Here is a 57,671-nt window from a genome sequence, read left to right on the forward strand (position 1 = left end):
ACCTAAAAACCGTGTCAGCATACCGAATAGAGAAAGCGAGGTTAATTCAGACCATGGCAAACGCTAAAGACAAAATATTTACTTTGCCCAATGCCGACCAGCTCCAAGCAGCCTTAGAGCAAGAGTTTCAGTTACTGCTAAGTAAGTTGACGGAATACGATCAATTGCGAAGCCAGGTTATCGACTCAGCGAAATCCAGCGTAAAAGAAAAATATGAGGAAGCACTTCTGCGTGTCCGACTCGAGCAGCTCGATTTAAACCTAAAAGAGCATAAGAAGCGTTGGCGGCAAATTGTTTCCAACCCACGCCTTGTGCTGAGCTAATAACAGCTCCTTTAATTAGGCTTCAATTTTATTGACAGTGAGCGAGCACGTCCCCGTGCTCGCCTTTTTATATAATCGTGGTTCAATTCTTCAGCCATGATTATTATGCAAAAAAACAGCCTTTGGCAGTTCTCTCAAGCCTCTATGGGTATTGTCCAGTGGATTGGTGTCGCGATCATCATCGCCCCAGTTATTTTGTCTCGTACCGGCAGTGCGATTTTAGTGGGTCAAGTGATGCTCATTCTTGGGCTCGTTGGACTAATTGCCCCCCTACTGGGTGCTATGGCTGATCGCTTTTCATGGCACAGGCAACTGCACTTCTTCGCCCTTACCTGCCACTGTATAGCGCTATTGCTACTGCTCTGGGCAAGTCAGACTGTATGGTATTATTGGCTGATTGCTATTTTGGTGGGATTAGGCAGCAACCTCATTCTTATTCTAAACCCGACATTTGCGCTCAAACTGAATACTCGACCGGCGATGCAAACTCGAGCGCTCAAACGCCTATTCCAGATCCAAATGTTGGGTGTCGCTATTGCTGGGGTATCCGTCGGAACACTCAACTATTTTGGTTTGTCGCAAACGGTGCAAATTGTGTCGCTCATTGTGTTTGATTTTGCTTTGCTCATACTCATCGCGATTGCTCCACCTGCTGACATCAATTTTGAACTAGCTCATGACGAAGAAGCAGTATCGCAAACCCGTAAGCCATCTGCTGCAATTTGGTTTGGCTTCGTTTTGTGCGTTGCACTGTCGATGTTTATCGGCTCCAATATGGTTGAACTTGGCCCCGTCATCATTGAACAAGCGTTTGGAGTCAGCGTTGCAAGTAGTGCATTTGGAATGGCAATAGCAGCCATGGTCACGCTGGTTTCTCTGGCGCCAGCGGGTAAGTGGATGGAAAAGCATGGCTCTCAAGCGCTTTGGCTGGTCACCATTCTTATCAACCTGTTTGTTGCAGCTGTCATGTGGGGAATGTATGGCAATCACGTCGTAACGATACTGCCTCTTTCTCTTATCTTACTCTCAATCATAAATGGCGCTTGGAATGACATTTCCATCGCAGCGCTCGCGGATCAAATTAGCCCTTATTCTCCTGCAACGTCACAAGGTTATATGGCCGCTGCAGTATCACTGGGATTTTCGGCAGGCACTTACTGTGTAGGAGTACTGATTGATGCGAAAAACATATTAGGCGTGATGAATTTCTTATTGATCAGTGGTGTCGTCATTACAGTATTGGCACTGATCATTATTGGACTTAGGCGCAAGCAGCAAGCTGTTGTCGCAACGAGCAGTCATTCTTAGCGGATTCCTCGCGCTCAGGCAGTAACGCACTAATAACTAGACTCTAATGATTAGTTTAAATCACTGACGTTTTATTTCTGCCAAGCTCTTTAGATTGATAAAGAGCTTTGTCGGCTCGCATTAGCCATTGAAGGTGATTGGCATCATCGGTACGACACTCAGTAATACCCAGACTAATGGTATAATTAAGCTCATTGCCAGAGAGCACCACGGGTGTCTGCTCAATATTTTTCCTAAGGCGCTCAGCAAAGTACATCGCCTGGTCGGCTGTGGTACCTGACAGCAATACTGCAAATTCTTCACCGCCGTAACGACCACACACGTCGGTACCGCGAGCAGCTTTCATCAATTGTTTGGCGGTTTCTTTGATCACCTTATCGCCTAACGCATGGCCATAGGTGTCGTTTACTTTCTTAAAGCGGTCGATATCGAACATCACCAGTGAAGAGACTTGTCCTGTGGTCTGCACCAAGTGGAACTCATCTACAAAGTTGGCTTCCCAAAAAGCGCGATTAAACAGTCCTGTTAGGCCATCGGTACGGCCAATCTCGGTGAGTTTTTCGTTTGAGCGCTTTAGGTGCATTTTACTCTTGGCTACGTCGCTTACGTCTTGAAGCATAATCGCAAAGTGCGTCACATCGCCGGTCGGTGATTTCAACGGAGTAATCACCATGTTCTGGTACATTTTCAGTAAACCTTGGGAGACGGGTGAAAAGTTTTTGAACTCGAATACAACCGGTCTATCTTCCCAGTTTGAAAACCCTCGAGTCTTCAGTTTACTTGCGGACTCTAACTTTGCACGTAGCCAACTTTCCGGTAAATCTGGACAACTGTGGAATAGACTCTTCCCCATAATAGCTTCAGCATGAATACCGCTGTAGTTCTGCATAAAGCTATTCCACGCACAGACACGATAATCACGATCAATCACCACAAGCCCTGCATCCAAAGTATCCAGTAGTTGCATTGTCCAATGAAAATCGGAGAGATCTAAGGTCATGGTTGTCATTGTAGAAGCTCCATTTGACGACGAATGATATCCACGGACTCTTCATCAAACATAAACAGTACCGAACAAAACAGATCTAACGCTTCAGCATCATAGGTGTACTCAACCGTGAACACGTGCTCGTTATCACTTAACATCGAATTATCTGGACTAAAATCGGTGATTCTCAGTGGCTCACGAAGCGAAAACTCCAGGCACAGCTGCTCAGATAGAGAAACCAAAAAAGACGACACGAGCACGTTCACTAAATTGACGACGACTTCATCATTTGAAACATCGCCATCCGAGAAACCAAGACGCTCCCCAATCTGACTAATCGAGTCCCCTTCAATACACACTAAGGCCTCACCATGAAGGCCACCGCCAACAAACCTTTGCGCGGCTGCACAGCTGTTGTCTCGTGTCAGCGTATCTTGGATCATCATTGTTAATTCACTAAACGACAGCTCACCAACCGTCGGTACGGGGAGGATAATAAACTCTTTGAGCAACGTGGATATTGTTGCCGCTCCGGCACCAAGAGCAATATTGGACGTCTCCTGAAATCGCTCAAACATCTGAGCTTTAGAAAACTGAGCGCCAACAGAGGCTGGGCGGTTGAAAGGTAAATGTAAATCATCAAACAGCGGTGTCGCTACTTCTGGCGTTAACGGCTTTTGTATAAAGGCATACGCCCCAAGCTCAAAACAACGCTCTTGCGCCATTTCTTGAATATCACCAGACACCATGACGACTTTTGAACGACACTCGCGCTGACGCAATATTTCGAGAACCTCAAAACCATCCATACCCGGCATAGTAATGTCGAGAAATACGACATCTATCGACTGATTGTCGATAATTTCAATGGCTTCATGCCCATTTGCGGCAAACACAATTTCGCCTGCGAAACTCGCATCAATACAGCTTGCTAAACTTTTTCGCGCAACCTTGGAGTCATCGCATATTAGTATTTGCATGAACCTATTCAAATTCTTGATAAATCACCCAAAACTATCTAAACAGAATTTCATCTTGGAAGCTAGGGGAATTCTGAACCGAAATCACACTTTTATCGTTAATTGCGAGAAGGACTAAGTTACTGTTCAATAAAGGGATGTATGAGCCAATCTAGCTCGCAAAAATATGACCTAACGCTCATATTGTAGGGAGTATAGAACATCAATCCTAATGGGAAACAATTATAAAATTCAGAGGGTTAAACAACCTATTTGATCATACTTTTAACTCAAGTTAGATAAAAAAGACTTGGTACTACTCAAATAGTACCAAGTCATAATAAGACAACAGCTCAAGTTAGATCGGTTTGACCCTATGGAATATCCGATACAACACCGGAACCACAATCAGAGTAAGTACCGTCGCAAAACCCAACCCAAACATGATCGTTACCGCCATTGGTTTAAAGAAAATATCCGGTAGCAGAGGAATCATACCCAGTATGGTTGTGATCGCCGCCATACAAACCGGACGCACACGACTTAATGCAGCATCGACCACAGCCAAATACGGCTCTTTGCCCGACTTCATCTCAATCTCAATTTGATCCAGCAGTACGATACCATTTTTCAATAGCATCCCTGACAAGCTCAAAAATCCAAGCAATGCCATAAAGCCAAACGGCGTATTGAGTGCCAACAACCCAGTCGTGACCCCAATTACTGCGAGTGGCACAGTAAACCAGACAATCAATGCCTCTTTCACGGCGTTGAACAAGAAAATGGTGATTAAGAACATGAATAGGTAGCCAAGCGGCATGGTCTGGAATAACGACTCCTGCGCATCACCTGAAGACTCATACTCACCACCCCACTCTAACGAGTAACCTGGCGGTAATTCTATCGCTTCAATCTGAGGTTGCAGACGTTTTTGTAACGTTGCTGCCGTCTCTTCTCCAAGCAGGTCAGGATCCGCCATAATGGTCAGCATACGCTTACGGTTTTTACGCACGATGATTGGATCTTCCCATCGAGTATCGTAACCCTGAGTCACTTGCTGGAACGGTATAAACTCGCTAAGTGCTGGACTCCAGATCATCATGCCTTCAATGTTGCGGATATCCACACGCTCTTCATCTGGCAAACGTGCCACAATCGGCATCAAGGTTGTGCCATCGCGATACAAACCAACGTTTTTACCTGAGAACGACATCATCAACACATCATCAATATCGGATTTTGTGATGCCGTAACGTCTCGCCTGGCTTTCATTGAAAATAGGCTCTAACACTTGAGTTCGTTCACGCCAGTCATGTCGAATATTATAAGCGCCAGGATCGGCGTACATGATATCCATCACTTGCGATGCAATGCCACGTAGCACGGTTGGATCAGAGCCGATAATGCGCGCCTCTATTTTCGCACCACCGCCAGGACCAAGCTCAATTTGCTTAAGCTTGTAGTTGATTTCAGGGAATGTCGCATCCAAATACTCTCTGAATCGCTCCATTAAAGAATTCAAGTCTTCATAGCTGTGCACACGCGTGGTGATTTCCCCATAAGCGGCATAGCTTTTCTCAGGCGCATAAGTCAGCATGAAACGTTGCAAGCCTTTGCCCGCAGTCGTCGTGATGTGGTCCGTTTCTGGCTGGTCAGCAATCCATGCCTCTATCGCTTTGAGCTTAGTGTTCGTTGCACGAATGTCTGTCCCTTCAGGTAACCATACATCCACTTGGAACATCGGCGTGGTTGAGGCTGGGAAGAAGGATTGTTTCACCTGAGTAAAGCCGTACAACGCTGCCACCAGTGCCACAACCAATACCACAACAGTCAGCCACGCTCTGTGCATACAAAATTCAAGGAACTTACGATACATGACGAAGACAAAGCCGTTATAAGGATCTTTCCCTTCTTCGCCCTCTTTCACCTTTTGACCTCTAAAGAAAATGTCAGCAAAGAATGGCGTAAGCGAAATCGCGGTGAACCAACTGAGCATTAGAGAAATCAATAGCACCGAGAACAAGGTGCCACAGTACTCACCAGTTGAGTCTTCGGAAAGACCAATAGGCGCAAAGGCTGTTACCGCAATCACGGTTGCACCAAGAAGCGGCCACTTGGTTTGAGTGACGATGTCTGTTGCCGCTTGTAGTCTCGTTCGCCCTTTTTGCGTCCCTATGAGTATCCCTTCGACCACCACAATGGCATTATCCACCAGCATCCCTAACGCAATAACAAGCGCTCCAAGTGAGATACGTTGCAAATCGATGGCCATGTACTGCATGAAAATAAAGGTGCCAAATACCGTGAGCAGCAATATCAAACCAATCAACAACCCAGAGCGCAGCCCCATAAAGAACAGCAGTACAATGATTACGATAGCAACCGCCTGCCCCAGACTCACCACAAAGCCACGAACCGATTTATCCACCTCTTTGGGCTGGCTATACACTTCGTTTATCTCAATACCAACAGGCTGCTGAAACTTAAGCTCAGCAAGCCTGCGATACAAGCGATCGCCCACTTCCACCACGTTAACGCCGGTCGCGAAAGAGATACCGACGTTTAGCGCAACGTCACCGTTGTAAGTAATGATATTGCTGGGTACTTCTATAAAGCCGCGTTTTATTTCCGCTACGTCTTTTAAGAAGATGAGACCTTGCGCGCCCCCTTCCGTCAAAATCAAATCGCCAAGCTCGGAGACATCAGTAAACTCGCCCGTTGGCTGGATACGAATATATTTATCACCAATCCGTGTAGCCCCGGCATTGGAGACGATGTTCTGAGTTTGTAGGAGATTGAAAATGGTGCTCGGCGCGATACCCAAGGCACTAATGCGCTTAATGGAGATCTCGATAAAGACCTGCTCTTGCTGATCGCCTGTGACCGAGACTTTGCTTACGCCATCCACTAACTCGAGCTCTCGGCGTAGATAGTCCACATAGTCGAGAAGTTCTTTGTAGTTATAACCTTCGCCCGTTAACGCAAACAAGACACCATATACATCACCAAAGTCATCAATCACTGAAGGTTCATTGACCCCGGGGGGTAACGAGCCCTTCACATCATTCACTTTTCGGCGGAGTTCATCCCAGATCTGCGGTAGGTCGTCCGGCCCATAGTTGTTTTTCATGGTGACGGTTATCTGCGACAACCCGCGACTAGAGATAGAATTAATCTCGTCGACATAGGTCAGTTGCTGAATTGCTTTCTCGATAGGATACGTTACCTCTTCTTCAACTTGCTGAGGCGTCGCACCCGGGTAGGAAGTCACTACCATGGCATCTTTGATGGTAAATGCCGGATCTTCGAGTCGACCCAATCCAAAGAACGCAGATACCCCACCAATCAAAAAGATCAGCGAAACCATCCAGCTGATCACGCGGTTGCGAATGAAATACGCCGCTACACCCGTGATTTCATCATCGGATTGCGGTAATGATTTTTGTTGTTCTTGGCTCATTACTTCGCCTCCTGCGGCAATACTTCAACCTTCATGCCTTCTCTAAGCCTCGCAATCCCTGCAATGACAATCTGCTGCGACTGCTCAAGCCCATTAAGGATCTGAATAGTCGATTGAGACACTTTGCCTGTGGTCACTTTTTGTTTTGTCACCGTACTATCACCATTCACAACCCAGACAAATTTCTCATTCGCCGCTAAGCTGTCACCATCTTGATTGAAGACCGCTTCGATAGGTACGCTCACGCCAACACCAAAGTTGATCCCTACATCTTTCGCTTTCGATGTTACATCCACTGCCATCCCATCAAGAATGAATTCATTCTCTGGCATCGGTAACACCAAGGTTGCGGTGAAGGTGCCAAGTGCAGGATCTGGCTCTGTGGTAAATTCTTTCAGCGATGCGGTGTATTCATTGCCAGAAGGCACTCTGACCAGCGCTTCTACATCGGAAATATCTTTATGCTTCGGCTGATTGAGTGAGAAGCTGTCTGGCATTTGCACGACCACTTCCACCTCTTCAACACTGTGAATATTCACCACTTGTTGCCCAATTTGAACATTTTCAAACTTCTCCGCAGAGACACGTGAAATGATGCCATCCACAGGAGCTTTTAGTTCAGTGAACGATAAGCGAAGTTTGGCAAGATCCAGCTCCGCCCGCGCATAGGCACGCTGCGCCGCTATCTCATCAAATTGCGACTGTGCCAACAGCCCTTTTTTTACCAACGGGCTAGAGCGGCGATATTGACTATTGATGACGCTATAACGTGCCTGAGCATTATCAACCGCGAGCTGATAATCAGTAGGCTCTAATGCCGCCAATACATCACCGCGATTAACAAAGTCTCCTTCTTTAAGATCGATTGAGTTTATCTCGCCTGCTACGCGAAAACTCAAATGAGAACGGTCTGCCGCACTCGCTAACGCAGGGAAATAGAGTCGACTTTTCAGCTCAGTACGACCGATTTCTGCCACGCGAACTTTTGGCGCCTCGTTGCGTTCACCGACTTCCGGTTTACTGCAACCGACAAGCGTCGCTCCAATCAAAAGAGCTGTAAGAGTGTGTAACTTCATACTAGAGCCCTCTCTCTTTGATCCATTCGCGAACCTTGATACCAGCATCGATGCCTTGCACCCCGGAAATAACGATTTGGTCGCCATTATTGAGTCCACTGATCACTTGGCGCTTGTCATTAAGCTCTACCGCTACTTTTTCAACAATACCTTGCTCATTCACACGCCATACACACTGCTTTTCGCCTTCCATAAATAATGCTGATGTTGGTATCACCGTCGCGGCGCTACTTTTTGCCACAACGAGAACTTGACCCGCCATACCGGGCAGAATCCCCACATCACTTGGGCGCTCCATGACCATGGTGACTTTATACGAGCCAGTTTTCGGATCCGCCTCTGTATCAATTTCTTGGAACGTCAGCTCATAGCCACTGGATGGGTGAGCATCAAATGTCATCGTCGCTTCCACCTCTGCACCGCCTTGGAAGCGATTAAGGAGCGTATCTGGCAGTTGGAAGTTCACTTTGAGAAGCTGATTGGACTGAATGTTCATCACGCCTTCTTTGGCCTGGATGTATTCATAATTGTCCGCGGGAATAATGGAGATAGTGCCATCGTAGGGCGCGAGCAATCGCGTATAGCTTAGATTTGCTTTCGCTTGCGACCAGTTGGCACGAGCAGAATTCATGTTTGCCTTAGCTTGGTCAAAGTCCTGTTCGGACACCACTTGCTCTTTGCGAAGCTTCAAAGCTCGTTGATATTGCACATCCGCCAAACGGAAGTTAGCTTGTGCTTGTTTTTCAAGCTGCTGATATTCATCCGGATTGAGTCCAGCTAAGAAATCCCCTTTGGTGACTCGCTGGCCTGAGCGAACGGCAATTTCTTCAAGTTGTCCTGGAACACGAAACGCTAGCACTGCTTTATCTCCCGCTTCCGATGTGGCAGGAAAAGTACGTTCAAATTGGCTGTTGCCGACAGCAACGGAGAAAAGCTTAGCGGGGCGAGATTCGGGCTCGGGAACGGGAGGCGGCTCCTTACCACACCCACTGAGAAGGCCAGTGATAACCACCAGCAAGGTAAACTTACTATTCATTCTCTAACTACCTTGTTTTAGTTGTACTTTTAAACATAGTCTAGAGAGTCAGCACTTACCACCAAGTTATTAATAATTAATGAATTTGTGGCAAAATAGCGTAGCTCAAGCGATCTATGGTCGCTTGAGCTAGTGTTTTATCAGTCGTTAGAAGCAATATCGTTAAAGCCAATGCATTGTATTTGATTCGTTTCGAGCCACTCTTTTAGTGTTCTGCTGGTTAGAATCTCCCACTCATCAACACGTTGCTGCCTATAACCAGATACCGCACAAAGCTCTTCCGTCACTTCCGTTGCCGGGTGGCACATCAACTCTACGACTCCGGTTGGCATTTTGTGCTTATAAGCTGTCAACATGGCTTTTAGATGTTCAAGGGTTGCACCTTCTGCATAAAAGCCCATACCGAACGCATCGGGAGTTGCGCTTCGTAGCATCTCTTGACCGAGCACCACATTGTCAATACGTCTTGCTGGAAGGCCTATCTCATTGATTCCCTCAGTAAAGCCAATTTTTAAAGCACGAAATGCGCCTGCAAAATGGTGACTATCAATATGGTTAATCTCGAAACCTGCATCCAATGCCGCTTGGTACTGTGCTTTAAGCTCGATAACCACTTCCTTTGGACAAATATCTGGTTTATTGAACAAAGTTGCTCTGTCATAAAAGCAGCCTGACGCATCCACTAAACTTGGTATCAGACTCGGCTCTGCAATCGGTTTGCCACTTGTTAGAGTGAAATGCAATCCAACATCAGGAATCAGCCCTTGCGCATTCAGCGCAGCGGCATGGGCCGTGCCGGGTTGATTCATCATCACCGTGGTCGATTTCACGACACCCGCTTTAATGCAATCAACAATCGCCAAATTTACGCTTTCAGTGAGCCCAAAGTCATCGGCATTGAGGATGAGTTTCATAATAAGACCCCTTATTGATTCAATGCGTGAGCAAATTTTGGCATGAAGTCTAGGTTCTCACGAATGGTTTCTTGCAAAGCTTCATCAATATGCGCACCACTATCCACTATTGGATTAAGCATTAGCGCTCGTTTTGCGAGATTAATATCACCGCTGATTGCCGCTTCAACCGTCAGAGTCTCAAACTCTTTCATCAACTGGATGAGTCTTAGCGTGCCTGTTTCAAAAGGCTCAACATTGAGAGGAATAATTTCACTGCTAGTGATGAGCGAGCTCACCTCTACCGCGCAGTCATCCGGAAGGCCTTGAATCGCTCCGTTGTTACGAGTGTTAACGTGCATGATTGAGCGCTTGTTGTTGTAGATACTATTCATAAGCTCACAAGCCGCTTCTGAGTAATAAGCTCCACCTCGCTCCTCAAGGAGTTGTGGCTTAGTATCCAATGTTGGGTCTTTATAGATTTCAAGCAGTTCGGCTTCTACTTTTGCAACCAAATCCGCACGGTTACTCTTATTTGACGATGCGGCAAACTCTTTGTCTAAAAAGTCTCTTGATTGGTAGTAGTAGCGAAGATACGCGCAAGGCACCATGTCTAAGCTTTTCAGTAATCCTTCGTCCCAACGAAATGGTGGGATGTTCTTAGGTGTCATACGGTCATTACCGGCAACCAACTGCTCAAGCACTTCACGACTGCGCTCTTGCCCGTTATGCAGCACTTTTCTCGCCCACACCAAGTGATTCAAACCCGCAATTTGCATAGTAATTTCATCGCGAGGTACACCCAACATTTCCGCTGCGCCTCGCTCCATGTTGACGGGTACGTTACATAGACCCACTGTTTTGATGGTGGAGTATTTTGTCAGCGCTTCCGTTACCATACCCGATGGATTAGTAAAATTGAGCAGCCATGCATTTGGACACAGCGCTTCCATTTCTTTGGCAATCTCTAATGCGATTGGGATGGTACGACACGCATTGGAGAACCCACCTAGGCCATTGGTTTCTTGGCCAATTACGCGATATTTAAGTGCAATTCTTTCGTCACGTAACCGCGCTTCAATACGCCCTGCTCGAAACTGAGAGCAAACAAAGTCAGCGTCCATCAAAGCTTGTTTGCGATCAGTAGTAAGGAAGACCTCTATGTTACAGCCTGTTTTAGCGATCATACGCTTAGTGAGATCCGCAATCACTTTGGCTTTTTCCATTCCCGCATCAATATCCACCAGCCAAAGTTGGGAAACAGGCAGCTCGTGATGTCTTGCCAACAAGCCCTCTACCAATTCCGGTGTGTAACTAGAACCACCACCAATCACAACCACTTTCAGTTTTTTCATCTCAGTCATAATCATCATTCCTCTTCAAAAGATTACGTGATTTAATTTATAGGTGAGACTAGAATCAAACAAACCAATAAAACCCTCTTATGAATTAGCTGGAGTAATGCATAGTGGCTATTCACAATCGTCAGCAGTTATTGTCATTGCTGCACACATTTAGTGTCGCAGCCCGCCACCTCAGTTTTACTCTCGCGGCGGATGAACTGTTTGTTACCCAAGGCGGTGTCAGTCAGCGAATCAAGAAGCTCGAAGATTTATTGGGGTTCAGCTTGTTCGTGCGAAAAACGCGAAAGCTTGAGCTGACGCCCGAGGGGCAACGCGTACTGATGATGCTCAACCTATCGTTTGAGACCATTTTCTCCGAGATCTCTGATATTCAAACCGGTGAACTGTCAGGTGAACTGTATATCGCAACCTCACCTTATTTCGCTTCCGCTTGGTTAATGCCAAGATTACCCGATTTTAAAGCTCGCTATCCGAAACTTGCCATTAAACTGCAAGCCAAACAGAATCAATCCGACTTTCAGTTTGAACCCTACGATGCGGCTATTTTCTACAGTGAGGGTCACTACCCTAACCAATTCAGCGAGCGGTTATTTGCGGGAGTAAGAACGCCGCTGTGCAGTCCTGATTATGCTAGGCGTCTGGGTTTGGATCTGGACTTAGATACCAATATGGATGATGGGTTAGAGACTCTCGCTAAGGCCAATTTTATTCATAGCGGCGACAGCAGTGCTTGGCATCGGTGGCTGCAAGCCATGGGCGCATCGGTGGACTGTCAGCAGCATTGTGATTATTACAGCGACAACCGTCTTGCGATGGATGCGGCAGTGCTCTCAATGGGCGTGGTGCTCGGGCGATTGGAGTTCGCTCAGAATCAAGTGGAAGAAGGCACTTTGGTTGCGCCTTTTGCCAAGTTGGCATCGGGCAAAGGCTATGATTTAGTTTGTCCTAAAGGCATGGAAAATCGGGCGAAATTTACTGCATTCTCGCGCTGGGTGAAAGATCACATCACTGTTACGTGAAAAAGCCCTGCCAATCTGAAATTAGCATCAAAGCACTAGCTATAAATTACAGTACACAAAAAAGGCGCCTTAGCGCCTTTACCATTCCAAACAAGCTGTGCCTGTTTGATTACAACTTACTGAACTCGCGATTGACCTTAAACGCTTCGGATGTGACATACGCTTCCATGTCTCGCACTTTATGCTCCATTGAGTCAAAGTCACGTTCCAACGTATTAATGAGATCCTTAGCATTCTGTCCTTGCTGCCAAGGTTTACTCTTTAGCGAATGTTCCTGCTTGGACTTCATCGCCTGAACAAAATTGTCTGGCTGCTTTTCCAGCATCAAACTCATTGCCACATAGGCGAGTAGGACAAGGAAACTACCACCCAAGAGTGCCGCTGAAATCACCAAGATTCTGACCAGCCACACCTCGAGTCCAAAGTAATTAGCAAGTCCTGCACAAACACCAGTGAGCTTGCCGTTAACCGGATCTTTATACAGCTCTCTATGAGTCATAAGTTTGCCTCCAGTTTGGTGCCTCTGCATCTAGAATTCGTTCTAAGTTGTCAACACGAGCTTGCATCTTTTCAGCTCGCTGCGACAAAGACTGCAATTTCTGAAACTCTTGCTCAGATAATCCATTATCGGCTTTGCGTTTGCTGCGGTAGTGGAGAAAAAGCCACAGCGGTGCGACAAAAATCAGAAAGACAATTAATGGACCCGCAATTAAAAAAGTCGACATGTTTTTCTCCTACTCCGTTGTTATTTGTCTTTGTTCATCTGCTCTTTAAGTTTGGCGAGCTCTTGATCTATTTCATCTTGAGCCTGCAGCTCTGCGAACTCTTGATCGAGTGACTTAGCGTTCCCCGTCTTCGAATACAGATCAGCTTCCGCTTCAAGTTCATCGATTTTACGCGAGTACTGCTCAAACTTAGCCATCGCTTCGTGGGTGCGGCTCGTGTGTAGATGTTTTTGCACATCGCGACGGTTACTGGCTGCTTCCGAGCGAATCACGAGAGCTTGCTGCTTAGCACGAGTTTCTGTGATTTTAGATTCTAGCTTAGCAATCTCGTTCGTCAGTTTGTCAATGGTTTCTTCGACCAAGGTTTGCTCATCGTGCAAGCCTTTCACAACGTTTTCAAGCTTTTGCTTTTCAATGAGCGCTGCTCTTGCTAGGTCTTCACGTTGTTTTGTGAGTGCTAATGTCGCTTTCTGTGCCCATTCAGCAATTTGTTCTTCAATGGCCGTGACCTTGCGCGCTAACTCTTTTTTGTCGGCAATCGCTTTTGCGGAGTTAGTACGTACTTCCACTAGCGTATCTTCCATTTCCTGAATGATGAGACGAATCATCTTTTCTGGATCTTCCGCTTTATCAAGCAAGGCACTAACATTTGAATTTACGATATCGGCAAAACGAGAAAAAATACCCATAATACATCTCCTATCTGGATGAGTTCGCCAATGAACTCTTTGGTTGTTGATAACAGTAATCCAAGTACCGTGCCAACATTTTCATTTCTTACATATCAATAACTTAAATATAGTCACTCGCTTTCATCCAATGCCATGCTAAGATGCATAAGCCAACAATTGGTATTTTTTACCAACATTGAGAGGAAATCATGGCGCAAAACTTAATTGGTGAATCCCCCGCGTTTTTAGCGGTGCTCGATAAGGTCTCAAGGCTTGCTCCTATCGACAGGCCCGTACTGGTGATTGGTGAGCGTGGTACAGGTAAAGAGCTTATCGCACAGCGACTTCACTATCTGTCGAGGCGTTGGGATCAACCTTTAGTCTCATTGAACTGCTCTACTCTCAGTGAAGGACTCATTGACTCAGAGCTGTTTGGCCATGAATCCGGTGCCTTTACTGGCGCCAAAGGACGTCACCAAGGCCGCTTCGAACGCGCCGAAAACGGCACATTATTCTTAGATGAACTCGCTACTACGCCGCTTTCTGTTCAAGAAAAGCTGCTTCGCGTAATTGAATATGGTCAGTACGAAAGAGTTGGCGGAGCCAAGGCACTGGAGGCGAACGTTCGATTGGTCTGCGCAACTAATGAAGATTTACCAGCACTCGCCGAAAAAGGAAAGTTTCGCGCCGATCTCCTCGATCGTCTCGCCTTTGATGTTATTCATCTTCCGCCTTTAAGGCACAGACAAGAAGACATTCCCCTGTTGGCCGAATTTTACGCGATTAAAATGTGCCGCGAGCTAGGGTTACCCTTTTTCGTAGGCTTCACCGAACAAGCTTGGCAAAGCATCTATGACTATCATTGGCCTGGCAACGTGCGAGAGCTGAAAAACGTGGTTGAGCGTGCTGTGTATCAGCAAGGCACCACTGAAGCGCCTATTGAATCTCTGATATTCAACCCTTTTGAAAATCAGTTTAGTCAACCGAGTCCTATAGCAAGAAGAGATCTGGCGGATAACAATACAAACGGTGATAGCGCCTCGTCAGAGGATTCCGATGCAGCCGCACCATCATCGGACTACCACTTTCCATTAAACTTTAAGTCTTGGCAAGATGAGCAGAATATTAAGCTGATAAATGAAGCGCTTAAACAAGCTCAATACAATCAACGTGGTGCAGCCAAACTGCTAAGCTTGAGTTATGACCAGCTAAGAGGCTTAGTGCGAAAGTATAAACTGGTTTGATGTTGATGGGTTACTTGGCTTTCTATACGACAAACTCAGCGATAAGTGCTTGTCGTTATTGGTTTAGCAAGCGAATTAGTGGTAAATTACCCTGATCTCAATATAGATAATACGTTCGCCAACGAATGTAGCGTGTTTATGAAGGCATTAATCAAATTATCACTCGGGCTCTGTGGCTTAATTTTGCTCGCTGGATGTGAAGACAAAGTCGACCACTCCAAAATACGACAAGACGGTTTCGTCTATTGTGACCAAGGCCGACCGAGTACATTCAACCCGCAACTCGTAGACGGTGGCATTACTGTCGAGTCGATTGCACCGCAATTATTCGACACCTTGCTCACGCTAAACTCAGGAACGCATCAGCCTGTGCCTAACCTAGCGAAAGCCTGGAAGGTCAACAAGGCGGGGACTGAGTACACCTTTACACTCCGAGACAATGTTCAATTTCAGAGCACGGATTGGTTTACGCCGTCTCGCGCTTTGAATGCGGATGATGTGGTGTTCAGCTTTAGCCGTATTATCGACCCTAACCACCCATTCCATGATGTGGGTGGCAGTGTGTACCCTTGGTTTGCCGGTATCGACTTCTCCAACCTAGTCGAAAAAGTGGAAGCCATCGACGGACTGACGGTGAAATTTACCCTATCAAGACCAGACAATTCATTCTTATCAAATATCTCTACCGCACACGCGCCTATCTTCTCTGCCGAATATGCAGACCAGCTGGTTACAGGCGACAATAAACTGAATCTCGATACTCACCCTGTCGGTACGGGGGCCATTCTACTTGGATGAGTATCAAGTTGCGGACTTGGTTCGTCTTAAACGCCATGAAGACTATTGGCGTGGTTCCGCTCAAATGTCACAAGTGGTTTTTTGATATCTCACACCGGGGTGCTGGTGCTCTAGCCAAACTGCTACGTAATGAATGTGATGTTCTAAACTCACCAATTTCAAGCCAAATTCCGGTAATACTTGAAGAAGACTCGGTCGTACTGCAAGCCAAACCCGCCATGAACGTGGCGTTTGTTGCTATGAATACTCAGCACCGAGCACTTAGTGACCCTCGCGTTCGTAAAGCACTGAACCTTGCCATTAACCGCGACACTATTTTAGAGGCCGTCTATTTCGGCAGCGGGGAAACCGCCTACAGTTTGCTTCCACCAAGCTCTTGGGCCCATCAAAAAGACACGGTACAAGTTCGCTATGACCGTAACTATGCGATGGCACTGCTTCGTGAGGCCGGGTACGGACACGGGCTAGAGCTTACTATGGCAGTACCTCTTGAGCCACGTGTGTACAACCCAAGCCCGCGTAAAACAGCAGAGCTTATTCAGGCAAACTTTGCCAACATTGGCGTCACACTTAATTTGCTAACCGATGATCGCGTTGATCGCCTAGAATTGTCCAACATCGAATCTGTCGATATGCTTCTAACCGGCTGGGTAGGCAATACGGGCGATCCGGATAATTACTTAAGACCACTGCTCTCTTGCACCTCAAAGCGTGAAGGCCTAAACCTTTCTATGTGGTGTAACGATGACTTTGACTTTATTTTGGACTTAGCTCTTGAAGTCAACCAACCAAGATATCGTCTAAATCTATATCGCCAAGCACAAAATATTCTAAATGAGGAAGTGCCGGTGCTGCCTATCGCTCACGGACAAAAATACCAAGCGCACAATGACAACTTGACCGGTTTTAGAACCAGTCCGTTCAATGCTCAACCTTTTGATCAAGTGATGAGGTTGAAATAAATGTTCTGGTACTCAATACGTCGCCTTAACCTATTTGTCATCACGCTGTTGATTCTCACCTTTGTGGGATACAGTTTGGTGAGACTTGAACCGACTTCGCAATGGGCATCTGCACCTATGCTTGAGGGTTGGTTCGAATACCTTAGCAGATTGCTTCAACTCGATTTTGGTCTGACGAAAGCCGGTGTGCCAATCACCCAAGAACTCGCCTCCGTGCTACCTGCAACATTAGAGCTATGTTTTGCGGCGTTTACTATTTCGGTATTTATTGGCATTCCTGCGGGTACCATCGCCGGAATGCGCAAAGGCAAGTGGCTTGATAACGTGATCTCATTTTCCTCTATGGTCGGCTATGCCGCGCCACTATTTTGGATCGCGCTATTGATGATCATGTATTTCTCGCTCAATTATCAATGGTTCCCAGTGGCCGGGCGCTATGACCTACTTTATGAAATTGATCATGTGACTGGTTTTGCACTTATTGACGCGATCCTATCGGATGGCCCGTACCGCAAAGAAGCACTTCAAAGCGTTATAGAACATATGATCCTACCTTGTTTGGTCTTGGCATTGTCACCAACGATGCAGGTTATTCGTATGATGAGAACCTCCGTAACCGAAGTTATGGCACAAAACTACATTCGTGCGGCGCGTATTCGTGGTCTATCCAACTACGAAATCGTCATTGAACACGTGCTGCGCAATGCGATTCCGCCAATTATCCCTAAACTGGGCGTGCAGCTTTCAAGTATGATCACCTTGGCTATCATGACCGAGTCTATCTTTAACTGGCCGGGCGTTGGTCGTTGGCTGTTAGATGCACTATCAAACCAAGACTACGCGTCAATTCAAGCTGGCGTTCTAGTGGTGGCGACGATTGTATTGGCGGCGAGTATCGTCTCTGATCTTATCGGCGCGATGATCAACCCGTTAGTAAGGAAGGAATGGTATGCTGTCAGATAACGTTTATCAGGAAGAGCGCATTCCTACTCAGCTTGAGCGCTTTTGGCGCAGCTACCGCTCAAACAGCTTATCGATGTTTGGTCTGTGGTGTTTGGTTTTTATCATCCTTATCACCCTACTATCGCCATTCATTACTCCTTATGATCCAATGGCACAGAGCTCGAACCTACTAGTGCCACCATCATGGGATCCAAAAGGCACGGTAGATTTTTTCTTCGGCACCGATGATTTAGGCCGTGATATTTTGTCTCGCATCATCGACGGCTCACGCTTGTCATTTGGCGCAGCGGTGATCATAACAGTGATCGCAACGTTGGTCGGTTGCTTAATTGGTATCTTGGCTGGTATGACGCGCGGGCTACTATCGAGCACACTCAACCACCTGCTTGACACTGTCATGTCCATCCCATCGCTGCTGTTGGCAATCATCTTCGTTGCCTTCTTAGGCCCTGGTGAGTTCAATATTATGCTGGCGATTTGTCTCGCATTGATCCCACGGTTTATTCGTTCCATTTACATGGCTGTCCATACCGAAGTAGAAAAAGACTACATTATGGCCGCTAGACTTGATGGCGCTAACGAGTTTTACCTACTGTGGAACTCCATTCTTCCAAACCTATTAACTGTGATTGCAGCTGAGGTTACTTTCGCTTTGTCTATCGCTATTCTTGATATCACTGCCTTAGGCTTTTTAGGCCTTGGTGCCCAAGCGCCAAGCAGTGAATGGGGTGCTGTACTCGGTGATGCAGCCGAGCTACTTTACCTTGCACCATGGACCGTTATTCTGCCAGGTCTTGCGATTCTGTGTACGGTTGTTGTGGTGAACATTGTGGGTGAAGGCATCCGAAGTGCATTGAGTGCGGGGATCGAATAATGCCAGTATTAGACATTCGACATCTCACTATCGAAATCGAAACCCCGCAGGGGTTAGTGAAAGCCGTCGATCGCATGAGCTTCACCATTAACGAAGGTGAAATCCGCGGTCTTGTGGGTGAATCGGGTTCAGGTAAGAGCTTGGTAGCTAAAGCGATTGTTGGTGTAACCAAAGATAACTGGAAGGTCACAGCCGACCGCATGCGCCTTGGCAATATTGACCTGCTTCAGTTAACACCGCGAGAGCGGAGGCGAGTGATTGCTCGTGACGTTGCGATGATTTTCCAAGAGCCTACGACCTGTCTCGACCCTTCTGAGCAAGTCGGGAAACAGCTTATCGAGTCTATTCCGGCTCGCTCATTTGAAGGCAAATGGTGGGAGCGATTTAAGTGGCGTAAAAAGCAAGCTATTGCCCTACTGCATAAAGTGGGTATTAAAGAGCACACCCGCGTGATGCACAGCTACCCATACGAGCTCACCGATGGTGAATGCCAAAAGATCATGATTGCGATGGCCATTGCAGCTAAGCCAAAACTGCTGCTTGCCGATGAACCAACCAATGACTTGGATCCCATTACTCAGTCGCAGATCTTACGTTTATTGAGTCGTATGAATCAGCTCAACAACACTACCATAGTGTTGATTGGCCACGATTTAACGACCATCACCCAATGGGCGACGCGCATTACGGTGATGTATTGTGGTCAGTCGGTAGAGTCGGCTGACACCGCAAAAATTTTGGCAAAACCAAAGCATCCATATACCGTTGCGCTTCTAAAAGCGATGCCTGATTTTGGAGAATGGATACCGCATAAAGAGAAGCTTCAATCGCTTCCTGGCTCTATCCCCCCACTTCAGCACCTGCCTATTGGCTGTCGATTGGGTCCGCGTTGCCCATATGCGCAAAGGCAGTGCGTAGAAATACCTGAAGCTAAACGAATTAAGAACCATAAGTTCAGTTGTCACTTCCCGCTGAACACGGAGAAAAAAGCATGAGTTCGTTGTTAGAAGTCTCCGACCTTAAAAAAGACTTTGTCACTCGCTCAAAGCTGTTCCAAAGAAACGTGCAGCATGCCGTTAAACCTGTCAGCTTTAGCCTTGAGGCTGGCCAGACTATTGGTTTTATCGGCAAAAATGGTTCCGGAAAATCAACGCTGGCACGTATGCTCGCCGGCATGGTCGAACCGACTTCAGGTGAGATACGAGTCAATGGCGATCTACTTGAGCACAAAGACTACTCCACGCGCTGCAAGCTGATTCGCATGATTTTCCAAGACCCAAATACGTCTTTGAATCCGCGGATTCAAATCGGTCGCATTCTCGAAGGTCCCTTAAAACGAAACACTAACATGCCTCCAGAAGCGCGCATGCAACGTGTGAAAGACACGCTCATTCGCGTTGGGCTGTTACCGGAGCATGCCTATTTCTATCCGCAAATGCTGGCAACCGGACAAAAACAGCGCGTCTGTCTAGCACGTGCATTGATCCTTCAGCCATCTATTATAGTTGCAGACGAAGCGTTGAATGGTTTGGACATGGCGATGCGCTCACAGATCATTAACCTGTTTCTCGAGCTTCAAGAAGAAATGGGAGTCGCGTTTGTTTATGTGTCTCAGCACCTAGGCATCGTGAAACACATCACTGACAAGGTCATGGTGATGCATGAAGGTGATGTTGTAGAGTATGGGAACACCAATGATGTCATTACCAACCCTCAGCACATCGTCACCCAGCGAATGGTCGAGAGCCACTTTATGAAAAGCCCAAACCACCGCTAACTTCCCTTCGCGATAAAAAGGGACTAAACGCCAGACATAAAAAAACCAGCTTACGCTGGTTTTTTAGCATTCGAGAAATGTCGTGATTAACGGCGCGTCTTATTACGTGAGCCCTGCTCACCAGAAGACTTTTTGTTGCGGCGCTGTTGGTTGCTACGACCTTTTGGTGCATTTGCACGCTCTTCGTGGCGACGTACTGCACGACGGATTTTCTGGCTGCGAGAACGCTCACGTTGACGAGAAGTATTTTGACCTTGCTGATCGAGCATGGTCTCTTTCTCTGGACGAAGTTCAACTAGTTCACGTAGGTAGTTTACTTCTTTAAGAGTTAGCTCCATCCAACCGCCACGAGGCAGTTTCTTGTCTAGGTAGATGTCACCATAGCGAACACGTTTCAGGCGGCTTACTGTGGTCTCTTGAGATTCCCAAAGACGACGAACTTCGCGGTTACGGCCTTCGTTGATAACAACGTAGAAGGTGTGGTTCATACCTTCACCACCTGCGTACACCACGTCTTCGAAACGTGCCATTCCGTCTTCAAGCTCGACACCGTTTACCACGTTGCGAACTTTTTTCTCGTCCACGTCACCGAAAACGCGAACTAGGTATTCACGCTCAACTTGGCGGCTTGGGTGCATTAGGCGGTTAGCTAGCTCACCATCCGTCGTGAACAGAAGCAGACCTGATGTGTTAGCATCAAGACGGCCGACAGAAATCCAGCGGGAACCGCGGATTTTCGGCAAACGATCGAATACAGTACGACGACCTTCAGGGTCGTGACGTGTACATAGCTCACCTTCTGGCTTGTAATAGGCCAGAACTCGACAAACCACTTCTTCTTGTGCTTTGGCAGAAACAGTATGACCATCGATACGGATGACCGCATTTTCGTCTTCCAGACGTTCGCCCAGTCTTGCTACCTGACCATTCACACTCACGCGCCCTGTCTTAATCAGGGTTTCAAGTTCACGACGAGAACCGTGGCCTGCGCGAGCAAGCACTTTTTGTAATTTTTCGCTCATTTACCTACCTATAATGTCGTCTTCACAGACGTCGAAACCAGATAATGCGACCTAAAATCGCGGTCGCGTATTATCGCAAAGAAACCTGGTTCACGCACCAAGTTTCTTCATAAATTTAGTAAGAAAACATTCAAAACTCTACTCGAACGGTTCAGGGTCACCCGCACCAATACGCAGAACTTTGGCTTCGTCATCACTAAAGTCAATCACAGTCGTTGGCTGCTCACCCAAATAACCACCATTCAAGATACAATCGACCGCATGCTCTAGCTTGTCGCGAATATCTTCCGGATCCGATTCTGTTACTTCGTTACCTGGCAAAATCAGAGACGTTGACATCAACGGCTCACCCAACGCTTCAAGTAAATCTAGGGCAATTTGGTTGTTTGGAACACGAATACCGATAGTTTTACGCTTTGGATTCATCAAACGGCGAGGGACTTCTTTAGTGCCTTTGAAGATAAAAGTGTAAGGTCCAGGCGTATTGTTCTTTAGCAAGCGGAATGCAGTATTATCTACACGTGCATAAAGTGATAGCTCAGACAAATCACGGCACAACAAGGTGAAGTTGTGTTTGTCATCAAGACGACGGATCTGGCAAATGCGCTCCAGCGCTTGTTTATTTTCTAGCTGACACCCCAGTGCATAACCAGAATCGGTGGGATAAATAATGACACCGCCGCTACGAATAATAGCTACCGCTTGAGTGATCAAGCGTGCCTGCGGGTTGTCTGGGTGTACATAAAAAAATTGGCTCATTGTTATTCCTTCAAACTTAAGGACGCTCTCGGCACGACCTTCCCTGTCGTTCGACTTCAAGAGCTGTCGCTTTAATACAATATATAATCAAAAGAAAGTGCGGTGAAGATGCTTATTTCAAGGTCGACTTGTTTCAAGGTCAACGTGGTTCAAGGTCTAAAACTGTCGGCTTCGTTATTCTTTTTCACCATCTTCAGTACCACTCTCAATTGTAGTGGTCGTCAGCGAAGTTGCTGTTTTTAATGGTAGGCGATCCCATACAGGCTCAGCCCCCGAAGGTAGCCATAGGTTTCTACCTAACTCCATCCAAGGAGAAGGATAGTGGAAATCTGACCCTTGTGAAGCTAATAGATTGTATTGTATCGCATAATCCGCGAGGTTGCGCCTTTCTTGTTGACTTTGTTGTGGCTGAGCGACTTCCATTGCATCACCATTCGCTTCAACAAATGCCGTCAGTAGACGCTTCAGCCATTTAGCCGTTAGCTGGTAACGACCAGGATGTGCCAGCACGGCTACCCCACCCGCTTGATGAATCGCGTCCACCGCTTCGGACATCGTGCACCAGTTTGGCGGCACGTAGCCGGTGTTATTACGAGTCATGAACTTCTTGAACACTTGCTGCATGTTTTTTGCGTAGCCATTGTCTACCAGCCATTTGGCGAAATGAGCGCGTGTTATCGGCGCATCACCCGCGATCGCTTTTACTTCCTCAAGCAAACCTTCGCGAGTCGCTTTTTCTAATCGATGAGCGATGAGCTCCGAGCGTTCTACTCTTCTTGCTTGCTGAGCTCGAATCAACGTATTTAACTCTGGGGAGTCAATGCCTACGCCAAGCCCGACAATATGAATATCTTTATTCTGCCAAACCGTCGAAATCTCGATACCGTTCACCAACTCAATTGGCAAAGATTGCTCTTCAATTAACTGATGAGCAACAGGCAATGCATCTAAGGTATCGTGGTCGGTAATCGCCAATACTTTCACGTCAAAGCTTATGGCTCTTTCCAAAAGATCAGCAACCGATAATCGGCCATCAGAGGCGGTAGTGTGACTGTGTAAATCTATCTTCATTTTTTCACATTTTCGGTTGACTTTTACAGCTCGAACTAGTTAACTAGTACGCAGATACAGATTTTGAGATTAGGCACGTATGTTACTCGATATTCAACCATTCAAAAAACCTTTAAACCGTAGGGTTAACGCTCTAGTAGGTTGGTGGCGCACTTGGACACAATCCGAGTGGGCTTTTTTGCGTGCATAATCAAACCTAAACTTGATTAAAGCCCACTCAACTGAGTGGGCTTTTTTGTTTTTCGATTCATCTGACAAAGAATTCAATTTAAACGATTATTTTAGCAACAATTTGGGAACATTGAACGTTGGGCAAACGTTTTAATTGTGCGACTATAACTCGGTGTACCAAGATTGTTGCAACAGCAGATTCAAGATTAAAAGGAGCTTTTGTGAATAAAGCCATTAGCATCAATAAACAGGGTCGATTGGAAGTACTTTCTCTCCAAGTGCCGTACGCACAAGACCCAACCAGACTGTTTCACACCTTGTGTAAAAACAAAACCGATAGTCTGCTACTTGAGTCTGCTGAAATTGACTCAAAACAAGACTTACAGAGCCTCCTCATCGTTGACTCGGCGGTTCGTATTGTCTGTGAAGGACACAAAGTACGCTACGAAGCACTAACCAATAACGGTGTGAACCTGCTGCGCGTTATCGCCCAAAACCTTACTGACGATATCGAACGCACAGTGACCGATAGCGAACTTATCGTTCAGTTCGAAATGCCAGACGACACACTTGATGAAGACTCTCGCCTTCGTGAGGCGTCATCGTTTGATGCGCTGCGTCTGGTTCAGCACAGCTTTGACCTAACGGGTCTTGATAAAAACGCGATTTTCATGGGCGGTCTGTTTGCCTATGACATCGTGGCAAACTTTGAACCACTTGGTGATGCTGACAAAGCGAATCAATGCCCAGACTTTGTATTCTATGTCGCTGAAAGCCTGCTGATTGTAGACCATCAGAAAGAATCTTGTGATTTACAAACAACACTGTTTAACCACGATGATGCTGAACTAACGCGCATTCGCGGTCGAATCACAGAGATTAGCCAGCAATGCAAAAACCTTAAGATGGTACCCGCGGCAACCAAAGTCGCTGGCATTGAAGAAGACGTGAGTATTTCAGACGAAGACTTCTGCCAAATTGTTCGCGACCTTAAAGAATACGTGGTTCGCGGCGATATTTTCCAAGTGGTCCCTTCTCGCCGCTTTACCCTACCGTGCCCTTCTCCACTTGCTGCATACAAAGAACTCAAGCAAAGCAATCCAAGCCCTTATATGTTCTACATGCAAGATGAGCTGTTTACTCTGTTCGGTGCGTCTCCAGAAAGTGCACTGAAGTACGGAAAAGATTCTAACCAAATTGAGATCTACCCGATCGCCGGTACGCGCCGTCGCGGTAAAAATCCAGATGGCAGCATCAACAAAGATCTCGATAGCCGCATCGAACTTGAACTGCGTAGCGACATGAAAGAAAACGCGGAGCACATGATGCTGGTTGACCTAGCACGTAATGACGTGGCTCGCATTGCTGAGCCTGGCTCTCGCCATGTGGCAGATCTTTTGAAAACCGACCGTTATAGTCACGTGATGCACTTAGTATCTCGTGTAGTCGGCCAGCTTCGTGGTGACCTAGATGCGCTTCACGGCTACCAAGCGTGTATGAACATGGGGACGCTAACTGGCGCACCTAAGATTCGTGCTATGCAGTTGATTCGTCAATTTGAAGGTCAAACTCGCGGCAGCTATGGCGGAGCAGTTGGTTACATGAATGGCGCCGGTGATTTAGATACCTGTATCGTAATCCGCTCAGCGTATGTTGAAGACGGTATTGCTCAAGTTCAAGCAGGTGCTGGCGTCGTGTTCGACTCTGACCCTCAATCTGAAGCGGATGAAACTCGTGGTAAGGCGCAAGCCGTCATTTCAGCAATCAAAACGGCGCACAAGGGGTAATCACGATGTCTAACAATCCAAAGTCAGTAAGCAACGAACTCGCTAATATTGTTTTTGTCGATAACTTTGACTCGTTTACCTACAACCTGGTGGATCAATTCCGAAGCCTAGGCCACAGCGTAAAAATTTATCGTAACCACATCTCCGCGGATAAAATTGCCAAAGCGGTATTAGATCTAAAGAACCCTGTCGTCGTGCTCTCTCCTGGTCCTGGTGCACCTTCCGACGCGGGCTGTATGCCAGAGCTGATTAAAACATTGCGTGGCAAAGTACCAATGATCGGTATTTGTCTTGGTCATCAAGCGATCGTTGAAGCCTATGGCGGTGTCGTTGCTGGCGCGGGCGAAATTATTCACGGCAAAGTGTCGATGATGGCGCATGACAATCACACTATCTACCAAGGTTTACCTTCACCGCTAGCCATTGCGCGTTATCACTCACTAGTGGCAACGAAAGTGCCTGACTCATTGGAAGTAACTGCACAGGTTGATGGTCTAGTAATGTCAGTGGCGAATGAACAAGATCGTATCTGTGGCTTTCAGTTTCACCCAGAATCAATTATGACAACATATGGCGCGACACTGCTTAGCAATGCCATCGCATGGGCGACTGAACAGTCTGTCGAAACAAAATCTGCTTAAGAACTCAAACAACTAAGGAATCGTAATTATGGAAAATATCATCAACAAACTTTACGACCAACTGGATCTAACTCAAGAAGAGAGCCAGTCGTTGTTTGACACTATTATCCAAGGTGAGCTAGACCCAATCCTGATGTCAGCAGCTCTAACAGCACTCAAAATCAAAGGCGAAACGCCGGACGAGATCGCAGGTGCAGCCAAAGCACTGCTTGCCAATGCGAACCCATTCCCTCGTCCTGATTATGACTTTGCTGATATCGTGGGCACAGGTGGCGACGGTGCCAACACCATCAACATCTCAACCACAGCGGCATTTGTGGCAGCGGCGTGCGGTCTTAAAGTCGCAAAACACGGTAACCGTGGCGTATCAAGCAAATCTGGCTCTTCGGATCTTCTTGATTCATTTGGTATCGATCTGGCGATGTCTGCTGAAGACACTCGCAGCGCAGTCGATGAAATTGGTGTCGCTTTCCTGTTTGCACCTCAGTATCACGGCGGCGTTCGCCATGCGATGCCAGTACGCCAAACCATGAAAACTCGAACCATCTTCAACATCCTTGGTCCGCTCATTAACCCAGCGCGCCCTAACATAGAACTGATGGGCGTATATGATGCAAAACTGGTTCGTCCTATTGCGGAAACCATGTTACAAATGGGTATGAAGCGTGCAGCCGTTGTTCACGGCAGTGGCTTAGATGAAGTCGCTATTCACGGTGAAACTCTGGTCGCAGAGATTCAAGATGGCAAGATCACCGAATACACGCTAACGCCTGCAGATTTCGGTTTAGAGTCTTACCCACTCGAAACTATCAAAGGTGGTGAGCCAGAAGAAAACCGCGCCATCATCACTAATATGCTAACGGGTAAAGGAACGGACGCGCAGTTAGGCGCTGTTGCGATAAACGTCGCGCTTCTAATGAAACTATTTGGTCATGAAGACCTCAAAGCCAATGCAGCGCAAGCCATTGATGCAATGAACTCAGGTAAAGCTTACGAGCTGGTTCAAAAGCTTGCGGCACACGGCAAGTAACTCGGCGAATCAACAGGAAAAGATAATGGAAACAGTATTAGCAAAAATCGTCGATGATAAGAAGATTTGGGTTGAGAAGCGTAAGCAAACTCAGCCACTAGAGAGCTTTAAAGCGGATCTTGTTCCATCAGACCGCAGCTTCTATGGCGCGCTGTCGACAGGCAAAACGGCGTTTATTTTAGAGTGCAAAAAGGCGTCTCCATCGAAAGGTTTGATCCGTGATGACTTTGACCTCGACTACATCGCCTCGGTCTACAACAACCACGCTAGTGCAATTTCTGTACTGACTGATGAAAAGTACTTCCAAGGCAACTTCGACTTCCTTACACAGGTACGCCGCCAAGTTAAGCAGCCAGTACTGTGTAAAGATTTCATGATAGATACCTATCAAGTGTATTTAGCTCGTCATTACAACGCAGATGCTATCTTGCTCATGCTGTCAGTGCTGAATGATGACGAATACCGTGAGCTAGCAGAAATCGCGGAGTCTCTTGAACTAGGCATTTTGACCGAAGTGAGCAACGAAGAAGAGCTAGAGCGCGCAATTGCGCTTGGTGCAAAGGTAGTAGGTATCAACAACCGCAACCTTCGTGACCTTTCGGTTAACCTAGATCGCACCAAAGAATTGGCACCGAAACTGCCGGAAGGCACCATCATCATTTCGGAGTCTGGTATCTACAACCACCAACAGGTTCGTGACCTTTGCCACTATGCGAATGGCTTCCTCATTGGTAGCTCGCTAATGGCTGAAGACAACCTTGAACTTGCAGTACGTAAAGTGCTGTTAGGTGAAAACAAAGTATGTGGTCTCACTCATGCCGATGATGCTGCAAAAGCTTATCAAGCTGGTGCGGTAAAAGGCGGCCTGATCTTTGTTGAAAAATCCCCTCGTTACGTTGATGTTGAGTCAGCTCGCATGGTAATGAGTGGTGCGCCTCTTGAGTTTGTCGGCGTCTTCCAAAACCACAATGTCGAGTTTGTTGCCAACACGGCTAACCAACTAAAACTATCAGCGGTTCAACTTCACGGTGACGAAGACCAAGCTTATGTGGATACGTTAACCCCTCTTCTAAGCGATGACGTAAAAATCTGGAAAGCACACGGCGTGACCGATGCCATCCCTGATTTAACGGCCATGAAAGTAGACCGCCACCTGTTAGACGCCAAAGTCGGCGAGCAATCAGGCGGTACGGGTCAACGCTTTGACTGGCAACTGTTGAACGATACCAACGATGTGATGTTGGCCGGCGGTCTATCTCCAGACAATGTTAAGCAAGCCAGTACACTTGGCTGCATCGGACTAGACTTAAACTCAGGAGTTGAGTCAGCACCGGGCAAGAAAGACGCAAAAAAACTGAATCAAGCGTTTGCGCTAATTAGAGATTATTAACTTAGAGAATAGTAACTCTCTGCAAACAACTAAGAATTATTAAAACTTGCTCGAGAACAAAGACAACGCGAGTACTCGAGCAAGTTGACTATTGAGGAATTAACCATGTCTAAATTAGATGCCTACTTTGGCGAATACGGTGGACAATTCGTACCACAGATCTTGGTGCCAGCACTGGATCAACTAGAGCAAGCTTTTATCGACGCTCAAGAAGACCCAGAGTTTCAATCTGAGTTCATGGAGCTACTGCAAGAATACGCAGGCCGTCCAACGGCGCTAACACTGACTCGCAACCTAACAAAAGGTACTAAAACCAAACTGTACCTAAAGCGTGAAGATCTCCTTCACGGTGGCGCGCACAAAACTAACCAAGTACTTGGTCAAGCACTGCTTGCTAAGCGCATGGGCAAAAAAGAAATCATCGCAGAAACAGGCGCAGGTCAGCACGGCGTAGCAACCGCACTCGCGTGTGCTCTACTTGACCTCAAATGTCGAGTTTACATGGGTGCGAAAGACGTTGAGCGTCAGAGTCCGAACGTGTTCCGTATGCGTCTAATGGGTGCAGAAGTGATTCCTGTTCACTCAGGCTCTTCAACACTGAAAGATGCATGTAACGAAGCGCTACGTGACTGGTCAGCAAGCTATGAAGACGCGCACTATCTACTAGGTACTGCGGCAGGTCCCCACCCATTCCCAACCATCGTGCGTGAGTTCCAACGCATGATTGGTGAAGAGACCAAAAACCAAGTATTGGCCCGTGAAGGCAAACTGCCAGACGCCGTGATTGCTTGTGTTGGTGGAGGCTCTAACGCTATCGGCATGTTCGCAGACTTTATCGAAGAAGAATCAGTACGCCTGATTGGTGTTGAGCCAGCAGGTCTAGGCATCGATACTGACCAGCATGGTGCACCACTAAAGCATGGTACTACAGGTATCTTCTTCGGAATGAAAGCACCACTGATGCAAGATCCAAATGGCCAAATTGAAGAGTCGTACTCAGTATCTGCAGGTTTAGACTTCCCATCGGTGGGTCCTCAACACGCCCACCTAAATGCGACAGGTCGTGCTGAATATGGTGCGATTACCGATGATGAAGCATTGGATGCATTCCAGGAGCTAGCGAAGCATGAGGGTATTATACCTGCGCTAGAATCTTCTCACGCCCTAGCTTACGCACTTAAGATGGCTCGTGAGAACCCAGAAAAAGAACAACTACTTGTCGTCAACCTATCAGGTCGCGGTGACAAAGATATCTTTACTGTACACGATATTTTGAAAGACAAAGGAGTAATGTAATGAGCCTGAATCAAGATCGTTATAAAGAGATGTTCACTCGTCTAGGCGAGAAGAACCAAGGCGCATTCGTACCTTTCGTTACTATGGGCGATCCTAGCCCAGAATTGTCACTGCAAATTATGGAAACCTTGATTGAGTCTGGTGCCGACGCATTAGAGCTAGGTATGCCATTCTCAGATCCGCAGGCAGACGGCCCAACGATCCAAGGCGCAAACATCCGTGCATTGGACGCGAAAACAACGCCAACTATCTGCTTCGATATGCTAGCTAAGGTTCGTGAAAAGCACCCAGAGACGCCAATCGGCTTGCTAATGTATGCCAACCTAGTTTATTCCAAAGGTGTTGATACGTTTTACAAGCAGTGTGCAGATGTAGGCGTGGATTCAGTGCTTATCGCTGACGTTCCGACTAACGAGAGCAAAGAGTTTGTCGAAGCAGCACATAAGCACGGCGTACACCCAATCTTCATCGCTCCGCCAACGGCAAGCGAAGAAACGATCGAGCAAGTAGCGAAACTTGGTGGCGGTTATACTTATCTGCTTTCTCGCTCCGGTGTTACAGGCACTGAGACTAAAGCGAACATGCCGATGAACACTCAGCTAGACAAACTCAATAAATACGATGCTCCACCATCACTGCTTGGATTTGGCATTTCTGAGCCAGAGCAAGTGAAACAGGCATTGGATGCGGGTGCAGCAGGTGCAATTTCTGGCTCTGCTGTGGTAAAAATCATCGAGAAAAATCTTGATGCGCCAGAAACCATGCTTAGCGAACTGTCTCAGTTTGTTAAATCTATGAAGGCCGCTACTCAGCGTTAATCAGCTAAATCCTCCCCTGATAGGTTGCACTTCCAGTGCAACCTTTTTACATTTCGTTCTACCCACCTCCGTCAAAGTCATTGCCCAATATAGAATTCAACCGCTAATCATTCTCAAAACCAATAGCAAACGTTTGCTTTCGGGTATTCGTTCACCATTTATTCGGTTTTTTCACGCTTTTTCTCATGATTTCGGTTTCTGCTGTTGCGCAAAGTGCTAAATAAGTGTAAAAATTGCCATCGACGATTAGTCTAATATTTACCGTTCAAATAGAAGACTACACTAGGATTTGACAAATAATCAGCACAGGAGTTAAGGAAGTGTTAAAAGAAAAGTTGATGCTAAATAACATTGGCGTCCAAGTCGTGATTGCAATGATCCTCGGTACCTTTATCGGTGCCATGATGGGTGAATCTGCTTCTATGTTTGCTCCACTGGGTACTATCTTCATTAATCTAATCAAGATGTTAGTGATCCCACTGGTTGCAGTTGCTTTGATCTCAGGTGCAGCCGGTCTTGGCAACAGCAGCAATGCAGGTAAAGTTGGCGTAACAACGCTTGCTTACTTCGGTCTAACGTCAGCACTTGCAGTCGCACTTGCTCTGATCATGGGCGAAGTATTCCAACCAGGTGTGAACATCGATACAGCGGGTATCGAAGGCATGTTCTCAGCTGAGTACGCTTCAAAAGGTGAACTACCCACTTTCTGGGCTACCGTCACTGGTATGATCCCAACCAACGTTTTCCAGTCGCTAAATGAAGCAAACATCCTTCAGATCCTAGTGTTCTGCCTGTTCTTCGGCATCGGTCTATCTAAGCTAGAATCTACTCGCCGCGACCCACTACTTAACGGTGTAAACGCGATCGTTGACGTCATGGTTTGGATGATCAACAAGGTAATGGTCATCGCACCAATCGGTGTATTTGGTCTTATGGCAGAAGCGGTAGGTACGTTCGGCTTTGGCGCACTAATGGTCGTGTTCAAGCTGTTCGTGGTTTACATCGCCGCGATCCTAATCTTCGGTTTCGTTGCTTACCCACTGATGATACAACTGTTCACTAAGACATCTGCGAAGAAGTTCATCAGCGCAATGAAAAAGCCACAGGCAGTTGCCCTATCAACGGCTTCTTCTATGGCAACGCTTCCTGTTACAATGGACACCGTTGAAAAAGAGCTTGGCGTTAAGAACTCAACTGCATCGTTTGTTCTGCCGCTAGGTGCGACAATCAACATGTCTGGTAACGCTATCTACTACGGCCTAGTGGCAATCTTCTTTGCGCAGCTGTTCAACATTGACCTTTCAATGGGCGCTTACATTGCGATCATCGTGACATCAACATTGGGCGCAGTTGGCCAAGCTGGTGTCCCTGGTCCATCATTCCTTGTTGTAGCCGTTCTACTAGCTGCGGGTATTCCAATCGAAGGTCTACCACTTCTGTTTGCTCTTGACCGTATCTTCGACATGATTCGTACTGCGCTAAACATCACAGGTGATGCTGCGTGTGCGGTTATCGTTGATGCATTGGTTGAAGAAGAAGCTGAGCAAGAAGCACAGCTTGAGAAACAGCAAGCCTAGTATTAACACTCAATACCAAAACGGGTTGTCACCTTTAGGGACAACCCGTTTTTTATTATGTCCTGTGTAAAAACTTACCTAGTACCCGCTGCTAGTTGAGCGACAACGTCACGTTTGAGTAAGCACGGTAACCTCGCAGCATCACATGATAAGTGGTATTTGCTACCGCACTTACCGAGCAAGACTCTACGTTGCCGTCACGGTATGGTCGACAATCAAAATCGGAAGTCGTCGGTTTCGCGCCTTTCTTCACATACAGATCCGCATCACCAGTACCACCCGTGATCGCTACCGTCACCATTTTGTCCGTATCGACACTAAAAGTGTAATAGTCCGTGCTGTTGTAGCTGCCACTTAGCTCAGTAACCGGCTGACCCATTACCAGTTCATTACCAGGAGTCGGCGTCGTAGTGCCACAACTCGCATCCACCCCAACCTCCGCAAACGCATTCACGACATCACTGCGTTTAAATGACAGATCGTCCGCGGCCTTCGCTACACCACAGCCACCTTGGTCAAAAGTACTATTCGCTCCCCAGTACATTTGGTTTGCTAGTGTAAACACCTGAAAACCTGACTTAATGTCCCAATTGTACTTAGTGCTTAGCAAGTAGAACGCACGATTGAACACACCGCTTGAGTAATGCACATTCAACCCGTCGTAATACTGCGAGGCATTATCGATACTCTTGCCATCTTTAGATGGCTGATCAAAGTAGCGCAATCCACCATTTCCTTTAAAGATATCCGCGCCCACCAGCCAATCGACGCTGCCACGCATGTAGTATTCTGCAGCTTCACCGGCGATATCTGAATAAGCTTCGTTCATACCGCCAGACATGTTTTTGTATACCAATCCTGAGTTTTGCTCAGTAAAACTATGGCTCACCTCGTGAGCACTCACGTTAATATCAACCAAAGGGTAAAAGGTGTTTTGCCCGTCACCGAAAGTCATGGATGACCCGTTCCAAAAGGCATTTTCATAGTTGTTACCATAGTGGACACGCATGGTTAACTGAAACGTGAGTGGTGCGGTCTGCATCCAATCTTTGAACATATCAAACACTACATTACCGAAATATTGCGCATCATTAATCGGTGAATAAGCACCGTTCACGGTTTTGTAGTCGTTATAGTTGGTTGAATCGTTGCAGGTATAGCTAAACGCTGAAGACCCTGACGTACTGCCATTAAGGTTGACTGTCTTAACATTGCTGTTCGACATGGTGCAGGTATTCCCCGACTTACTCATCAAAATAGAAGGAAAGTCCTGACCAAAATAGTACGCACCCGTTTTCTCATTGCCGCCTGGCCCTGTCGCCATCGCATGGTTTATTCCATCCCAAGACTCAAGAATGTCACCAGATTCTGCATCCACAAACATAAACGGCCTTTCTGGTTCATCGCCAGCGACAAAAAAGTCCACTAGGTAAACCATGCGTGCCACTTGGTCTTCACCAACGCGAACCATCAACTTCGATTTTCGGTTCTCGGTTCTCGACCTCTGGTTTCGTATCAACAAATGACGGGTGAAGACTAAAGTGATGACGCTCTGCAAGTTGCAGCGCTTCATCGCTGGATATATTCGGTTTCACAACAGGTAGATCACTTGCTAAACCTTGCGCCATCACCCCATAAACCTCAGAAATCCCCTGCTCTCCTTTGGTTGAGGTGATCGTCGCATCATAGACAGGTAGCCCTTGATATAGCTGCTGATATTTTACCTTAGTCTTCCCATTAAGCAGCGTTACTCGCTTTACTTCGGTATAAGCATCTACTTGAGGAGCGATACTAAACTGCGCTTCGATAAGCGCTTGTGCCTTGGTTGCATCTGTCATCTCGACAAACTCTGCGGCGTTGACGGATAGCGCCATAACAGCGGTAGAGGTTCCAATGAGCCACCTAGCTTGACGTGTTACATGATTCATTCTGTATTCCTTGAATGTTATTGATATTGTTAGTACTTATAATTCAATCAGTTACTACAGGTTCGATTGAAAGTAAAAACATATGCAACAATTTCGCAACACTCAAGAATAGAGCAAAAACTCAGCTTTAACATTCTGTAAACATTTTCAGGCGCCAATTTATCAATAGCTGCTGCTTTATGGTGCAATTGACGTGCTAGTCAGTACGAGAACTGAAAACTGTGTTCTTGTTTCCAAGAGATAACAGCCGTTTGCTCTTAGGCGGCTTTTGGTTACACTAGCGACTCAATTTATAAAAAGGTCTTTCTGAGCCATGAAGCAGTTGCTCGATTTCATCCCTCTGATTATTTTCTTCGTTCTGTACAAAATGCAGGATATCTACGTCGCTACCGGAGCGCTTATCATCGCCACCGCAGTGCAAGTTGCAGTAACATATTGGCTATACAAAACTGTCGAGAAGATGCAGTTGATTACCTTTGCGATGGTCGCTGTTTTTGGTGGTATGACCTTGTTCTTCCATAATGACAACTTCATTAAGTGGAAAGTAACCATTGTTTACGCGCTGTTTGCGATAGCGCTTGCCGTGACACACGCAATGGGACGTGGCTTGATTAAAGGCATGCTGGGCAAAGAGATCACACTACCTGAGCGAGTTTGGGCTAAAGTTAACTTCGCATGGGTGGGTTTTTTCTCGTTCTGCGCGGGCCTTAATATTTACGTAGCCTACGCCCTGCCCCTTGATGTTTGGGTCAACTTCAAGGTGTTTGGATTGTTGGCTGCAACCCTGCTCTTTACTGTGTTTACTGGCATTTACATCTACAAACACATGCCTAAAGACGCATCGAACGAAGAGCAAGATAAAGCCTCTAAAAATGAGAACCAAGATCATACACCTTGATCACCGGTGGATCTTTTGTATACTCCGCGAACGATTAAGAATCAGCGACCTACGGGTCGCTGTGCTGTTTCTGGAAGACAATAAACATGACAAATACAACATCGAACACTCCTAAAGGCCAGTTAATCATTCGCACGCTGGCAATGCCTGAAAACACCAACGCCAATGGCGATATTTTCGGTGGTTGGATCATGTCTCAACTCGACTTGGCGGGCGGTATTCTTGCCAAAGAGATTTCTCACGGTCGAATTGTTACTGTGTCTGTATCGAGTATTACGTTTAAGCACCCAGTTAAGGTCGGTGACGTTGTTTGCTGCTACGGTGAGTGCACCAAAATTGGTAATACTTCTATGTCCATTAACTTGGATGTATGGGTGAAACCTGTCAGCGTCGAAGGTGTTGGTGAACGTTATCAAGTCTGTGACGCAACCTTTAACTACGTAGCAATTGATGCAAATGGGCGCCCACGTCCAATTAATCCAAATTAAGCAACGGCCAACGATGACTTTTCAGTGAAAAAATGACATCTTATAGAACAATTAAGTTACTGAACTATTTGAAGGATACAAATATGTGGTACGTTATTTTTTCTCAAGATGTCGAGAACTCGCTAGAAAAGCGTCTGAGTGTACGCCCACAGCACCTAGAAAGACTTCAAGCACTTAGAGACGAAGGTCGTCTATTGACCGCAGGTCCGATGCCTGCCATTGATAGTGATAATCCAGGTGAAGCTGGGTTTACAGGATCCACAGTCATTGCAGAGTTTGACTCACTAGACGCTGCACAAGCATGGGCAGATGCCGATCCATACATTGAAGCCGGCGTTTATGAGAACGTAATCGTCAAACCATTCAAGAAAGTATTCTAAAAGCGATAAATAGCACAATGAAAAAAACATTAAGTTGGCTAGCAATCGCTGCGCTTACCGCGCTGGCTGGTTGTTCAAGCAATGGCGACGATGAACGCCGTAAACTCGAGCTGTTAGCGCAAAGCCGAGCGAGCGTTATTTCCTCCGGATTACCGATTGAGCAAGGCCCGCTCTCAATTATGAAAGCATCGGCAAGCAAAGGCATTGTTGAAATCATGATGATTTATAACACCGATGCCAAAGGTGCACTGCCGTTAGATCAAGTTCTACGTAATAGCATGAACTACTACTGCACCGATCGCGAAGTCAAAGCCAATCTAGAACTTGGACTTGGCTATCGCATTATGATCCGTAACGCTCGCGGTCAGTTGATGATCGACCAAATTGTCAATCAGCAGTATTGTGAAAAGCCGCTACCGCAGTAGCCAAACGGCTATAATCCGTTATCAATCAAACAAAGAGGCTTGCATCTGCAAGCCTCTTTTCTTTTCTGCAATCTAAACCCAATTACAATAAACGCTCCCTCAGATTCTTCGCCGCTTGTACTAAATTCGTTAGCGAGGCTTCTGCCTCTTCCCAGTTACGCGTTTTTAGACCGCAATCTGGGTTAACCCATAATCTCTCTACAGGAATACGCTTCGCTGCTTTTTCAATTAACTGTTCAATCCACTCAACGCTGGGAATGTTTGGAGAGTGAATATCGTAAACGCCAGGGCCTATTTCATTCGGATAGTTAAACTCTTCAAACGCGTTCAATAGCTCCATGTTTGAGCGAGACGTCTCAATCGTAATCACATCAGCATCCAAATCCGCCACCGACTCAATGATCTCGTTGAACTCGCTGTAACACATGTGAGTATGAATCTGTGTTTCAGGCTTTGCACTGGCGGCTGAAACCTTGAACGCCTTAACCGCCCAGTTTAAGTATTCTTTATGGTCGCGTTTTTTCAGCGGCAGGCCTTCACGAATCGCAGGCTCATCAATTTGAATGATATTGATGCTTGCTTGCTGCAGCGCATCGACTTCATCTTGCAACGCAAACGCCAATTGGTTGGCAATCGTCTCACGAGAGACATCTTCACGCGGGAAGGTCCAGCACAAAATGGTCACAGGTCCAGTTAGCATGCCCTTCATTGGTTTATCAGTCAGTGATTGCGCATAGGTAGACCAATCCACAGTAATTGACTTATCACGCTCAATATCAGCGACGACAATTGCCGGTTTAACGCAGCGCGAACCATAGCTTTGTACCCAGCCAAATTCTGTGGTTTGGAAGCCCGATAAGTTCTCGGCAAAGTACTCCACCATATCATTACGCTCAGCTTCCCCGTGCACTAGCACGTCCAGACCCGTCGCCTCTTGGCGCTTCACGGTATCTTTGATGAATCCTTTCATGAGTGATTCATACTCCGCGATGGTGATATCACCACGCTTGAAAGCGGCGCGGCTTTTACGCACTTCGGCAGTCTGAGGAAACGAGCCAATCGTCGTCGTTGGGAGCTTAGGTAACTTAAGTACTTCTTGTTGATGATGGGCACGCTCAGCATACGGAGCGCTGCGGTCGCCATGGGTAGAAGCTAGCGTCGCGACACGGCTTTGAACTTGGGGTTTATTCACCCACGTTGAACGAGCACGATCTAAGATAGGTTGACCATACTGGGCGCAGTGCTCTATTGCTTGTTTATCACCATCAAGTGCTTTGGCAAGCCAAGAGACCTCGGATACTTTTTGCTTGGCAAACGAGAACCAGTTTTCGGTACCTTGCGGCAACTTAGTTTCCAACTCAACATTCACAGGGCTGTGGAGCAAAGAACATGAAGACCCCACCCAAAGGCGCTCACCCAAGGTTGCTTTTACTGGCTTTAATGTCTGCAAAGCGCTGTGCAGATTGGCACGCCAAACATTACGACCATTGATGATACCCGCTGACAGCACCCAATCACTTGGCAGACGATTAACCACTTCATCCAATTGGTTTGGCGCGGCAACGGCATCAACATGTAAACCGTCAACCTCAAGCTCAACAATCGCGTCAAGTGAGTCCACAACGGAGTCAAAGTAGGTCGCAAGCAGCACTTTCACATCACTGCGGATCACCTGATAGGCGAGCTTAAAGCTGTCCAACCACGGCTTTTCAAGCTCCAGCGCTAAGATAGGTTCATCCACTTGTACCCATTCAATGCCGAGTTTTTCAAATTTAGCGAAAATAGCCTGATAAGCAGTCAGTACTCGTGGTAGTAGTGACAGGCGATCAAAGCCCTGTTCTACTTCTTTACCCAGGTAAAGGTAACTCAACGGACCAAGCAGTACCGGCTTCACTTTATGACCTTGCTGCTGCGCTTCATTAATTTCATCGAACAGCTGAGTCCAACTCACTTTAAACTGATCTTCTGAGGAAAACTCTGGAACAATGTAGTGGTAATTGGTGTTAAACCACTTAGTCATATCCGAAGCGGCTTCCCCAGCACAGCCACAATCCGTTTGAGACTGACCTCGGCCAATACGAAATAGCGTGTCTAGATCGGGGAAACCGTTATTGTGTCGCTTTGGCACGTGACCTAAAAGAAGACTGGTACCAAGTACATGGTCGTACCATGCAAAGTCACCGACGGTTACGTAGTCGAGGCCGTCTTGTTTTTGGCGTTCCCAGTTTTGTTTACGGATTTTAGCAGCGACCAGCTTCAAGCCTTGCTGGTCAAGTTCGCCACGCCAATACTGTTCTAAAGCAAATTTCAGTTCACGCTTTTCACCGATACGCGGGTAACCAAGAATATGAGTCGCTGTCATGATGTTGTCCTTTTTATTCATTAGCAGTCTGGATGGCTAAAGCATCACCCAGCAAAGCAATATGAACAATCGCAATTCATTCACAAAGAATATGAATCTTTCTCATGCAATAAGAAAACATCATTTAGACGTCTAGACGTTTACTTATACCCTAAAGCACGGTAAGTTAATGGAAAGGGATTAAGGATGAGGGATTTTCATGATAGAGCTTAAACACTTAAAAACACTGGCATCACTGCGCGATACCGGCTCACTAACCGCTACCGCAACCTCGCTGCACCTAACGCAATCAGCACTCTCTCATCAACTGAAAGATCTCGAGGCTCGTATTGGCTCGCCACTATTCATTCGCAAAACTCGACCAGTGAAATTCACCTCTGAAGGCGAGATCCTGCTTAATCTCGCTAACGACGTTCTACCACGCATCGCCCAAGCCGAAGGTGACTTAGCCGGACTTAAAGAAGACGTTAACGGTCGCCTCCATATGGCTATCGACTGCCATTCTTGCTTCCAATGGTTAATGCCAGCCCTGAAAGAGTATCAACTTGCTTGGCCACATGTTGAGTTGGATTTCTCCTCAGGCTTTGGCTTTGAACCCATCCCCGCTCTCGTAGGCGGAGAGCTGGATTTGGTGATCACGTCAGACATCCAACCACGCTCAGAAATCCACTACGAACCCCTATTCGACTTCGAAATGCGCCTTGTTACCTCAATCTCTCATCCTTTGGCAGGAAAAGATCATATCGAGCCAAGCGATCTAGCGGACCAAACCCTTTTGACTTATCCGGTGCAAAAGCAGCGCCTAGATGTCGTTAAACACTTCCTCACGCCAGCAGGCGTAGAGCCAAACAAGTGGAAACAAGCGGACAACACTCTAATGTTGGTACAAATGGTCTCTGCTGGTCTTGGTGTAGCCGCTCTACCAAACTGGGCAGTCAGTGAGTTTTCCCGTCAAGGCTTGATCACCAGCAAGCCATTAGGTGAAGGACTATGGCGCAGACTGTTTGCAGCTGTTCGCAATGGGGAAAAGGATAAACATTATCTGCAAGCATTTTTTGGTACCGCAAGAGCGCAGTGCAAGCAGCATTTGGATGGGATCAAAGTGGCTTGATGGTGGGCGTTGGTTCTAGATCAGGCGACACGCAGTGAGCCAGTTTGCTCCTCCTCTTAATAAGGGGAGGCTGGGAGGGGTGCTCTTTGCTCTTCGTTTTTATCTCTGTAACACATTAAATTAATGAGAAAAAATCAAGAGCACCCCCCTCTAACTCCCCCTTATTAAGGGGGAGAACTACAGGCTCGCTCCTATCGTCGCATCGCCAAAACTAAATCACTCTTTCGGCGCTATCATCCCCAAGCAAATCTGCTGTACCGGCTCTTGAGAAGAATCTTGATAGGCAATCTGCTTAGTCACTGTCACTTCAAACTGCGGTCATTCTTCAGTAAAACGTCTAAACGTCTGACCTTCACAACCTTCACCTACATGACTCAGCAACAACACACCTTGTGATTCAATCTTTCCCGCTGTGACATGGCGGTTGTAAACATTCGGTAGCGTCTCGTTGCTCCAGCGGTTTGACATTTCTGGGTGCGGTGCGATGTAGAATGTCATCCATTCTGAGATTTCTGCGCCGCCCACCAGCTTGAGGGGCTTATCCGTGTTCTCATACCAGAATGTTTCTGCATCATGCGCTAACACTTTAACGCCTTCAAAATTCTGGCCTGCATTGCGTACGTTACAAACCATAACTGAGCTGTAACCAACGATCATCAGCAGCGCCATTGTCACCAGAACTTTGTATGCGCGTGACAGCTGACCAATCACATCTTTGGCTAAAAACGCGACCAATACCGCCGGTGCTGGCATAAAGAATGGATGCAACCACTCAACGAGTCGGCCGCCTTTATGGAACGTAAACCACGCCATAATCACCACCAGCGGTGCCAGCAAAACAAATGTAGTTAGCCAAACCTTTTCCGGTACATTTTTAGTAAAGCGCAGACCACGTTTACCTAGCAAACCTGCAAGTAAAATAAGCGGGTAAAAGACCGACAGAAGCGCCAGCCAACTGCCCGGGCTAAGTTGAGCCGAAACTTGGCCGCTCACCCATTTCACCGAAGAGAAATTATTAGCAAACATCCAAAAGAAGTTTGGAGTGACCAAAGCGAGAAAAGCCGCGATACCAATATAGAAATTACGATCGCTCCAGTTACGACGGACGCTCGGTACTGCCAAGCTTAAAATGAAGACCATCGCGACAGGTGCAAACGTGGTGTATTTCGCCATCGCCGAGCAGCCTGCCAAAATTCCATACGGGATCCACCATCTTGAGTCTTCGTAAACAGCCTTAACGAACATCAGCAGTAGCCAAGACCAAGAGCCAAACAGAAGATAGTTATCATTGTAAGGAATGGCATCGAAATTGATGACCCCTGACAAGTTCAATGTCAGCATACCAAGCCAAGCTAACGCGATTGAGTCCGTCAGCTTATACGCCAAACGGTAGCAACCTAGCATACCTACAGCAACCACACTAAAGTGGCCTACATACCAAAATGCCGATGCAAACTCCGTAGACGATGAAATCAGCAAAATACGCGCTACAAAACCCACAAACCATGGGTTATTTGGGCTGCCCCACTCTCCATTGCTGTCCCAGTTTAACGCCTCAACAGCATCATAAGGCACTGTTGGATCAAGGTGATAAGAAACCAATGACCAAGCCACAGCGTACACAAAACACCAGATCAACGCAGCGCGATGTGAGCGAGCAATATCAGTTGGAGTGTTTGTTGATTGGTCGAAATGAAGAATTGTAGACAGCATAGACGCCCTTGGATTCGGTTAATTTCAGGGGTTTGGCGGCAAACTTTACTCAGGTTGAGCGTATGAGAAAAGCATACTAAGTCAATTCTCTGTAAATTCCCCATGAATTCATAAATAAGGAGAATTGGAGCCCGCACTTCAACAATTAGTCTATATATTTATGCTGTCAAGGCCTGTAATGCTTTGTATAGAGTTAGGTATGAGAGAGTCAAGAAAGGAGTGTAGGAATCAATGCCAAGAAGAATTCCTCGGCATTGGTCTGGTTAGCGCTTTAGATAATGCTTGTACGAATACGTGTTCGGTTTGAAGTACAGCTTAGTGTATTCAAAGATGCTGCCATCGCTGAGCTTACCTGTCGAAAGAAGGCGAATAATAGGCACCTCTGGAGATAGCTCAAACACTTCGCATAAGTGCTCGTCTGGCATAACCGCTTCAAAATCCTGGAGTGCACCGTCTATATGCAAGCCCAACTCTTTTTCAAGATATTGGTACTTCGAGCCTTGCAAAGACATGATGTTCATTTGCGGGAACATAGCGACTGGCATGAATGAGTCTTCGTAAATGGAAGGGACGCCATTTATCAGCTTAAAGCGGCGGATAAAATACACTTTCTCATCGGAGCCAATTTTTAGCGCAGCAGCCACCTCTTCATCAGGATCCATCAGAGTAAACTCGACCACTTTGTACTCGAGCTTAGTCCCTGCATCACTCATGTATTCGCTAGTGCTACGCAAATTCGACATCGAGCCAGTCATGGTCTTACCGATAACCGTAGAGCCTGCGCCTTGGCGCTTCTCAACCAAGCCCAGCTTCACTAGTTCTTCTATCGCCTTGCGCACCGTAATACGACTCACTGAATAGGCGTCGATAAGATCTCGCTCGGTAGGGAGGGTATCGCCAATGGCGAACTCTTCTGAGTCAATGCGGGACTTTAAATCCTGCATTACCTTTTTGTATAACATGTTTTCACCTCTTAGGTACCACGCTATCACCACTAAAAGTACAAATCAATAACCAATCGTACTAACCTCGTCACAACTCAGCGCTATCGCCACAAAACATCCTTTATAGGTCTCTTTTTATGCTCCAAATCACATAATACATGCTTTATTTGTACTCAATCACAATTTACTTATTATTGATTTGTTATGTTTTATTTTCAGGAGTAACTTAAGACCTGTCGAGAGACACAAGAATTACAAAAACAAAAATCTATACCAATAACAAAAAGGACCCTTCCATGTTAAGTGCTATACAACGCTTAGGTGGAGCAATGTTTACCCCAGTTTTGCTGTTTCCTTTTGTCGGGATCTTAGTGGGACTGACCATTGTTCTCAAAAACCCCATCTTTGTTGGCGACCTCGCTGATAAAGACGGTTTGTACTATCAAGTTTTACAAGTCATTGAAGAAGGTGGCTGGACTATCTTCCGTAACATGGCGCTACTTTTTGCCGTAGGCCTGCCGATTGGCCTTGCTAAAACCGCTCATGCTCGTGCCGTTATGGTGGTCATGGTTTCCTACCTAACCTTCAACTACTTTGTTGGTGCGATGGGTGGATTCTGGGGTGAGTTCTTCGATGTCGATTTCTCTCAAGCGATTGGTGGTACATCGGGTCTGACTGAAATTGCAGGTATTAAAACGCTGGACACTGGTATCTTTGGTGCCATCATCATCTCTGGTTTTGTTACCTGGATCCACAACCGTACTTTTGAAAAACAGCTACCTGCTTATCTAGGTATCTTCCAAGGTGCGTCATTTGTTGCCATGATTTCATTCTTTGCCATGCTGCCAGCGGCTTGGTTAACGCTTTACATCTGGCCTTCAATCCAGCACGGCATTCTTAACCTGCAAGGTTTCTTAGTTAGCTCAGGTTCATTCGGTGTGTGGCTATACACCTTCCTAGAACGCATCTTGATCCCGACAGGTCTGCACCACTTCGTCTACGCACCATTTGTATTCGGTAACGTAGCGACGCCAAATGGCATCACGGTTGACTGGTTTACTAACTTAGAGGCGTTCACGCAATCAACCCAATCAATGAAAGATCTCTTCCCTGCTGGCGGCTTTGCACTGCACGGTAACTCTAAGATCTTCGGTTGTACTGGTATTGCGCTAGCAATGTACCACACCGCAAAACCTGAAAACCGTCAAAAAGTTGCGGCACTTCTTATCCCAGCAACGTTAACCGCAGTATTGGTAGGTATCACTGAACCACTTGAGTTTACCTTCCTATTCATCGCGCCTTGGCTATTCGCAATCCACGCGATTCTTGCAGGCACTATGGCGATGGTGATGTACACCTTTGGTGTGGTCGGCAACATGGGTGGTGGCTTGATTGAATTTGCAACAGGTAACTGGATCCCACTACTGGGCAACCACACTGGCATGGTCGTGACTCAAATTGCTATCGGTCTGTGCTTCACAGCCATCTACTACGTGACGTTCAAATACCTCATCGTCAAGTTTGATGTGCCAATTGCAGGTCGCGGCGAAGCAGAAATGAAGTTGCACACTAAAAAAGACTTCAATGAGAAACACGGCATTACTGGTAAAGGTGGTGCAGGTACAGCAACCCCACTACAAATCCAAGCAGTAGAAACCATCGAAGGTTTGGGCGGCGTTCATAACATCGAAGATCTAAGTAACTGTGCGACCAGACTTCGCGTCACGGTCAAAGACCCAAGCAAAGTTCAAACAGCAGAATACTTTATGGAAACTGGTGCGGTGAACCTCGTGAAAAACGGTAAAGCCATCCAAGTCATCATCGGACTGAATGTCCCTCAGCTTAGAGAAGAGTGCGAAAAAATCTACAGCGCTTCTAAAACTGTCGACATGACACTGGCTCCGGTCACTTAGTCCAAGAGAAACGAATAGCAATACCTAGATAATCCATCTAGTCCAATAACGTAAACAAAACAGATAATAACAACATACTACCAAAGGGCGGTAGCGTACCGCCCTAGTCCAAGTGAGGCATATCATGAAAAAAGAATTCTCAGTAGTTATCGCAGGCGGCGGCTCAACTTTCACTCCTGGCATCGTTATGATGCTGCTTGAAAACCAAGAGCGTTTTCCAATCCGCAAACTGAAATTCTACGACAACTTCGCTCAGCGCCAAGAGACTATCGCTGAAGCGTGCAAAATCTTGCTAAAAGAGCGTGCACCGCACATTGAGTTCTCATACACCACCGATCCTGAAGAAGCATTCACAGACATCGACTTCTGTATGGCTCATATTCGTGCTGGTCTTTACGCAATGCGTGAGCAAGACGAGAAAATTCCTCTACGCCACGGCTGTGTAGGCCAAGAAACCTGTGGTGCTGGCGGTGTGGCTTATGGCCTTCGCTCAATCCCTGCAGTTATCGAAATGATTGACTACATGGAAAAATACTCGCCAAACGCTTGGATGCTGAACTACTCAAACCCAGCAGCTATCGTCGCTGAAGCGTGCCGCGTAATGCGCCCTAACTCAAAAGTGCTTAACATCTGTGACATGCCAATTGGTATCGAAACTCGTATTGCAGAGATCCTTGGCTACGAAGACCGCAAACAGTTCGACATCATGTACTACGGCCTAAACCACTTCGGTTGGTGGAAAGAGTTCAAAGATGCGAAAACGGGTGAAGACTTGATGCCACGCATCAAAGAGTACATCAAAGAGAACGGCTACTTGCCACCAAGCGCAATGAACGGTGCACAGCACACTGACGAATCTTGGAAGCAAACCTTCATCAAAGTTCGTGACGTGTACGCACTTGACCCAGAAACGATTCCAAACACGTACCTCAAGTACTACATGTACCCAGACTACGTAGTAGAGCACTCTAACAAAGAGTTCACTCGTGCAAACGAAGTGATGGAAGGCCGTGAAAAAGAAGTGTTCACAGAATGTCACCGCATCATTGCCGCTGGCACAGCGGTAGACACAACCATCGAAGTCGAAGAGCACGCGTCTTACATTGTTGACCTAGCAACAGCGATTGCATTCAACACCAAAGAGCGCATGCTGCTCATCGTTCCAAACAACGGCGCCATCGCGAACTTTGACCCAACAGCCATGGTAGAAATCCCATGTATCGTCGACAACACAGGTGCGAAGCCGCTGCAAGTTGGCGCGATTCCTGAGTTCCAAAAAGGCATGATGAGCCAACAAGTTTCGGTTGAGAAGCTGGTAGTGGAAGCGCACGTTGAGGGCTCTTACCAAAAACTATGGCAAGCGCTAACGCTGTCAGCGACGATTCCAAGCGCAACGGTTGCGAAAGCGATTTTGGATGACCTGATTGAAGCGAACAAAGAATACTGGGTTGAGATGAAGTAATTGGTGTTTAGCCAGTTTCACTAACTCAAATTTATCGTCACCCCTGCGCAGGCAGGGGTCTTCTTTAAGCGCACACCAAGCCTCAAGTAGATTCCTGTCTTCACAGGAATGACGGTGTTGAGGGTTGTAAAGACCCAATTTAGTCGTCCCCCCCTGCGCAGCAGGGGTCTTCTTTAAGCGCACACCAAGCCTTAAGTAGATTCCTGTCTTCACAGGAATGACGGTGTTGAGAGGTATTGTAAAGACCCAATTTAGTCGTCACCCCTGCGCAGGCAGGGGTCTTCTTTAAGCGCACACCAAGCCTCAAGTAGATTCTTGTCTTCACAGGAATGACGGTGGCTAAGGGTTCTATTGCTTTAACAACACATCCATTCTGGAGCAATAATATGTTGAGTATCACCACACTCGGCTATATCGCAGCGTTTTGCACCACTTGTTCTTTCATTCCTCAAGTGCTGCACATATTCAAGACCCGAGATACCCAATCCATCTCACTAGCAATGTATTCAATCTTCGTCACCGGTGTCGCGCTTTGGCTTGCGTATGGTGTATTAGTGACTGACCCACCAATCATCATTGCCAACGCCATCACCTTATTGCTCGCCTCCATCATTCTGATTATGAAAATCAAAGATGTCACCGGCAAACGACCAACCTTCTCCAAAACCAGCGCTTGATAAAGCGTGACCTCCAAGCCAAGCTCCCCCTGCTTGGCTTTTTTCATTGTAAAACTCTTGAACTGCACAACAGTTTGTATAGGTGTTATGGCGCTATAGTTTCAGCAATTCAAACACTTATAAAAAAAAGGATACGTCATGTTGTCTTATTCTCTTCGCACCTCTATTTTAGCTCTGTCTATCGCAGCCTCGTGTGGTGCGATGGCGTCACAAGCATCGTCAGTGACACCAGAAGATACCTTTCCGAGCACACAAGCGTGGCTAACACACGCCAAGCAAGGTCTCGCTCCTTACTGGATGCATGAAGCAGCGCAAGGTGTCCCCGTCGGCAATTTCCCAACATTTCGCTGCGATAATGGAGAGTTATTAGACATATCCAACGTCTGCCCAGAGCTGCAACACGGCTGGATCATCCCTCACTTTGGGCGCGAATACACACGTATGAAGTCACGCCAGACTTACGCTTATGGCGTTCTTTTTCATCTTACCGGCGATGTTAAAGCGCTCGAACTTGCCAAAGACGGGGCTTACTACCTCATTGACCAACTTCAAGACGCCGAGAATGGTGGATTTATCTCGTTCACCGAAGACGATAAGCCGGGTCTAAAGTGGACACAACGCACCTCCCAAGACCAAGCTTACGCCCTTGTTGGCCTTGCCATGTATTACTACCTAACGCGCGACCCTAAGGTAGAGAAAGCACTCGTCGAACAGCAAGCGTTCATCTTCGATAAATACAAACTCAATGACGACGTCGGCCTAGCCTGGGTATTGGAAGATGGCGATGACCAAAGCGCCAAACAACACGAACTGGTCGCACAGCTTGATCAAATCAATGGCTACATGCTCCTAGTCGCCCCTCTACTTCCCGAGCCTCATAAAACCAAATGGCTAGCGGATCTCGAGTGGCTAACACAAATCTTAGTCAATGATTATCACGCCGATGATGAGCAGCGATTCTACGGAGCCATACACCACAAAGCCGTGATGCAGCCTAGCGCGAAACATAATGACTTCGGTCATACCATTAAAGCGTATTGGATGACCTATCTCACCGCCCAGCTCCTGGATAAGCCAGACTGGGAGACCTTCGCTAAGCAAGGCATGGAAGTAACACTAGAAAGAGCCCAGTACAACATGCCATTTGAATATGTCGCCGATTTCTTCCCCAAAGAGCAGCAAGAAGCGTTAAAAGGAACCACCATCCCGACATGGCAAAGTAGACCAAACAGTGGTGGCAGCTCTTCTTGGGAATGGGCAGAGCTTGACCAAGCCGCTATGACGCTTTCTATGGACGCTGGCAAAGTCAAAGCGCCACTCGGTTATACCACCTCTGGCTTTATGGATGTATGGGTTGACCATAAGTATGGCGGTGTGGGTCTGAACCCTAAGTCGACAAAAGCGTTCCATTGGGGCAATGGCTATCACCAATTTGAACATGCACTCATTGGCACCCTTACATCGGGTTCACTCAATCATAACCCAGTGACACTGTATTACGCCGTCAGCGACAAGCCACTCCCACGCTTCACGCCATATTATTACCAAGGCAAAGTGAACAAGACCACATCGCTCAAGAATGGGAAGGTACAGGCGGTGAGCTTCAGTGACATCACGCCTTAGCCTTTGTGCAAAAAGACTGAAGTCATGTAAAGAAGGTAAGAAAATCGATGAAACGGGCAGGAATCACTTGGTTTCAAAGGCATAACCTGCGACAATCCGCCCGTTATTCACCCTTGATTACAGATGGTCAATTATGCAAATCTTAGTACGCAACCTATCTCGCGAAACCACAGAGCACGATGTACGCCTTCAGTTCCGTGAGTACGGCCGAGTTACCGAGTGCACACTCGTACTAGACAAAGAGACAGGAAAGTCGAAAGGCTTCGCGTTTGTAACTATGCCTGAAGTTGAAGAAGCAAAGGTGGCAATTAAAGAGCTAAACCTAACCATGTTTGCTGGCAGCAAGATCCGCGTTAAGTTCGCTGGTCACTAATCTTCTAATTTAAGTCATCGAATTCAGGCTTGCTATTGCGCCTAGCCAATAAGCTAGAAAACACCAACCATTGCGGTTGGTGTTTTAGTTTATAAACCGGGCATTTTTACTTAGTTATATGCGATACCGTACAAAACTCACTTTTTTGTATTGCAACGAAGTATTTGCCGTTCTAGCCTATAAACAGTTCAATAGACTCAAAAGGAATTACAGTGTCCCTTTCTCGTATCACTCTTACACTGACGCTCCTCGCATCCGCTACCAGTTACGCAAGCCCGGTACAGTTTCTACTTGGCGTCGACAGCCATAAAGGTTTTGCTGGCGGCATAGAAACCATCGTCTACGATAACTTTATTATCGGCGGCCAGTTTAATTTTGGCTCTTCCGACGAAAGCAACAGTCAGACAGGCACTTACCCAGGCATTACCAACCCAACGTTTACCAGCAAAAAATCGGCACAGCATTACGGTCTATACACTGGTTACCGATTTAATGACGGAATGTTAGACGGCTTGGCGCTCAAACTCGGCATTGCTCAAATGAACGTCAACATCAGTGAAGATGTTTATGGCACGGACGGGAATTCAGATATCATTTACGATATCAACGAGCGTAAATACCAACCTTTCGTCGGTCTTGGCTACCATGTAAGCGATCGTTTTTCACTCAATGTACACGCACACTTAGCCGGTATCGATACCATCAATGTTGACGGCAAAACACTCGACTCAGGTTTTGATGCAACAACGCTAAGCTTTATGGCCGGGTTTACCTTCTAGCCTGTTTAGACTCAAAATAATTTCCAACTGTTGAATAGGATAGTGCCCGTTTCGGGCCTATCGACACCCTTCTGATAACATCATCACCAAAAGCCTCATATTTCTCGATACATATCAAACAAGTCACACACCTTAGGGTTTGCGACTGTGCATTGAATCGGATTAACCTGATATCAACCAAATAGAAACCTCTATCTTGCCGCACTTAGACTAGGGAAAGTGAGTTAACTATGCCGTATGAGCTAAAGGATTTTGAAAATAACGAAATCAGCTTCGCTGAGCTGAACAACAAGTCTTTTGCCTGTGCGCAAGGGGAGAATCAAGAGAGCTTGTTCGTAAAAACCTTTAAAAAGTTGCAAGACAACGGATTTATTCAGTCTGAAGAGCGTATCGCCATCCATCCCGCGAAGGAAGCCAACCCTTATCACCCCGACTTGATCGTAAACGAGAAGCTCGTCGCTGAACTGAAAACCAAGGCGTCACCACTGTTTATAGCGCAGAACTACGGTATCGACCCTCAATACGCACTCACCATGGATTTAAAAGACTCTCTACATTACAACAAACTGCTTGAGCAAGGTACAGACGTCACCATCTATGTTTGGGTGAAGTGGGCAGCCAAAACAATGCAACGCTATTCTGTGCAAAACGGGCAAAAGTGCTACAACGACGAAGTCTTTGAAGTTGGACAATTAGCGGGGATATGGAAGGTGAACTTCTCCCAATTGCGTCAGTTCGAACGTGACTATCAAGTGCCCATTCATTGGTACAAGGAAGAATTTCGAAAACCACCTGAATACTCACGCGATGAGCCAGAACACAAAGCGTGGTATGACTATCTTGAAAACTTTGAACCGAGACTAGTCAACCCTACGACAAACAAACTGAAGAACATCACCTCAAAAGGTTATGACAAAGACACTCTTTACACCAAAGGCGACTCTTCTGGCAGTTACGTCTTTGACCTAAGAAACCCAATGTTCCAGAGACTTTACTGGAATCATAAAAGCCCCAAGCGTCTTTGTTTGGACATACAACATTATCGCTAAATGCAAACAAGGAAGCCAAAAGGCTTCCTTGTTAACTATTGGGTACTACTCGTTATTACGCGTTGCCAGTGGTTGGCTGCTCAAGAGATTCTATATCGTTAAGTAGCCTTACCAGTGAATGCCCTAACGCTTTAGACATATTCACCGGTACCGCATTACCAATTTGCTTATACGCAGCGTTCTTCGAGCCTTTAAACTCCCAATTGTCCGGGAAAGTCTGAATACGTGCGTACTCTCTTACTTGAAGCGGGCGCGTTTCAATAGGATGGCAGCGTTCCGTTTGTTTTTGTGCTGGAGACGTGGTGAGAGTCAAACTCGGCTCATCCAAAGAGAGACGTCTTGCCATGCCCGTCTTACCACCACCTAGGAAGTAGCTTCCTCCCATGTATTCACGCTGCAGATCATCTGACAGATCGCGCCAGTAGCCACCTTGCGGTACATGCTCCATGATTTCGCGTTTGCGCTCTGGGTAATGCTGGCCTTCTGACTCAGGTACATCCGTGTCGTAAAGTTCACCCGCGTAAAATGCATCACGAAGCGTCATCACTTTGCGATAAGGTGAAGGCCAATGAAACTTAACTTTTTGCGCCAGATCTTTTCGGATAGCGACCAAGATCAAGCGTTCACGTTTTTGTGGAACTTTATAGAAAATCGCTTTGAGTACACGCGGCTCAACCAACTCATAACCGAGTTCATCAATGACGCTTTTAATGGTTTCTAGGGTGCGACCATCGTCGTGAGTAAGCAGTGCTCTTACGTTTTCTGCCAAGAATACTTTTGGCTGAGTTTCTTTAATGGCACGCGCCATTTCGAAAAACAAAGTACCGCGCGTATCTTCAAAACCTAGGCTCTTACCTGCATAAGAAAATGCCTGACATGGGAAGCCGCCAGTAAGAATATCCACCTCTTCTTCAATCTGGGTGAAATCCACTTTAGCAATGTCGCCTTCAATCACATTCCAATCTGGTCGGTTATGGCGCAACGTCGCACAGGCGTGCTTGTCCATTTCGTTAAGAAGAATACTCTCAAGACCTGCTTGTTCCATGCCAATCGCAAGGCCGCCACCACCAGCGAACAGCTCGACCAGTTTGTAAGGTCGCAATGGTTTCACAGCGCGTTCATCATCCCAAAGGGTTTGAACCATCGACTGGATCTCTGGGTGATGTTCAACTTGGTCAAGCCCAATGGTGCCAGACTCTTCGCAGCGTTTTAATTCGCCACGACGAATACGTGCTTCCATGGTCGATTTAGATTGGGACAGGATATCCGCTAATACTTCAACACTAAAATTCATTTTCTTCTCTTTGGACATCATAACAATGACGCTTCCAACAGTAGACAAGGACTGTACAAACATACAGCTCTCATTTGTTCGGGTTGACTATTCTACCTGTTTTTAAAAGTGCAGACTACCTGCCAAAAGCTCTGACTGTCATCAAAGTTCCGCGCTAAGTGGTTACGTTTAAGGTTGCCAGTCGCTCTACTTTTTCAAATAGCCTAGGGTTTGCGCCATACGCTCGGCGTTTTCTTTAACCCAGCCAGAGTCAAAAGGCCCCCAAGAGACAATTTGATAGTGGCCATTTTTCAGCGCCCCAGTGAACTCACACTCGATATCAAGCTCATGTAAGGCATTAATCGTGTCTTGAGCCGTGCGGCGTGGAATTTCGATGCTAGATTGGATCTTTGGGATGGTGTTGTAGCCAGAATCAATAAGATAAGCGAGATACAAGCGGCGATAAAATGAAGTTTTAGTTTTACTAGGGGTCATGCGTCCTTTTCCTTGGAAAGAGGAAGAGCATTGCGCTCCCCCTCTAATGATTCATCATCCGGGCAGGTTGATGTCATCCGAAATAGACTAGCAAAATTTGATACTTAGAGCCAGTTAAGCCGCCAACTGCATTAGGAAAGCATCTTTGCGAGCGTTGAATCGTTCGACTAAGTCATCAATCGCCTCATCCGAATAAGGTTTAAGACCGCTAGCCACCATTCGCTTGACGCCTTTACCAATGACAATGCCGTCTTCTTTAAAGTTAAAGTTCAGTGTCACGGTACCGCGCTTACCTTCAATATCAAACGTTGCACCGCTAAACTCAACCTCTGGGTGCGTCAGATCTAAACGAGAAAACTCCACTTCCATGCTCTCGTAAATCACCAGCGGGCGCTGGGAGTTGATCATCATCTGCTTTTCCTGCATCAGTGGCACCATAATGTGCGGGAAGTTCATGCCAGAGAATTGCACGTAGTTCGATACCACGTGTTCAATAAACTCAGCAGAACGGCTTTGCTCACCTGAGTGAGAGAAACGCAGATACTCTTTGCCATTATCATCGACAACCACAGATTCACTGTTGCTGTTACGCTGTACTTCGAGTTCAACACCGTCGTTGACCATTCCAGAGAATTCAAAACGCATCTTTTGGCTAATGCCTTCTTTATCTAGCAAGGCTGCAAAAAGCAGATCGCCCGGCACACAAAAGCGCTTGCTGTCTTCATCGTGGATAGGATTGAAATCCCCAGCGACTTTTTTAGCAAAATGGCTAGCTTGTTGACGAGTGAACTGGAACTTCGAATTTTCTCTTGAAATATAAGGTGTTAGAAACATACAACGACACTATTAATTTAAAAACTGGCGGAAGTATAACGTATGCCACCAAGGCCAATGGTCTATCCAGATAAATACCTAAATACTTAGTTGTTTAACGCAGCAACTTCTTGTAATATCGCCGCTCATTTTCGGTCTTATTATTCGTTCCTTGCTTCCTCTGGACGACCGACCAACTGTGGAAGCTAATAATCCGTAAGGAGCAACCAATGCGTCACTACGAAATCGTATTCATGGTGCACCCTGATCAAAGCGAGCAAGTTGCTGGCATGATCGAGCGTTACACTGGTTCAATCACTGAAGCTAACGGTACTATCCACCGTCTAGAAGACTGGGGCCGCCGTCAAATGGCTTACCCAATCAACAAGCTTCACAAAGCACACTACGTTCTAATGAACGTTGAAGCGCCACAAGAAGCGATTGATGAGCTAGAAACTGCTTTCCGTTTTAACGATGCAGTTCTACGTAACATGATCATGCGTACTAAAAAAGCTGTTACTGAGCCTTCTATCATGCTTAAGCAGAAAGAAGAGCGTTCTGAGCGTGCTCCACGTCGTGAAGAGCGTACAGAAGCTAAGCCAGAAGCATCTGCAGAGTAATTTTTTACTCATTTAGTACTTGGTGGTGGTTCTCCACTGCCGACTTTAAGACTTTAATTTAGATCAGGAGATAGCCCATGGCTCGTTTCTTCCGTCGTCGTAAATTCTGCCGTTTCACTGCAGAAGGCGTTACAGAGATTGATTACAAAGACGTAACAACTCTAAAAAACTACATTACTGAATCTGGTAAAATCGTACCTAGCCGTATCACTGGCACAAGTGCTAAATACCAGCGTCAGCTAGCTCGCGCTATCAAGCGTTCACGCTACCTAGCACTACTTCCGTACACTGATAAGCATCAGTAATCGGCACCGTTTAGAAAAGAGGATTAAACAATGCAAGTTATTCTACTTGATAAAATCGGTAACCTAGGTGGTCTTGGCGATACAGTTAACGTTAAATCTGGTTACGCTCGTAACTTCCTTATCCCACAAGGTAAGGCTGTAATGGCAACTAAGAACAACGTTGAAATGTTTGAAGCTCGTCGCGCTGAACTAGAAGCGAAAGTTGCTGAGCAACTAACTGCTGCTGAAGCTCGTGCTGAGAAAGTTAACGCTCTTGAAGCTGTTGTTATCGCTTCTAAAGCGGGTGACGAAGGCAAACTATTCGGTTCTATCGGTACTCGTGACATCGCTGACGCAATCACTGCGGCAGGCGTTGAAGTTGCTAAAAGCGAAGTTCGTCTTCCTGAAGGCGCTCTACGTACAACTGGCGAGTTCGAGATCAGCGTTCAACTTCACTCTGAAGTTTTCGCAACTATCGCACTACAAGTTGTTGCTGCTGAGTAATTCAGTTGTAAGAACGCGAAAAACACCAGCTTCGGCTGGTGTTTTTTTTTGCTCAAGAAAAATTGATCTCGTCAAAGCCTTCATATTGCTCAAATGGAAGCAGATAGATACTTTTTAGCACATCGTCAGAAATGTTTTCCAATTCAGTGAAAACCGTATTCTCGATTTTTCCAAGCTTGGCTTCAGCGACGACATCGTCAATCACCCTAGGTAATACCTGACATAGTTTCTTGAAGGCATGAGCATCACCCGTAGCGATCTCATAGAACTTGTCCATTGATACTCTTCGAATGTTTTTATGACTGATCTTTTCACCATCCAAACTGATTGCCCAAGGAATATCTTGGCTATTCTTAGCAATAACCTCAACTAAGTAACAGACAGCCTTATCATCGCGGACAATTTTGTTTTGCATTTTCATGTAGGTCTTCTGTGATGAAGCCGAGTTCATGGTGTTATGCTTATTTTTTAGCTCCGCATAGATATTTAGCTCTGAGTTAATCGTATCAAAGCCTTGCTCTGGCACTTCCCAGCCATCAAAAAATTTAAATATATTTTGATGAAAATAGCCGATGTGATTGGTGTTTGACTTGTCAATCTGACGAATAGACTCAGATTCAATGATTTCAGGTATCGTCTTGCCATAAATCTTTGAATCAAAGGTAAGTTTGATTGGGTCAAGTAAGTTCTTATTAAACTGCGACAGGTTGATTTTGAATCGGTACTTAAGAACCGTATCTTTCACATGCTCAAATAGCTGCTCATCAGTTATAAACCCTAACCCATATGCTTCTGACTTAGTTGCTGACATAGATGCCTACCTTTATGTTAATCAGACAGTTATGTTACCCGATTAGCTAGAAAATAAAAGACACACCGAGCAACCCACAAAGAGCTCAAAAGCCAACAAACACTACTCATGGAAATTCTGTCCAAACAAGGTACAATCCGTGCTCAATTTTCTATGACCCACGGCCTTTAATATGCACTCACCCCAACACTGCTTTAACCAATTTGATGTTGCTATCGAAGGCTACGAGTTACCAGAACAATTTACGTTTCCGTTCTACTACACGCCTCACCCGCTGTGCGTGTTAGCGGCAAATCAGCTCCAGCAGTATCTAGAAACGCAAACTGACTTCATTTATGACTTTGGCATAAAAGATGAGAGCCAAGGTCGAGGTAAGATGTTCGGTGTTTTACTGGTGCAAAACCCACAAGGCCAAATCGGCTTTTTGAGTGCCTTTTCTGGCAAGATTGCAGACCAAAACCTCCTGCCAGGATTCGTCCCACCAGTCTTCGATATGCTTACTGAAGACGGCTTCTTCCGAGAAGACACCGACGCCATCACCAAAGCGCTTGCGACATACAAAACCTTCGCCAACGCACCTGAAATAACAGAACTCAAAGAGCAAATCGCTACAGAGCGTGCTGCGTATCAACAAGAAGAACAAGCGCATCGCGACACCATGATTCAAGGCCGTGCTGCTCGCAAACTGCAGCGAAAAGAGGCGCAACAAACACTCAGTGGCGACGCTCTTCAGTCCTTACTTGACGAGCTTGGCAAACAAAGCGTTGCAGAAAAAAACACGCTCAAATATCTAAAGCTCAAGTGGGAAGATAAGCTCGCGGTTAAAGAACAGCGACTAGCAGAACTAGAAACCCATCTTGCAGAGCTTAGAGAGCACCATAAAGCGCTATCCAACGCATTGCAGCACAAACTTCATAAGCAGTATCGCTTTTTGAATCAACGTGGTGAAACCAGCGATTTAGTTGATATCTTCGCGGCAACGACAACCCCGATTCCACCAGCCGGTGCCGGCGAATGCGCCGCACCAAAACTGCTGCACTACGCCTACAAGCACGGCTTTACGCCTTTGGCTTTGGCCGAGTTTTGGTGGGGGGTATCGCCCAAGTCAGAAATCCGTAAGCACGGCAGTTTTTACCCATCATGCAACAACAAATGCCAACCTATCTTAGGACACATGCTGCAAGGCCTAAACGTCGAGCCTAACCCGCTAGAGCAGAATTGGGCGCAAGATAAAGAGCTAGAAATTGTATTCCAAGATGATGCGATGGTGGTCATCAATAAACCATCAGGTTTGCTATCCGTGCCAGGCAAAACCATTAAAGATTCTGCCTATACGCGCCTGCAAGCTCTGTTCCCAGATGTTGAAGGCCCCTATGTGATTCACCGCCTAGACATGGCCACATCTGGATTGCTCGTTTTCGCTCTAACCAAGCGCGCCAACAAAAGCCTACAAAAGCAGTTCATTACCCGTGGTGTACAAAAGCGCTATGTTGCATTGCTCGAAGGTGAACTTACCCAGAGCGAGGGCGATATTTCGCTACCAATGCGCGGCGACCCTGATGATCGCCCAAGGCAGCTAGTGTGTTATGAACATGGCAAGCCAGCGCAAACTCATTGGGAGTTGATTGAAGTGCGGGATGGCCGAAGCAAGGTGTACATGTACCCAAAAACAGGCCGAACCCACCAGCTACGCGTCCACAGTGCTCATCATCTTGGCTTGAATATGGCGATGGTTGGCGACACCTTGTATGGCGAGAAGGCAGATCGATTGCATTTGCATGCGGAGCGGTTGGAGCTTGATCATCCTTATAGTAAGGAGCGATTGGTGTTTCAGGTTGATAGTGAGTTTTAAGTTACGTTGTGCGTGCACAACACCAATTAATGATGTTGACTGAAACTTGTATTCCGAGACGAACCTACCAGCGTAGCTCAAATGCTTTGAGCTACGCGGTCCACCTTTAAAGTGTCATAAAAAATCTTAAGTAAATAAATACAGTCCACAGCTAATACCAATTATCACTAACGTTATTAAATAGATAGAACTTTCGGACAGTCGAGACATGAATATCGAAGCTATCGGAACACCAGCGAAAGAGCCAATTAAAAATAGCAAAGCCGTATCGAAGTCTGATTGCCCCCCTTTCGCGTAACCGAAAGCCGCAACCGACGATAACAACAGAGCCACAACCACGGAAGAACCTACCGCTTTTTTAATGTCTACATTCAAAAGGTTGGTGAAGATAGGCAGCAGCAAAACCCCTCCTCCAACCCCCGTGGAACCCAGTACTGTGCCGCAAAACATCCCGGACAACACCGCGGTACTTTTTTTGGGCTTACTACACTCAGCCTGATTCGTACCCGCGCGATGGCTAAAATACTTGATTAACACAGATACTAATGACCCAAACATCACTAATAAAACAAGAAACGAAACCAAACTCTGAGTGATCTCGCTATGAACGGGATGTTCATTTAGAAAAACAATGCACTGCGTCACCAACAAGGTTAATGGTAGCGCTCCGAGAAAAAGCAGCGCCATCTGACGCCAAGATACATTGTTAGCTTTTAGATGGAAAAAGGAAGCGTTAACCTTCACCATCGCAGAAATCATACTTGCGGTTCCCACCGCTAATACTGGAGGCATCTCGCAGAAAAATTGCAGCATTGGGATAAGTAATACTCCCCCTCCAACCCCCGTAAGACCGAGACATAAGCCAAAAACAGTGCCAAGTAAAATTTTTAAA

52 protein-coding genes, 2 pseudogenes and 1 other annotated feature (2 of these 55 running past the window's edge) are annotated in these 57,671 nt (G+C 46.5%); of the genes and pseudogenes, 32 read left to right on the plus strand and 22 right to left on the minus strand.

The genetic code is table 11. From position 1 onward, the window contains the following. Nucleotides 1-323: the final stretch of an acyl-CoA desaturase gene (locus PG915_RS10435; protein WP_353496472.1), read on the plus strand. 817 nt of this gene lie to the left of the window's left edge; 323 of the gene's 1,140 nt are visible here — the last part of the coding sequence; the start codon falls outside the window, past its left edge; its stop codon occupies nucleotides 321-323. 105 nt (nucleotides 324-428) lie between these two features. Next, nucleotides 429-1,631 (plus strand): hypothetical protein, encoded by a 1,203-nt coding sequence (locus tag PG915_RS10440; RefSeq protein WP_353496473.1) that lies wholly within the window; start codon nucleotides 429-431, stop codon nucleotides 1,629-1,631. Nucleotides 1,632-1,686: 55 nt separating this feature from the next. Here the strand turns inward: PG915_RS10440 and PG915_RS10445 are convergent, their stop codons facing one another. The 7 genes from PG915_RS10445 to PG915_RS10475 all read right to left on the minus strand — a co-directional run bounded on the left by PG915_RS10445 (nucleotide 1,687) and on the right by PG915_RS10475 (nucleotide 11,407). Continuing rightward, nucleotides 1,687-2,640, minus strand: coding sequence for a sensor domain-containing diguanylate cyclase (locus tag PG915_RS10445; protein WP_353496474.1), 954 nt, complete (start codon nucleotides 2,638-2,640; stop codon nucleotides 1,687-1,689). Next, nucleotides 2,637-3,599 (minus strand): response regulator, encoded by a 963-nt coding sequence (locus PG915_RS10450; RefSeq protein WP_353496475.1) that lies wholly within the window; start codon nucleotides 3,597-3,599, stop codon nucleotides 2,637-2,639. Before PG915_RS10450 ends, PG915_RS10445 begins: the two co-directional genes overlap by 4 nt. Nucleotides 3,600-3,936: 337 nt before the next feature. Continuing rightward, nucleotides 3,937-7,038, minus strand: a complete 3,102-nt coding sequence (locus tag PG915_RS10455; RefSeq protein WP_353496476.1) for an efflux RND transporter permease subunit — start codon at nucleotides 7,036-7,038, stop codon at nucleotides 3,937-3,939. Beyond that, complete coding sequence (locus PG915_RS10460; protein WP_353496477.1) at nucleotides 7,038-8,114, minus strand: efflux RND transporter periplasmic adaptor subunit; 1,077 nt, start codon at nucleotides 8,112-8,114, stop codon at nucleotides 7,038-7,040. The genes PG915_RS10455 and PG915_RS10460 overlap by 1 nt, the downstream gene beginning before the upstream one ends. Before the next feature lies 1 nt (nucleotide 8,115). Next, a complete protein-coding gene (locus PG915_RS10465; RefSeq protein WP_353496478.1) occupies nucleotides 8,116-9,150 on the minus strand; it encodes an efflux RND transporter periplasmic adaptor subunit in 1,035 nt (344 codons plus the stop codon). Between the two features lie 140 nt (nucleotides 9,151-9,290). Next, complete coding sequence (locus PG915_RS10470; protein WP_353496479.1) at nucleotides 9,291-10,064, minus strand: carbohydrate deacetylase; 774 nt, start codon at nucleotides 10,062-10,064, stop codon at nucleotides 9,291-9,293. Nucleotides 10,065-10,075: 11 nt separating this feature from the next. Then, nucleotides 10,076-11,407 (minus strand): 6-phospho-beta-glucosidase, encoded by a 1,332-nt coding sequence (locus PG915_RS10475; protein WP_353496480.1) that lies wholly within the window; start codon nucleotides 11,405-11,407, stop codon nucleotides 10,076-10,078. Between the two features lie 101 nt (nucleotides 11,408-11,508). On the opposite strand from PG915_RS10475, the gene PG915_RS10480 reads away from it, so the two are divergent. Then, entirely contained in the window at nucleotides 11,509-12,426 is a 918-nt protein-coding gene (locus tag PG915_RS10480) for a LysR substrate-binding domain-containing protein (protein ID WP_353498708.1), read from the plus strand. Between the two features lie 109 nt (nucleotides 12,427-12,535). Here the strand turns inward: PG915_RS10480 and pspC are convergent, their stop codons facing one another. From pspC to pspA, 3 genes are read right to left on the minus strand one after another with little or no spacing between them, the layout of a single operon-like run. Continuing rightward, complete coding sequence (gene pspC, locus PG915_RS10485) at nucleotides 12,536-12,955, minus strand: envelope stress response membrane protein PspC (RefSeq protein WP_353496481.1); 420 nt, start codon at nucleotides 12,953-12,955, stop codon at nucleotides 12,536-12,538. Next, nucleotides 12,915-13,151 carry an envelope stress response membrane protein PspB gene (pspB, locus tag PG915_RS10490; protein WP_042499466.1) on the minus strand — a complete coding sequence of 79 codons (237 nt, stop codon included), beginning with the start codon at nucleotides 13,149-13,151 and terminating at the stop codon, nucleotides 12,915-12,917. Before pspB ends, pspC begins: the two co-directional genes overlap by 41 nt. Before the next feature lie 20 nt (nucleotides 13,152-13,171). Next, complete coding sequence (pspA, locus tag PG915_RS10495; RefSeq protein ID WP_353496482.1) at nucleotides 13,172-13,840, minus strand: phage shock protein PspA; 669 nt, start codon at nucleotides 13,838-13,840, stop codon at nucleotides 13,172-13,174. Nucleotides 13,841-14,031: 191 nt separating this feature from the next. Between pspA and pspF the strand changes: the two genes are divergently transcribed. The 6 genes and pseudogenes from pspF to PG915_RS10525 all read left to right on the plus strand — a co-directional run bounded on the left by pspF (nucleotide 14,032) and on the right by PG915_RS10525 (nucleotide 20,440). After that, nucleotides 14,032-15,066, plus strand: a complete 1,035-nt coding sequence (gene pspF, locus PG915_RS10500) for a phage shock protein operon transcriptional activator (RefSeq protein ID WP_353496483.1) — start codon at nucleotides 14,032-14,034, stop codon at nucleotides 15,064-15,066. A 138-nt stretch (nucleotides 15,067-15,204) separates the two neighbouring features. Beyond that, nucleotides 15,205-16,826, plus strand: a pseudogene (locus PG915_RS10505) (ABC transporter substrate-binding protein). After that, nucleotides 16,827-17,789: an ABC transporter permease gene (locus PG915_RS10510; RefSeq protein ID WP_353496484.1), complete on the plus strand. Its 963-nt coding sequence runs from the start codon at nucleotides 16,827-16,829 to the stop codon at nucleotides 17,787-17,789. Further along, nucleotides 17,776-18,663, plus strand: coding sequence for a putrescine export ABC transporter permease SapC (gene sapC, locus PG915_RS10515; protein WP_353496485.1), 888 nt, complete (start codon nucleotides 17,776-17,778; stop codon nucleotides 18,661-18,663). Before PG915_RS10510 ends, sapC begins: the two co-directional genes overlap by 14 nt. Next, the gene (locus PG915_RS10520; protein WP_353496486.1) at nucleotides 18,663-19,658 is read left to right on the plus strand and encodes an oligopeptide/dipeptide ABC transporter ATP-binding protein; all 996 of its coding nucleotides are present in this window, start codon (nucleotides 18,663-18,665) and stop codon (nucleotides 19,656-19,658) included. The genes sapC and PG915_RS10520 overlap by 1 nt, the downstream gene beginning before the upstream one ends. Next, nucleotides 19,655-20,440 (plus strand): ATP-binding cassette domain-containing protein, encoded by a 786-nt coding sequence (locus PG915_RS10525; RefSeq protein ID WP_353496487.1) that lies wholly within the window; start codon nucleotides 19,655-19,657, stop codon nucleotides 20,438-20,440. The genes PG915_RS10520 and PG915_RS10525 overlap by 4 nt, the downstream gene beginning before the upstream one ends. A gap of 86 nt (nucleotides 20,441-20,526) precedes the next feature. Here the strand turns inward: PG915_RS10525 and rluB are convergent, their stop codons facing one another. The 3 genes from rluB to rnm form a co-directional block, all read right to left on the minus strand. Beyond that, nucleotides 20,527-21,462, minus strand: coding sequence for a 23S rRNA pseudouridine(2605) synthase RluB (gene rluB, locus PG915_RS10530; RefSeq protein WP_353496488.1), 936 nt, complete (start codon nucleotides 21,460-21,462; stop codon nucleotides 20,527-20,529). Nucleotides 21,463-21,600: 138 nt separating this feature from the next. Further along, the gene (locus PG915_RS10535; protein WP_353496489.1) at nucleotides 21,601-22,221 is read right to left on the minus strand and encodes an L-threonylcarbamoyladenylate synthase; all 621 of its coding nucleotides are present in this window, start codon (nucleotides 22,219-22,221) and stop codon (nucleotides 21,601-21,603) included. 174 nt (nucleotides 22,222-22,395) lie between these two features. Further along, the gene (gene rnm, locus PG915_RS10540) at nucleotides 22,396-23,292 is read right to left on the minus strand and encodes an RNase RNM (RefSeq protein ID WP_353496490.1); all 897 of its coding nucleotides are present in this window, start codon (nucleotides 23,290-23,292) and stop codon (nucleotides 22,396-22,398) included. 136 nt (nucleotides 23,293-23,428) lie between these two features. Next, nucleotides 23,429-23,531: a sequence feature (Trp leader region), on the plus strand. 153 nt (nucleotides 23,532-23,684) lie between these two features. Between rnm and PG915_RS10545 the strand changes: the two genes are divergently transcribed. From PG915_RS10545 to PG915_RS10575, 7 genes are all read left to right on the plus strand, one after another. Then, on the plus strand, nucleotides 23,685-25,250 hold the full coding sequence (locus PG915_RS10545; protein WP_353496491.1) for an anthranilate synthase component 1: 1,566 nt from the start codon (nucleotides 23,685-23,687) through the stop codon (nucleotides 25,248-25,250). A 5-nt stretch (nucleotides 25,251-25,255) separates the two neighbouring features. Beyond that, nucleotides 25,256-25,891, plus strand: a complete 636-nt coding sequence (locus tag PG915_RS10550; RefSeq protein ID WP_353496492.1) for an aminodeoxychorismate/anthranilate synthase component II — start codon at nucleotides 25,256-25,258, stop codon at nucleotides 25,889-25,891. Between the two features lie 28 nt (nucleotides 25,892-25,919). Continuing rightward, nucleotides 25,920-26,921: an anthranilate phosphoribosyltransferase gene (trpD, locus tag PG915_RS10555; protein WP_353496493.1), complete on the plus strand. Its 1,002-nt coding sequence runs from the start codon at nucleotides 25,920-25,922 to the stop codon at nucleotides 26,919-26,921. Nucleotides 26,922-26,946: 25 nt separating this feature from the next. Further along, nucleotides 26,947-28,311, plus strand: a complete 1,365-nt coding sequence (gene trpCF / locus PG915_RS10560) for a bifunctional indole-3-glycerol-phosphate synthase TrpC/phosphoribosylanthranilate isomerase TrpF (protein WP_353496494.1) — start codon at nucleotides 26,947-26,949, stop codon at nucleotides 28,309-28,311. A 105-nt stretch (nucleotides 28,312-28,416) separates the two neighbouring features. After that, nucleotides 28,417-29,607 (plus strand): tryptophan synthase subunit beta, encoded by a 1,191-nt coding sequence (gene trpB, locus PG915_RS10565; RefSeq protein ID WP_353496495.1) that lies wholly within the window; start codon nucleotides 28,417-28,419, stop codon nucleotides 29,605-29,607. Continuing rightward, nucleotides 29,607-30,425, plus strand: coding sequence for a tryptophan synthase subunit alpha (gene trpA / locus PG915_RS10570; RefSeq protein ID WP_353496496.1), 819 nt, complete (start codon nucleotides 29,607-29,609; stop codon nucleotides 30,423-30,425). Before trpB ends, trpA begins: the two co-directional genes overlap by 1 nt. Before the next feature lie 338 nt (nucleotides 30,426-30,763). Next, nucleotides 30,764-32,002: a dicarboxylate/amino acid:cation symporter gene (locus tag PG915_RS10575; RefSeq protein ID WP_353496497.1), complete on the plus strand. Its 1,239-nt coding sequence runs from the start codon at nucleotides 30,764-30,766 to the stop codon at nucleotides 32,000-32,002. A gap of 91 nt (nucleotides 32,003-32,093) precedes the next feature. Here the strand turns inward: PG915_RS10575 and PG915_RS10580 are convergent. Next, nucleotides 32,094-33,930, minus strand: a pseudogene (locus PG915_RS10580) (M4 family metallopeptidase). A gap of 313 nt (nucleotides 33,931-34,243) precedes the next feature. Between PG915_RS10580 and PG915_RS10585 the strand changes: the two are divergent. The 4 genes from PG915_RS10585 (at nucleotide 34,244) to PG915_RS10600 (ending at nucleotide 36,121) form a co-directional block, all read left to right on the plus strand. Beyond that, nucleotides 34,244-34,828 carry a septation protein A gene (locus PG915_RS10585; protein ID WP_353496498.1) on the plus strand — a complete coding sequence of 195 codons (585 nt, stop codon included), beginning with the start codon at nucleotides 34,244-34,246 and terminating at the stop codon, nucleotides 34,826-34,828. Between the two features lie 86 nt (nucleotides 34,829-34,914). Further along, complete coding sequence (gene yciA / locus PG915_RS10590; RefSeq protein WP_112461011.1) at nucleotides 34,915-35,316, plus strand: acyl-CoA thioester hydrolase YciA; 402 nt, start codon at nucleotides 34,915-34,917, stop codon at nucleotides 35,314-35,316. Between the two features lie 83 nt (nucleotides 35,317-35,399). After that, the gene (locus PG915_RS10595; RefSeq protein WP_112461010.1) at nucleotides 35,400-35,696 is read left to right on the plus strand and encodes a YciI family protein; all 297 of its coding nucleotides are present in this window, start codon (nucleotides 35,400-35,402) and stop codon (nucleotides 35,694-35,696) included. Nucleotides 35,697-35,713: 17 nt separating this feature from the next. Continuing rightward, complete coding sequence (locus tag PG915_RS10600) at nucleotides 35,714-36,121, plus strand: GspS/AspS pilotin family protein (protein ID WP_353496499.1); 408 nt, start codon at nucleotides 35,714-35,716, stop codon at nucleotides 36,119-36,121. Nucleotides 36,122-36,203: 82 nt separating this feature from the next. Here the strand turns inward: PG915_RS10600 and metE are convergent, their stop codons facing one another. Next, nucleotides 36,204-38,483 carry a 5-methyltetrahydropteroyltriglutamate--homocysteine S-methyltransferase gene (gene metE / locus PG915_RS10605; protein WP_353496500.1) on the minus strand — a complete coding sequence of 760 codons (2,280 nt, stop codon included), beginning with the start codon at nucleotides 38,481-38,483 and terminating at the stop codon, nucleotides 36,204-36,206. A gap of 199 nt (nucleotides 38,484-38,682) precedes the next feature. On the opposite strand from metE, the gene metR reads away from it, so the two are divergent. Then, nucleotides 38,683-39,594 (plus strand): HTH-type transcriptional regulator MetR, encoded by a 912-nt coding sequence (metR, locus tag PG915_RS10610; RefSeq protein ID WP_353496501.1) that lies wholly within the window; start codon nucleotides 38,683-38,685, stop codon nucleotides 39,592-39,594. A gap of 318 nt (nucleotides 39,595-39,912) precedes the next feature. Here the strand turns inward: metR and PG915_RS10615 are convergent, their stop codons facing one another. Then, on the minus strand, nucleotides 39,913-41,307 hold the full coding sequence (locus PG915_RS10615) for an ArnT family glycosyltransferase (RefSeq protein WP_353496502.1): 1,395 nt from the start codon (nucleotides 41,305-41,307) through the stop codon (nucleotides 39,913-39,915). A 263-nt stretch (nucleotides 41,308-41,570) separates the two neighbouring features. After that, the gene (locus PG915_RS10620) at nucleotides 41,571-42,269 is read right to left on the minus strand and encodes a GntR family transcriptional regulator (RefSeq protein WP_353496503.1); all 699 of its coding nucleotides are present in this window, start codon (nucleotides 42,267-42,269) and stop codon (nucleotides 41,571-41,573) included. Between the two features lie 278 nt (nucleotides 42,270-42,547). Between PG915_RS10620 and PG915_RS10625 the strand changes: the two genes are divergently transcribed. The 7 genes from PG915_RS10625 to PG915_RS10655 all read left to right on the plus strand — a co-directional run bounded on the left by PG915_RS10625 (nucleotide 42,548) and on the right by PG915_RS10655 (nucleotide 50,127). Beyond that, nucleotides 42,548-44,164, plus strand: a complete 1,617-nt coding sequence (locus PG915_RS10625; RefSeq protein WP_353496504.1) for an alpha-glucoside-specific PTS transporter subunit IIBC — start codon at nucleotides 42,548-42,550, stop codon at nucleotides 44,162-44,164. A 124-nt stretch (nucleotides 44,165-44,288) separates the two neighbouring features. Then, on the plus strand, nucleotides 44,289-45,626 hold the full coding sequence (locus tag PG915_RS10630) for a 6-phospho-alpha-glucosidase (RefSeq protein WP_353496505.1): 1,338 nt from the start codon (nucleotides 44,289-44,291) through the stop codon (nucleotides 45,624-45,626). Between the two features lie 386 nt (nucleotides 45,627-46,012). Then, complete coding sequence (locus tag PG915_RS10635; RefSeq protein WP_353496506.1) at nucleotides 46,013-46,303, plus strand: SemiSWEET transporter; 291 nt, start codon at nucleotides 46,013-46,015, stop codon at nucleotides 46,301-46,303. Nucleotides 46,304-46,504: 201 nt separating this feature from the next. Continuing rightward, nucleotides 46,505-47,926 carry an N-acylglucosamine 2-epimerase gene (locus PG915_RS10640; protein WP_353498709.1) on the plus strand — a complete coding sequence of 474 codons (1,422 nt, stop codon included), beginning with the start codon at nucleotides 46,505-46,507 and terminating at the stop codon, nucleotides 47,924-47,926. A gap of 133 nt (nucleotides 47,927-48,059) precedes the next feature. Continuing rightward, nucleotides 48,060-48,299, plus strand: coding sequence for an RNA recognition motif domain-containing protein (locus PG915_RS10645; RefSeq protein WP_353496507.1), 240 nt, complete (start codon nucleotides 48,060-48,062; stop codon nucleotides 48,297-48,299). A 212-nt stretch (nucleotides 48,300-48,511) separates the two neighbouring features. Next, on the plus strand, nucleotides 48,512-49,078 hold the full coding sequence (locus PG915_RS10650) for an outer membrane beta-barrel protein (protein ID WP_353496508.1): 567 nt from the start codon (nucleotides 48,512-48,514) through the stop codon (nucleotides 49,076-49,078). 230 nt (nucleotides 49,079-49,308) lie between these two features. After that, nucleotides 49,309-50,127 carry a hypothetical protein gene (locus PG915_RS10655; RefSeq protein ID WP_353496509.1) on the plus strand — a complete coding sequence of 273 codons (819 nt, stop codon included), beginning with the start codon at nucleotides 49,309-49,311 and terminating at the stop codon, nucleotides 50,125-50,127. A gap of 55 nt (nucleotides 50,128-50,182) precedes the next feature. Here PG915_RS10655 and PG915_RS10660 read toward each other — a convergent pair whose 3' ends face one another. From PG915_RS10660 to PG915_RS10670, 3 genes are all read right to left on the minus strand, one after another. Further along, the gene (locus PG915_RS10660) at nucleotides 50,183-51,484 is read right to left on the minus strand and encodes a DNA cytosine methyltransferase (RefSeq protein WP_353496510.1); all 1,302 of its coding nucleotides are present in this window, start codon (nucleotides 51,482-51,484) and stop codon (nucleotides 50,183-50,185) included. A 123-nt stretch (nucleotides 51,485-51,607) separates the two neighbouring features. Continuing rightward, a complete protein-coding gene (locus tag PG915_RS10665; RefSeq protein WP_353496511.1) occupies nucleotides 51,608-51,895 on the minus strand; it encodes a helix-turn-helix domain-containing protein in 288 nt (95 codons plus the stop codon). A gap of 114 nt (nucleotides 51,896-52,009) precedes the next feature. Continuing rightward, nucleotides 52,010-52,729: a DUF3581 domain-containing protein gene (locus PG915_RS10670; RefSeq protein ID WP_353496512.1), complete on the minus strand. Its 720-nt coding sequence runs from the start codon at nucleotides 52,727-52,729 to the stop codon at nucleotides 52,010-52,012. A gap of 209 nt (nucleotides 52,730-52,938) precedes the next feature. Between PG915_RS10670 and rpsF the strand changes: the two genes are divergently transcribed. The 3 genes from rpsF (at nucleotide 52,939) to rplI (ending at nucleotide 54,116) form a co-directional block, all read left to right on the plus strand. Then, entirely contained in the window at nucleotides 52,939-53,328 is a 390-nt protein-coding gene (gene rpsF, locus PG915_RS10675) for a 30S ribosomal protein S6 (RefSeq protein ID WP_353496513.1), read from the plus strand. Between the two features lie 77 nt (nucleotides 53,329-53,405). Then, a complete protein-coding gene (rpsR, locus tag PG915_RS10680) occupies nucleotides 53,406-53,633 on the plus strand; it encodes a 30S ribosomal protein S18 (RefSeq protein WP_353496514.1) in 228 nt (75 codons plus the stop codon). A gap of 30 nt (nucleotides 53,634-53,663) precedes the next feature. Continuing rightward, nucleotides 53,664-54,116: a 50S ribosomal protein L9 gene (rplI, locus tag PG915_RS10685; RefSeq protein ID WP_353496515.1), complete on the plus strand. Its 453-nt coding sequence runs from the start codon at nucleotides 53,664-53,666 to the stop codon at nucleotides 54,114-54,116. 52 nt (nucleotides 54,117-54,168) lie between these two features. On the opposite strand, the gene PG915_RS10690 is transcribed toward rplI, so the two are convergent. Further along, a complete protein-coding gene (locus PG915_RS10690; protein WP_353496516.1) occupies nucleotides 54,169-54,927 on the minus strand; it encodes an Eco47II family restriction endonuclease in 759 nt (252 codons plus the stop codon). 172 nt (nucleotides 54,928-55,099) lie between these two features. Between PG915_RS10690 and PG915_RS10695 the strand changes: the two genes are divergently transcribed. Then, nucleotides 55,100-56,779 carry an RluA family pseudouridine synthase gene (locus PG915_RS10695; RefSeq protein WP_353496517.1) on the plus strand — a complete coding sequence of 560 codons (1,680 nt, stop codon included), beginning with the start codon at nucleotides 55,100-55,102 and terminating at the stop codon, nucleotides 56,777-56,779. Between the two features lie 126 nt (nucleotides 56,780-56,905). Here PG915_RS10695 and PG915_RS10700 read toward each other — a convergent pair whose 3' ends face one another. Beyond that, nucleotides 56,906-57,671, minus strand: the 3' portion of a protein-coding gene (locus tag PG915_RS10700; protein ID WP_353496518.1) for a sulfite exporter TauE/SafE family protein. The gene runs 50 nt beyond the window's last position; only the last 766 of its 816 coding nucleotides appear in the window; the start codon falls outside the window, past its right edge; the stop codon is at nucleotides 56,906-56,908.

It is taken from the genome of Vibrio sp. CB1-14 (genome assembly GCF_040412085.2).
In the GTDB taxonomy this organism is placed as follows: Bacteria; Pseudomonadota; Gammaproteobacteria; order Enterobacterales; family Vibrionaceae; genus Vibrio; species Vibrio chaetopteri.

Coding starts and splice junctions, on each gene's coding strand:
- PG915_RS10440 (WP_353496473.1), top strand. CDS start 429: ATGCAAAAAAACAGCCTTTGGCAGTTCTCTCAAGCCTCTATGGGTATT.
- PG915_RS10445 (WP_353496474.1), bottom strand. CDS start 2,640: ATGACAACCATGACCTTAGATCTCTCCGATTTTCATTGGACAATGCAA.
- PG915_RS10450 (WP_353496475.1), bottom strand. CDS start 3,599: ATGCAAATACTAATATGCGATGACTCCAAGGTTGCGCGAAAAAGTTTA.
- PG915_RS10455 (WP_353496476.1), bottom strand. CDS start 7,038: ATGAGCCAAGAACAACAAAAATCATTACCGCAATCCGATGATGAAATC.
- PG915_RS10460 (WP_353496477.1), bottom strand. CDS start 8,114: ATGAAGTTACACACTCTTACAGCTCTTTTGATTGGAGCGACGCTTGTC.
- PG915_RS10465 (WP_353496478.1), bottom strand. CDS start 9,150: ATGAATAGTAAGTTTACCTTGCTGGTGGTTATCACTGGCCTTCTCAGT.
- PG915_RS10470 (WP_353496479.1), bottom strand. CDS start 10,064: ATGAAACTCATCCTCAATGCCGATGACTTTGGGCTCACTGAAAGCGTA.
- PG915_RS10475 (WP_353496480.1), bottom strand. CDS start 11,407: ATGACTGAGATGAAAAAACTGAAAGTGGTTGTGATTGGTGGTGGTTCT.
- pspC (WP_353496481.1), bottom strand. CDS start 12,955: ATGCAGAGGCACCAAACTGGAGGCAAACTTATGACTCATAGAGAGCTG.
- pspB (WP_042499466.1), bottom strand. CDS start 13,151: ATGTCGACTTTTTTAATTGCGGGTCCATTAATTGTCTTTCTGATTTTT.
- pspA (WP_353496482.1), bottom strand. CDS start 13,840: ATGGGTATTTTTTCTCGTTTTGCCGATATCGTAAATTCAAATGTTAGT.
- pspF (WP_353496483.1), top strand. CDS start 14,032: ATGGCGCAAAACTTAATTGGTGAATCCCCCGCGTTTTTAGCGGTGCTC.
- PG915_RS10510 (WP_353496484.1), top strand. CDS start 16,827: ATGTTCTGGTACTCAATACGTCGCCTTAACCTATTTGTCATCACGCTG.
- sapC (WP_353496485.1), top strand. CDS start 17,776: ATGCTGTCAGATAACGTTTATCAGGAAGAGCGCATTCCTACTCAGCTT.
- PG915_RS10520 (WP_353496486.1), top strand. CDS start 18,663: ATGCCAGTATTAGACATTCGACATCTCACTATCGAAATCGAAACCCCG.
- PG915_RS10525 (WP_353496487.1), top strand. CDS start 19,655: ATGAGTTCGTTGTTAGAAGTCTCCGACCTTAAAAAAGACTTTGTCACT.
- rluB (WP_353496488.1), bottom strand. CDS start 21,462: ATGAGCGAAAAATTACAAAAAGTGCTTGCTCGCGCAGGCCACGGTTCT.
- PG915_RS10535 (WP_353496489.1), bottom strand. CDS start 22,221: ATGAGCCAATTTTTTTATGTACACCCAGACAACCCGCAGGCACGCTTG.
- rnm (WP_353496490.1), bottom strand. CDS start 23,292: ATGAAGATAGATTTACACAGTCACACTACCGCCTCTGATGGCCGATTA.
- PG915_RS10550 (WP_353496492.1), top strand. CDS start 25,256: ATGTCTAACAATCCAAAGTCAGTAAGCAACGAACTCGCTAATATTGTT.
- trpD (WP_353496493.1), top strand. CDS start 25,920: ATGGAAAATATCATCAACAAACTTTACGACCAACTGGATCTAACTCAA.
- trpCF (WP_353496494.1), top strand. CDS start 26,947: ATGGAAACAGTATTAGCAAAAATCGTCGATGATAAGAAGATTTGGGTT.
- trpB (WP_353496495.1), top strand. CDS start 28,417: ATGTCTAAATTAGATGCCTACTTTGGCGAATACGGTGGACAATTCGTA.
- trpA (WP_353496496.1), top strand. CDS start 29,607: ATGAGCCTGAATCAAGATCGTTATAAAGAGATGTTCACTCGTCTAGGC.
- PG915_RS10575 (WP_353496497.1), top strand. CDS start 30,764: ATGCTAAATAACATTGGCGTCCAAGTCGTGATTGCAATGATCCTCGGT.
- PG915_RS10585 (WP_353496498.1), top strand. CDS start 34,244: ATGAAGCAGTTGCTCGATTTCATCCCTCTGATTATTTTCTTCGTTCTG.
- yciA (WP_112461011.1), top strand. CDS start 34,915: ATGACAAATACAACATCGAACACTCCTAAAGGCCAGTTAATCATTCGC.
- PG915_RS10595 (WP_112461010.1), top strand. CDS start 35,400: ATGTGGTACGTTATTTTTTCTCAAGATGTCGAGAACTCGCTAGAAAAG.
- PG915_RS10600 (WP_353496499.1), top strand. CDS start 35,714: ATGAAAAAAACATTAAGTTGGCTAGCAATCGCTGCGCTTACCGCGCTG.
- metE (WP_353496500.1), bottom strand. CDS start 38,483: ATGACAGCGACTCATATTCTTGGTTACCCGCGTATCGGTGAAAAGCGT.
- metR (WP_353496501.1), top strand. CDS start 38,683: ATGATAGAGCTTAAACACTTAAAAACACTGGCATCACTGCGCGATACC.
- PG915_RS10615 (WP_353496502.1), bottom strand. CDS start 41,307: ATGCTGTCTACAATTCTTCATTTCGACCAATCAACAAACACTCCAACT.
- PG915_RS10620 (WP_353496503.1), bottom strand. CDS start 42,269: ATGTTATACAAAAAGGTAATGCAGGATTTAAAGTCCCGCATTGACTCA.
- PG915_RS10625 (WP_353496504.1), top strand. CDS start 42,548: ATGTTAAGTGCTATACAACGCTTAGGTGGAGCAATGTTTACCCCAGTT.
- PG915_RS10630 (WP_353496505.1), top strand. CDS start 44,289: ATGAAAAAAGAATTCTCAGTAGTTATCGCAGGCGGCGGCTCAACTTTC.
- PG915_RS10635 (WP_353496506.1), top strand. CDS start 46,013: ATGTTGAGTATCACCACACTCGGCTATATCGCAGCGTTTTGCACCACT.
- PG915_RS10640 (WP_353498709.1), top strand. CDS start 46,505: ATGGCGTCACAAGCATCGTCAGTGACACCAGAAGATACCTTTCCGAGC.
- PG915_RS10645 (WP_353496507.1), top strand. CDS start 48,060: ATGCAAATCTTAGTACGCAACCTATCTCGCGAAACCACAGAGCACGAT.
- PG915_RS10655 (WP_353496509.1), top strand. CDS start 49,309: ATGCCGTATGAGCTAAAGGATTTTGAAAATAACGAAATCAGCTTCGCT.
- PG915_RS10660 (WP_353496510.1), bottom strand. CDS start 51,484: ATGTTTGTACAGTCCTTGTCTACTGTTGGAAGCGTCATTGTTATGATG.
- PG915_RS10665 (WP_353496511.1), bottom strand. CDS start 51,895: ATGACCCCTAGTAAAACTAAAACTTCATTTTATCGCCGCTTGTATCTC.
- PG915_RS10670 (WP_353496512.1), bottom strand. CDS start 52,729: ATGTTTCTAACACCTTATATTTCAAGAGAAAATTCGAAGTTCCAGTTC.
- rpsF (WP_353496513.1), top strand. CDS start 52,939: ATGCGTCACTACGAAATCGTATTCATGGTGCACCCTGATCAAAGCGAG.
- rpsR (WP_353496514.1), top strand. CDS start 53,406: ATGGCTCGTTTCTTCCGTCGTCGTAAATTCTGCCGTTTCACTGCAGAA.
- rplI (WP_353496515.1), top strand. CDS start 53,664: ATGCAAGTTATTCTACTTGATAAAATCGGTAACCTAGGTGGTCTTGGC.
- PG915_RS10690 (WP_353496516.1), bottom strand. CDS start 54,927: ATGTCAGCAACTAAGTCAGAAGCATATGGGTTAGGGTTTATAACTGAT.
- PG915_RS10695 (WP_353496517.1), top strand. CDS start 55,100: ATGCACTCACCCCAACACTGCTTTAACCAATTTGATGTTGCTATCGAA.